The organism is Bacillus sp. AFS053548, assembly GCF_002575105.1.
GTDB lineage: Bacteria > Bacillota > Bacilli > Bacillales > Bacillaceae_G > Gottfriedia.
In genome coordinates this window covers 174,897-232,567 of record NZ_NUHI01000005.1, presented here as the reverse complement: position 1 = coordinate 232,567, position 57,671 = coordinate 174,897, and the positions used below count along the sequence as shown (strand labels likewise).

Here is a 57,671-nt window from a genome sequence, read left to right as displayed (position 1 = left end):
AGACCAAAACGATTCTTCGGTGCTGCACGTAATATCGAAGAAGGCGGAAGTTTAACGATTTTAGCAACAGCTCTAATCGACACTGGCTCACGTATGGATGATGTTATTTATGAAGAATTCAAAGGTACCGGTAATATGGAACTTCACTTAGATCGTTCATTAGCTGAACGACGTATCTTCCCAGCAATTGACATTCGTCGTTCTGGAACACGTAAAGAAGATCTATTAATACCAAAAGATCATCTGGACAAGTTATGGTTAATGCGAAAAACAATGTCAGATATTCCAGACTTTGTTGAACGTTATTTCAGAATGCTTCGTCAAACGAAAACAAATGAAGATTTCTTCAATACGATGACTGAAGAAAGTAGAAAAACGCCAGTATCTAATAAATAGTTGGAAGATATAAGCAATCTGAAAGAGAAATAGTGGGTTGCATTCTCCCGGGTTAGTTGCTATAATTTCATTTGTATGTGAAATGTAAATTATGTGGTATACACATGGTTTCTTATAACTCTGATTTCAAGGATTTCAGGGCGGAAGGAGATGAAAAACATGAAAGCGAATATTCATCCTAATTACAAGAAAGTAGTGTTTATGGATATCAACACTGGTTTCAAATTTTTAAGCGGATCAACAAAATATTCTAACGAAACAATCGAATGGGAAGATGGCGAAACTTACCCTTTAATCAAAGTTGAGGTTTCTTCTGATTCTCACCCATTCTACACTGGACGTCAGAAATTTGCTAACGCTGCAGGACGTGTTGAACGTTTCAACAAAAAATACGGCCTTAAGTAATATTGATGAAAAGCAGGCGAGTTATTGCTACTTTGCCTGCTTTTTTTACGCATTTATAGTCAAATAACATATAAGTTTAATTCAATTTAGTGAATTTTAATATAAATAGTCAAGATACTTACACGAATTATAAATACTGATGAATTAACCGTCGTTTAAAATAAATAAATAAATAAAATAGTCTTTGTACTGATATAGAAAGGTGAGACACATAATGTTCTTTATGATGAAAAAAAATGGTTGGATTGAAATGATTTGCGGAAGTATGTTTTCTGGAAAATCAGAGGAACTAATTCGCCGTGTTCGTCGTACGCAGTTTGCTAAGCAAAGCTGTGTTACATTCAAGCCATCAATTGATAATCGATACAGTGAAGTAGAAGTGGTGTCTCACACAGGAATGAAAGTACCTGCTTATGCAGTAACACACTCATCACATATTCTTAAATACGTTACAGAAGAAGTTGAAGTAGTTGCAATTGACGAGATTCAATTCTTTGACGATGAAATCGTTATGGTAGTTCAACAACTTGCAAACTCTGGAAAACGTGTGATATGTGCAGGTTTAGATCAGGATTTTAGAGGATTACCATTTGGTAAAGTACCTGGAATATTATCAATTGCAGAACATGTAACGAAATTAAATGCAGTTTGTGCTTCATGCGGATCACCTGCAAGTAGAACGCAAAGATTAATAAATGGTAAACCAGCTTTATTTGAAGACCCTATTATTTTAGTAGGTGCATCTGAATCGTACGAACCAAGATGTCGTCACTGTCACGAAGTACCAACGAAAACAGTTCAACCCGCACTTCAAAGTCAGAACGATTAATTTTACAGTAGGTTGAAAATTAGCTATTAAGACCATATACTAAGAAATGTGGAGAAAGCTCGCCCAGCTAGCTTTCGGAACTGGACAATAATAATTGTGGATAAAGTGTTATAGGCGCTTTTACCTTAGAATTTAGAATTAAAGAAGCGATTTAGAATCGCTTTTTTCGATATATATTTAAGACGAAAATGTCGAGGTGAAAATTATGTTTGATCGATTACAAGCTGTAGAGGATCGCTATGATAGATTAAACGATTTACTTAGTGACCCGGAAATTATAAACGATTCAAAAAAGTTACGTGAATACTCAAAAGAACAATCAGACATACAAGAAACAGTTGATGTATACCGTCAATACAAATCAGTTAAAGAGCAAATTAAAGATGCAAAAGCTATGCTTGAGGAAAAGCTTGATGCTGATATGCGCGAAATGGTTAAAGAAGAATTAAATGATTTGGAAAACGAATCAAAGGACTTAGAAGAACGTTTAAAAATCCTTTTAATTCCAAAAGATCCTAACGATGATAAAAACGTTATCGTTGAGATTCGTGGTGCTGCGGGCGGAGACGAAGCTGCATTATTTGCTGCTACTTTATATCGTATGTACAGCCGTTTTGCTGAGGTTAACGGATGGAAAACAGAAATCATTGAAGGTAACTATACAGAGCTAGGTGGCTTTAAAGAGATTATTTTTATGATAAATGGTAAAGGTGCATACTCAAAACTAAAATTTGAAAATGGTGCACACCGTGTTCAACGTGTTCCTGAAACAGAATCAGGTGGACGAATTCATACTTCAACAGCAACTGTAGCAGTTTTACCAGAAGCTGAAGAAGTTGAAATTGAAATTCATGAAAAAGATATTCGTGTAGACACATTTGCTTCAAGTGGTCCTGGTGGTCAATCTGTAAATACAACGATGTCTGCAGTACGTTTAACTCACATTCCAACAAATACTGTTGTATCATGTCAGGATGAAAAATCACAAATTAAGAATAAAGAAAAAGCGATGAAGGTTCTTCGCGCTAGGGTTTATGATAAATTCCAAAGAGAAGTACAAGCAGAATACGATCAAAATCGCAAGCAAGCTGTAGGTACAGGTGACCGTTCTGAACGTATCCGTACTTATAACTACCCACAAAACCGTGTAACTGACCACCGAATTGGATTAACAATTCAAAAGCTTGATCAAATCGTTGAAGGTAAAATCGACGAAATTATTAATGCGTTAATTATGGATGATCAAGCAAAACGCATGGAACAAAGTCAATAATGACAACAAAGATATATGAAGCCCTAAAATGGGCTTCTTCTTTTTTACAAGAACACGGTCGTGATGAAAATGTGGGTGAAATTGTATTAAAACATATTTTGGACTACAATCGAACAGAATTATTGCTAAATATGAGAGAAGATTTAGAAGAGAATCATTGGATACAGTTTAAAGAATTGATTCATAAGCACATAGATGGCCAACCAATCCAATATTTAATAGGATATGAATACTTTTATGGCCGAAAGTTCATTGTTAATGAAGAAGTACTAATTCCAAGACCAGAAACAGAGGAGTTAGTGGAAGGTGTACTGCATCGTATTCAAAAGCATTGGAAGGATACAGAACAACTTGAACTAGTAGATGTTGGTACAGGTAGTGGGGCGATTGCAATCTCACTTGCGCTTGAAAATAAACAATTAACAGTTCATACAGTTGATATTGCAGCAGAATCTATCCAAGTTGCTAAACGAAATGCACAAGAGTTACAGGCAAATGTCCACTTTATACACAATGATTTACTGAATTACTTTATTGAAGAAAACAAGAAAGTTGATATTGTTGTATCAAATCCACCGTATATTCCGCATGAGGATTGGTTGAGTTTAGATGAAGTAGTTAAGGATCACGAACCATACCGTGCTTTAGTAGGTGGTGAGGATGGTCTAGATTTTTACCGTCGTTTCGCAAATGACTTACCTAAAGTATTAAAAGAAAAATCACTGGTTGCATTTGAAGTAGGTGTCAATCAAGGTGAACAGGTTGCAGAGATTTTAAGGAAAGCTTATCCGAATTCAAATGTTGAAGTTGTTTTCGATATTAATGGCAAAGACCGTATGGTTTACATGGTAAATGGCTAATTTAAATAATGAATCGTAATGATATTGACTAGAAAAAGTCCATGTATTACGATTCTTTTTTTTGTGTTAAAGTTGTAAAAGATGAGGAAAATTTCAATCAAGAAAAAACAAAAACATTACGAAAGAAGATAGTTAGAATGAAAAAGTTTAAAGGTTGGATTGTATTTAATGGTCATATTACAGCTGCGAAATTTACTGAACTTTTCGAATGGTTACAAGATACAGCAATCGCAAAAGGAATAGATGTTTCATTAGTTAAACATTATGAACTAATCCCAGTGATCGAAAAAGGTAAAGCAATTTTAAAAGGAAAATTCGCGAATGAGAAACCTGATTTTGTAATTTTTTGGGATAAGGATGTTCATTTAGCAAGGCATTTAGAAAATATGGGGCTAAAATTATATAATTCTGCGAGAACGATTGAAGTCTGTGATGATAAGGCTTTAACTTTTCAAGCATTATCTAACTTTAATATACCTATGCCAAAAACAATTACGGCTCCGCTTTTGTTCCCTAATTGTGATTTAACAAACTATGATTTTTACGATGAAGTTATACAGGAATTAGGTTTTCCTTTAATTATAAAAGAGTCATTCGGTTCATTCGGTAGACAAGTTTATTTAGTTGAGAATAGAGAAGATTTTTTTAAGAAGGTAGACGATCTAAAGCACAAACCTCATATTTATCAAGAGTTTATAGAATCAAGTAGAGGGACTGATATTCGCATCCAAGTAGTAGGTAAACAAGTTGTAACAGCAGTGTTAAGAAAATCAGAATTAGATTTTCGTGCAAATGTTACAAATGGTGGAAAAATGTATAAGTATGAGCCAACTGAAGAGCAGATCAATCTAGCACTTAAATGTTCTGAAATATTGGGAGCAGATTTTGCAGGGATTGACTTATTATTTGGAGAAGATGGAAAAACATATATATGTGAAGTTAACTCAAACGCACATTTCAAAAATATTTATCTATGTACAGACGTGGATACAACGAAATATATTATTGATTATATTACCTGGGACTTGGAGAAAAACGTATGATTGGTTGGCTAATCTATTCTGAAGCGGATGCAGAAAGAAACAGAACGTATATCGACTGGTTAGTAAGCGCAGCATTGGAAAATGGATTTGAGTTAAAGTTACTCTATACAGAAGATATTGGAATAGGAATTCGAAACGGTGTTAATATACTTTACAATCAAGGTAAAGAATTAAGCAAACCGGCCTTTGTAATCATGAGGACTATATCACAAATATTATCTTCCCACTTTGAAGAAATGGGAATCAGAACATTTAATAACCAGGCGATATCAACAATGGCCAACCACAAGTTTCTAACACACCAGAAGCTTTCTAGTCTAGGTATTCCAATGCTAGACACATTTTATTATAAAAAAAGTACAATTACAAAATCCTTAGATACAGTCCATTTCCCTTGTGTGCTTAAGAATTGCACAGGAAGAGGCGGAAGTGAAGTATATTTTATAAATAATCAAGAAGAGTTGCTGGAGATTGTACAGAACTCAAATTTCGATGAACTATTAATTCAAAACGTTGCAGAGCAATTAGGTAAGGACTTGAGAGTATTCATTATCGGTAAAGAAATTGTTGCAGCTGTTTTAAGATATTCAGAAAAAGACTTTCGAGCGAATTTTTCTCTAGGTGGAGGCGCGTTGCTTTACGAGCTTTCCAAATGTGAAAAAGAACTTATTCAAAAAATAGTAGATCACTTTGACTTTGACTTCGTAGGAATTGACTTCATGTTTGATGCAAACAACCAACTAGTCCTAAATGAAATTGAGGACGTAGTAGGAAGTAGAACATTATATACTGTATCAAATATAGATATTGTTTCGTTGTATATGGATTATATTAAAAAGCAGATAAACAGCTAGAAAAAAAAATTTGAAAGATTTATAGGAAAACCTGAATTGGAAATCACCGTTTACTACCTAATCTAATAAAGAATCTATTAAAAAAAATAGAATACTAGTGTTTAAGAAATAATCAAATTGTCTACACTGTTCCTAGAGGGATGGTGGAGAGAATGAAAACTAAAAATAAAACAAAAATAACATATAAAATTATATCTTTATTTATCATATTTTTGATTAGTTCATCAGTGTTAATGCCACTTCGAGATACTAATGCAAAAGGTAATGAAATGGTCGTAATTCCTAAGAAAGCTGTACGACTACGAATTCTAGCAAATAGTGATTCTAGTGAAGATCAAGCTCTAAAACGTAAAGTTAGAGATGAAGTTAATGCTCAAATTAATACTTGGGTAAAAGATCTAACAACTTTTGAAGAGGGACAAAAGGTTATTAAAAGTCATATTCCAGACTTACAAAAAACGGTTGCACGTGTTATTAAAGAAGAAGGCTCAAATCAATCATTTACAATTACTTACTCTAAAAAAGTTAAGTTCCCTACAAAATTATATGGTAGTTTCTTATATCCTGCTGGTGATTACGAAGCGGTTTTAATTAAACTTGGAGCAGGTCAAGGGGCAAACTGGTGGTGCGTATTGTTCCCACCATTATGTTTCTTAGATTTTTCAAACGGTGATGCAACTTTAAGTAAAGAGTCACTTCAATCGCAACAAAAGGTTGATCATGAAACAAAAATCGAAAATGAACCAAAAAGAGAGTTTAAAAAACAAGAAGCATTACGTTTAAGCGATGATGATTCTAATAGTGCAACAAAACAAAACAATGAATCTTTACAGGATGATTCTAATAGTGCAACAAAACAAAACAATGAATCTTTACAGGATGATACTGAAGTAAAGAGTAGTGAAGATGCGGTTGTGGCTTCCGCTCTACCTGGTGATGAACCAAAAGAAGATATTAAGGTAGAGAGCTTCTTTGTACAAATGTTAAAGCAATTATTTTAGTTCTAGCAATCTCCCTATGTGCATAAAGTGTTACGAGCATACTAGGGAGGTTTTTTTATGAAAATACGATCAGCGATTCAGGAAGATTTTGAAGCAATTTTTTCATTTCTTGGACAAGCAGGATTATCTACAAACGGACTTGAGGAGCAACAAGAATCTTTTTTCATATTGGAAGATGAGTTTGGGAAATCACAAGCTGTAATAGGATATGAACAAGATGGGGAAGAAGCGTTATTAAGATCACTAGTAGTTGCACCTACCATTTACTCACAGCATATGGTACTCTTTTTACAAAGTGTTCTTGAAAAACTAAAAGAAGAAATGATTAGTAAAGTATATTTATTAACAAGACAGCATGTAGTTCAAGACTTATTCCTTTTACTAGGATTTGGGCAAGTCGAAAAGGAAAATGTTTCGAACAGTATTAAAGAAATGAAGCATTACCAAACTACTATTACGAATGAAGAAGTATTAGTTTATCAAAAAGAACTATACACAAAGTTATCCACAAATTAGCAAGTTTTATCCACAATTTGTGGATAAAACTTGCTTTTCATTCTTTGGATAATGTCTAAATTTGTAAAATATACACTATTATTCACTCTAGAGAGAGGTGCTACGTATGGAAACGAAAATATGGTATGTGGATAATCCTGTGAATAAAGAAGAAGTTTACCCACAGATTGTGGATGCAGCAAAAAATTTACAGTTAGGACAAGTTGTCGCTTTTCCAACAGAAACTGTTTATGGATTAGGGGCAAATGCTCTTTCGGATGAAGCGGTTCAACGGATCTTCCAAGCAAAAGGTAGACCAAGTGATAATCCCCTTATTGTACATATTGCCAACAAAAAACAGTTAGATAATCTAGTTGAAGAAATTCCATTAGATGCAGAAAAACTAATGGATGCTTTTTGGCCAGGACCATTAACGTTAATTTTAAAAAGTAAAAAACATGTTTCAAAATATGTAACGGCAGGGTTATCCACTGTTGGAATAAGAATGCCTGATCATCCAGTTGCACTAGCGCTAATTGAAGCTTGTAATTTGTCAATCGCAGCGCCAAGTGCAAATACTTCAGGAAAGCCTAGTCCAACGTCTGCTAAGCATGTATTTGAAGATTTAAATGGACGAATTGTAGGAATTGTAGATGGTGGTAGTACAGGAGTCGGAGTTGAATCAACAGTTATTGATTGTTCCCAAGATATTTTTACAATATTAAGACCTGGTAGTATTACGCCAGAAATGATAAAAAAAATAATTCCTACGGTTGAAGTAGATCCATCAACAATGAAGGAAAATGAAGCACCAAAATCACCGGGGATGAAATATAAACACTATGCACCAGATGCTCAAATGCATCTTGTAAATGGAAGTATTGAGTTTATGCACAAACTTATACACAATTCCAAAACAGAGGGAAAAAGAGTAGGGATATTAACAACGGAAGAAAATGCAACTAAATATGATGCAGATGTTGTTCTTACATGTGGAAAACGTAGTGACCTATCAACCGTAGCGGCAGCATTATATGATTGTATTCGTCAATTTAATGAAGAACATGTTGATATCATATATTGCGAAACTTTCCCTTACGAAGGAATTGGAATTGCCATTATGAATCGTCTGTGGAAAGCTTGTGGACATTCGGTGATACAGGAAAAATAATAGAACGGGCTTCTATTGTTTTCAGGTTAAACAAAGCCCAAAAAATTTTATTAATTTCCCTCATATCATTTATAGGACGCGCATATCTTTTAATAGCAAGTCCTAGGGGGGAAAGCATGAGTAGCTCATTAATCAATGAACTAATTACATTAACTATTATGGGATCTGCGCTAGGTTTAGATGCATTCTCAGTTGGGTTAGGAATGGGAGTTATACAACTAAAATTTAAACAGATCATTAATATCGGTATTGTAATCGGACTCTTTCATGTATTAATGCCCTTATTAGGAATGATTATTGGATATGAGTTATCCCAGAATCTGGGACGATTTGCTGTATTACTCGGCGGATTTTTATTAATGGGAATAGGCTTTCACATGATTTATTCAACTTTATTTGGTAAAGAAGAAAATAAATATTCACCGACAGGAGTAGGTTTACTTCTTTTTGCATTTAGTGTAAGCGTGGATAGCTTTTCGGTTGGAATTAGCTTAGGGACATTCGGTGCTAAAACATGGCTAACCATTTTACTATTTGGTATTATCAGTACAATTTTAACTTGGGCTGGATTACTTTTAGGAAGAAGAGTAGAACAGGAACTCGGTAAATTTGGAGAATTATTAGGTGGTTCGTTCTTATTGATTTTCGGAATAAAACTATTATTTTTTTCTTAAAAGATACATATGGTGAATAAGAGCTAAGGATGGAGAAAATTGGAGACAATTGCCCCATCCTTTTATTTTTTAGTAAAATAGATTAAATAAAACGTTCAGATAAATGAGGGTGAGGTATTAAGATGGAAAATATATTATTTGTTTGTACCGGAAATACATGTAGAAGCCCAATGGCAGAAGCACTATTAAGACATCATGGGAATGAACTATATCAGGTCAAGTCTGCTGGAGTATTTGCTATGTCAGGCGATCCTGCTTCTCAAAATGCGATATTAGTTCTAAAAAATAAAGGAATCGAAACAAATCATTCCTCGCAGCAAATAAATGAAGATCTTTTGGAATGGTCTTCGAAAGTCTTATCAATGACATTGAGCCATAAACAAATGTTAGTTTCTAAGTTTCCTCAATATAAGGATAGAATCTTTACGTTTTATGAATATATAAACGGTCAAGCAAAAGATATTTCTGACCCTTATGGAGGGTCATTAACAACTTATGAAAATACATTGAGTGAATTAGAAGTGTTAGTAAAACAGATTGTACAGAAACCAAACGAATATTAAGTTAATCAGTGATTGGATGTTAATTAGATGCCCTAAATCTGAACATAATAGTGTAAGATAGAAATTGAAGTAAATACAATACAAAAGAAAATCGAATCAAAGAGATCAATACGGGGGTTATCTAATGAAAGTAGCAATAGCATCTGATCATGGTGGATTAAATATTCGTCAAGAAATCATGAATTTAATGGATGAAATGGGTATTGAATACGAAGATTATGGTTGTGAGTGTGGTACATCTGTAGACTACCCAGATTATGCATTCCCAGTTGCACAAAAAGTTGCAAATGGAGAAGTAGACCGTGGAATATTAATTTGTGGGACAGGAATTGGTATGTCAATTGCCGCGAATAAAGTTGAAGGAATTCGCTGTGCATTAGTACATGATACTTTCAGTGCAAAAGCAACTCGTGAACATAATGATACGAATATGCTAGCTATGGGGGAACGAGTAATCGGACCTGGTTTGGCAAGAGACATTGCAAAAATATGGTTAACGACTGAGTTTGAAGGCGGTCGACATGAAAATCGAGTAAACAAAATTAAAGACTACGAAAAAAATCATCAATCATAAAACCTAAACGAGAAGCCGTTAATCCAAAACATAATGTGAAGATTATCGGCTTTTTTAATAATGAGTAATAGGGTTTAAAGGAATTTTACGAAAGGAGCAAGATAAATGAATGAAGAATTAAGATTAGTAGCCGAGCAAATAAAATCATTATTAAACGAGCTAAATGATCATGTGAATTTTACAAGTGACCATGTTTTAGTCATCGGATGTAGCACTAGTGAGGTAAGTGGACAAAGAATTGGAACTTCAGGAACAATAGAAGTAGCGGAAGTTTTATTTAATGAGATTAAGGCTTTTCAAGATGAAACAGGAGTACAATTAGCATTTCAATGCTGTGAACATTTGAACAGAGCAATAGTTGTTCAAAGAAAGACGGCAAAAAATTTTCAACTTGACGAGGTAACTGTGATACCAGTTCGTACTGCAGGAGGAGCTCTTGCTTCATTCGCATTTAGACATTTAGATCATGCTGTAATTGTTGAACACATTAAAGCGGATGCAGGGATTGATATTGGCGATACATTAATCGGTATGCATTTAAAGCACGTGGCAGTTCCTTTAAGAACAAGTATTAAACAAGTTGGACAAGCTCATATAACGGCGGCAAAAACTCGTCCAAAGCTTATTGGTGGAGCACGTGCAGTTTACTCAATAGATGAAGACTTGAAATAAAGCGTTTTTTATTATAATAGAATAGTTAAATGTTAGTTATTTGAAAGATATATCTTTCATTTTCAATGCAAAACATGGTAAAATAGAAAGGAATTCGGTCGTTTTATCGAATAATATAGTAAATTTATACTAGTAATGTTCGTGTTTTACAAAAAGGGGGATATAACTGTGGAAAATTTAAAAAAGCAAGATCCATCATTGTATGAGGCAATACAGTTAGAGTTAGGTAGACAACGTACTAAAATCGAGTTAATTGCTTCTGAAAACTTTGTAAGCGAAGCAGTAATGGAAGCCCAAGGTTCAGTATTAACAAATAAATATGCTGAAGGATATCCAAGCAAGCGCTACTATGGCGGTTGTGAATATGTAGATATCACAGAAAACATTGCAAGAGACCGTGCAAAAGAAATTTTCGGAGCAGAACACGTAAATGTTCAACCTCATTCAGGTGCTCAAGCGAATATGGCAGTTTATTTCACTATTTTAAAACATGGTGATACAGTATTAGGTATGAATTTATCACATGGTGGTCATTTAACTCACGGAAGTCCAGTAAACTTCAGTGGAGTACAATATAACTTCGTTGAGTATGGAGTAGATCCAGAAACTCAAGTAATTAACTATGAAGATGTATTAGAAAAAGCTAAAGCACATAAGCCTAAATTAATTGTAGCTGGTGCAAGTGCTTATCCAAGAGCAATTGACTTTAAAAAATTCAGAGAAATTGCAGATGAAGTTGGAGCTTACTTAATGGTTGATATGGCACATATCGCTGGTTTAGTAGCAACAGGTCTTCATCAAAATCCAGTTCCATTTGCTGATTTTGTTACAACAACTACACATAAAACATTACGTGGACCACGTGGTGGTATGATTTTATGTAAAGAAGAGTTCGCAAAAGCGATTGATAAATCAATCTTCCCTGGAATTCAAGGTGGACCATTAATGCACGTAATTGCAGCAAAAGCTGTAGCATTTGGTGAAGCATTACAAGAAGATTTTAAAAAGTATGCACAAGCGATTATTGATAACGCTGCGCGTTTAGCAGAAGGCTTAAAATCTAACGGCTTAAACTTAGTATCTGGTGGCACAGATAATCACTTAATTTTAATTGACGTTCGTTCATTAGAGTTAACTGGTAAAGTTGCTGAGCACGTATTAGATGAGGTTGGTATTACATGTAACAAAAATACAATTCCGTTTGATCCAGCAAGTCCATTTGTAACAAGTGGTATCCGTATCGGTACTGCTGCTGTAACTTCAAGAGGATTTACTTTAGAAGATATGGATGAAATTGCATCAATCATTGCTGAAACATTAAAAAACCACGAAAATCAAGAAGTACTAGAGGCATCTCGTAATCGAGTTAATGCTTTATCTAGCAAATACGAATTATATCCTACATTTTAATAAATAAAGTTTAAATTAAGCTATCTTTAGAACTGTATTTTCAACATTGAAGGTGCAGTAATACTAAAGATAGCTTTATTTTTTTAATATTTGTGAAAAAGTTCACAAAAAGTTCAATTAAACTTGTGAAAAAGTTCACAATATTTATTTGAAATAGAGTACAATAACTCATGTAAACAGCAATTAAAAATTATCCAAACGGAGGCAAAAAATTATGTTTATTAATTTTTTAAGAACTAATAAAATTGCATCTGGTTTCTTAACTATTATTCGCCTTTATATAGGTTATGAGTGGATCCACGCAGGTTGGGGTAAGTTATCAGCTGGCGGATTCGATGCTTCGGGATTTTTAGGATTTGCGGTTAAAAGTGCCTCAGGTGAACATCCAGCAGTTCAAGGCTGGTGGGCAGACTTCCTTACAAACTTTGCAATACCAAACATCGATTTATTTAACTTTATAGTACCTATTGGAGAATTCGCAATCGGACTTGGACTTATTCTTGGATGTTTTACAAAAACAGCAATGTTCTTTGGTTTAATGATGAACTTCGCATTTATGTTTAGTGGTACAACTAGCACAAATCCACAAATGGTATTATTAGGAATCTTTATTTTAATTGCTGGTTCAAATGCAGGACGTATCGGATTAGATCATTATATTAGCAAGTTTATTAATCGAAAAACATCTTTCACTCCAAAAGTACCAGATCATAATTTAAGTAAAGCATCTTAACTATACACATCAAAGAGGGAACCAATTGGTTCTCTTTTTGTGTATAAGATAAAAACTTCTCTGACTTTTAATAATGAGGAAGAGGAGTTTTTTAATCAAAATGGGTCAAAATAGCAATTAGATTAGTAAAAAAAGGAAATATTGAAGTTTGATTGTAAAAAGATCTAAATTAATTCTAAGCGATTGTACGATGTGGCTTGAATTATTTAACCGCTTTCGGTATTCTTTTTAAGAATAATAAATTACTAAGTATTTGCAAGGAGCGATAAAAGTGAGTAAAGTATACGTTTTTGATCATCCGTTAATTCAGCATAAAGTTTCTTTAATTCGTAGAAAAGACACTGGAACAAAAGAATTCCGTGCACTAGTTGATGAGGTTGCGGGCTTAATGGCATTTGAAATCACACGCGATCTACCATTACAGGAAGTGGAAATCCAAACACCAGTAGCAACTGCAAAGGCGAAAGTTATTGCTGGTAAAAAATTAGGGATTGTACCAATTTTACGTGCAGGTTTAGGAATGGTTGATGGCTTCCTTCAATTAGTTCCTGCAGCTAAAGTTGGACATGTTGGATTATACCGCGATCCTGAGACTTTAAAACCGGTTGAATATTATGTTAAACTTCCTACGGATGTAGAAGAGCGTGACTTCATTGTGATTGATCCAATGCTTGCGACAGGTGGGTCAGCAGTTGAAGCAATCAACTCTTTAAAAACACGAGGTGCTAAAAATATTAAGTTTATGTGCTTAATTGCAGCTCCAGAAGGTGTTGAAGTTTTACAAAAAGCACACCCAGATGTGGATATTTACATAGCTGCCCTTGATGAAAAATTAAACGATCATGGTTATATTGTTCCTGGTCTTGGCGACGCTGGAGATCGTTTATTTGGTACAAAGTAATTACATTTTTAAAGCTTTCCTAGCATAGGAGAGCTTTTTTATTTAAAAGGGGTATAATAATTAAAAATTTGAACGTGAAATAAGGATTGGTAAGTTAAAGGGGATTAGGGAATGTCACTCGAAAAACAAAGGTTAATAATAGATGCAGCAAGACTATACTATGATTCTGACTTTAGTCAACAAGAGATTGCGACACAATTAGGAATCTCTCGTCCAACTGTATCTAGATTACTTCAACAAGCAAAGGAATTGGGATATGTACGCATTGAAATTATTGACCCCCTAGAAGGCAATCATGATTTAGCTCGAGAATTAAAAAAGAAATATAATTTACAATCTGTTGAGGTTTGCTATTCACCAATTGATGACTACAATGAAGTTTTGCAAACAATCACTAAAAAAGCTGCGGATGTGTTAGTAGATTTAGTCCATGATGGTGACGTTGTAGGAGTAACTTGGGGAACAACGATGTATCATATTGCAACGAAATTAAGTAATAAACAAGTAAAGGGTGTAGAAGTAATTCAGCTAAACGGTGGAGTAAGTTATTCTAAAACGAATACTTATGCATCAGAAACGGTAAATTTATTTGCTGAAGCATTTAACACCGTTCCAAGATATTTACCTCTACCAGTTATATTTGATAATCCACAAGTAAAACAAATGGTCGAGGAAGATCGCCATATTGGTCGATTAATCGATTTGGGAAAACAATCAAATGTCGCAATTTTTACTGTGGGAACTGTTAAAAAAGATGCCCTGTTATTTAAAGTTGGCTACTTTAATGAGAAGGAAGAGACGGATTTACAAACATTTGCTGTAGGAGACATTTGCTCACGTTTTTTTGATAAAGAAGGAAATATTTATTCTGAACTTCTAAATCGACGAACGATTGGAATTGAGTTAGATGAGCTTAGAAGTAAAGAAAAGTCTATTTTAGTTGCAGGTGGAGAAAGAAAAATAAACGCTATTCACGGTGCTTTAATGGGTAAATATGCAAACATACTAATAACCGATCAATTTACTGCAAAAAGATTGCTAGAGCAGGAATAAGCAAGGGAGAGACTAAGTAACTAAAAGAATTTGCTCTTTTCCTATGTCATGTTCCCTACTAGTCAGCTTTTTAAAAATAGTAGTGACCCTTGAAATTGGATATTTTTACAATTAAAAAGGAGGTGTCTTTTGTGTCAGTTAATCTGACTTATGAGACAACCTCTCTTCTATTTAATAGGTAAAATTATCCTTGAACATAAGTTCAATTTGTATTTTACAAAATTTCATAGCGGTGTTATAGTAAAGACATATTCAGAGTAACTTAGTAAATAAACATTTATTTATAATAAAACCATTAAGGGAGCGACTATATATGAATTACGCAAAATTAGTAGATCACACATTATTACGAGCTGACGCAAAAAGAGAAGAAATTGCAAAACTAGCTGAAGAAGCAAAAGAATTTAGCTTTGCATCAGTATGTATCAATCCTACTTGGGTTTCTTATGCAAGTGAATTATTAAAGGATTCTTCTGTAAAGGTTTGTACGGTAATTGGATTCCCTCTAGGAGCAAACACTCCTGAAGTAAAAGCATTCGAAACTACAAACGCAATTGAAAATGGTGCTGAGGAAGTTGATATGGTTATCAATATTTCTGCATTAAAAGAAAAAAATGATGAATTAGTTGAAAGAGATGTACGTGCAGTTGTTGAAGCTGCTAAAGGAAAAGCTTTAGTAAAAGTAATTATTGAGACTTGTCTTTTAGCTGATGAAGAAAAAGTTAGAGCATGTGAATTATCAGTTAAAGCTGGTGCTGACTTTGTAAAAACATCAACAGGATTTTCAACTGGTGGAGCAACAGCAGAAGACGTTGCATTAATGCGTAAAACTGTTGGAGAAAACGTAGGCGTTAAAGCTTCTGGCGGTGTTCGTAACTTAAAAGACGTAGAAAATGTAGTAGCTGCTGGTGCAAACCGTATCGGAACAAGTTCAGGTGTTAAACTCGTTCAAGGCGAAGAAGCAAACACAGCTTATTAATTTCAAAATAATTTTAAAATAAAAAAAAGTGAGTGAGTTATTGCTCTTTAGCTCTTACGTTGGTAATATGGTAAAGCGAAGACAAAACTCACACACTTTAATCAAGAATTACCTAACAATTCGTTAAAGGGTGATAAATATGAATACACAATCATTAATCAATGAAGCTTTAAAGGCTCGTGAAAACGCATACGCTCCATACTCGAAATTTAAAGTAGGTGCAGCAATTTTATTGAATAACCAAACGGTCTACACAGGGTGTAACGTAGAAAATGCTTCTTATGGACTAACAAATTGTGCAGAAAGAACTGCTATATTTAGTGCGGTCGCTGCGGGTAACGGTTCAGCAAAGATCGAATCAATCGCAATAGTAGGGGACACTGAAGGCCCGATTTCACCATGTGGTGCATGTAGACAAGTTATTGCAGAATTTAGTGATGAAAATACAAAAGTATTTTTAACTAACTTAAAAGGTGACATCGCTGAAACAACTGTTAAGGAATTACTTCCTGGATCATTTAGTTCAAAAGATTTACAAGGTTAATCCTTGTCTGACATCTAACTTCTATATGATGTCTGACATCCAACAAATAAAAGTTGTGTTCGTTTTGAAAGCGCTTATATTAAATAAAAAATTTATTGGATTTTCGGGGGAGAAACATGAAATATATTATAGCTCTTGTTGGACTACTAGTAGTTTTCGGTCTAGCTTTCATCGCTAGTAGTGATCGTAAAAACATTAAATATCGTCCAGTAGTAATTATGGTTGTTGTTCAAATCATATTAGCGTTCTTATTATTAAATACAGAAGTAGGTTTAGTTTTAATTAAAGGAATTTCTAATGGATTTGGAAAGTTATTAGAATACGCTGGTGAAGGTGTTAATTTCGTATTTGGTGGTATGGCAAATGAAGGTGCTTTCCCATTCTTCACAGGAGTATTATTACCAATCGTATTTATTTCTGCATTAATTGGTATTTTACAATTTACAAAGATTTTACCGTTTGTTATTAAATACATTGGGTTTATCTTAAGCAAAATCAATGGTATGGGTAAATTAGAGTCTTACAATGCAGTAGCATCTGCTATTTTAGGACAATCTGAAGTTTTCATTTCAGTAAAAAAACAATTAGGTCATTTACCAAAAAATCGTTTATATACACTTTGTGCATCAGCAATGTCAACAGTATCTATGTCTATCGTAGGTGCATATATGACGATGGTTGAACCAAAATATGTAGTAACGGCAATTGTATTAAACTTATTTGGTGGATTTATTATTTCTTCAATTATTAATCCTTACACTGTTACACCTGAAGAAGATATCTTAACGGTACAAGAAGAAGAAAAACAAACATTCTTCGAGATGCTTGGTGAGTATATTTTAGATGGTTTCAAAGTAGCAATCATCGTTGCAGCAATGTTAATCGGTTTTGTTGCATTAATTGGTGCAATTAATAACATTTTTGATATGATTTTTGGAATCTCATTCCAAGGAATTTTAGGTTATGTTTTTGCACCATTTGCATTCATTATGGGTGTACCATTTAAAGAAGCGGTTGATGCAGGTAGTATTATGGCAACAAAACTTGTTTCAAATGAGTTCGTTGCAATGATGGATTTAGCAAAACATGGTAAAGAGTTCTCAACTCGTACATTAGGAATTGTGTCAGTTTTCCTTGTATCATTTGCTAACTTCTCATCTATTGGTATTATTGCAGGTGCAGTTAAAGGTTTACATGAAAAACAAGGTAATGTTGTAGCTCGTTTCGGTTTAAAATTATTATTTGGTGCAACATTAGTAAGTGTTTTAACAGCAATTATCGTAGGGATCGTTTTAAAATAATTTAATCCAAGCGTTTGACTTAGATCAGGCGCTTGTATTTTTTTTCTAATCTTAAAGTAGGAGGGTTGAGTTAAAAAGTAAATTTTTAACAATTTTCTTTTTAACAAGTCACTATGGGATCTGTAGGTTTACTTTTATCTGGTGCAACTCTGTTTTTAAATAGTCTAGTTTTATTAAATAAAGCAAATGCTAAAAGTGCAGCACTATTAAACTTATTTGTTGGTACATTACAAATCGTTTTTCCTATCTACTTATTAATGCATTTAGGTGCTGGTAAGTGGGAATTATTTAATACGGCAAGCATTTTCTTTTTTGGTATTACTTATTTATATAATGGATTTACAAATCTTAAAGGTTTTAATGGAACAGGCTTAGGCTGGTTCTCACTTTGGGTATCTATCATGTCTGTACTTTGGGCTTTCGTGAACTTCACTATAATTCATGATGTTGTAGACGGACTATTATGGGTTATGTGGGCATATTTATGGTATCTATTCTTTGCTGGCCTAGTATTAGGTAAGAAAATAGAACGATATACAGGAATCGTCGCAATGATACAATCTTGGACTACAATTACTCTTCCTGCATTTTTTATGCTTTTAGGGATTTGGCAGGAGACAGTAATTTCAAATGCATGGATCGTAGTTTTAGGAGCATCAATATTGTATTTTGTCATCCATGAAGTTAAAGCGTATGTTACAAATAAAAAATTCCAGTTGTTTAACCAACCTGAATTAAAAAATTAATGATAATACAAAAAGACTAACTTTTTAGGGAAGCTTAATGCTTTACCTAGAGTTAGTCTTTTTTTTATTTTGAAAACTTTGTAGGTTCTAGAGAAAATTACCTTTTTATACATGAATGAACGATTAGTGAGAAAGCTAAAAAGAAAATATCTTATATAAAGGAGAACCTGCATTGAATGAAAAATTACTTTCTTAAAATAATTATTTGTCTAGTTTTTTTACTATTTCCATTTAAAGATGTTTATGTAAATGCACATGAACAACAAAAACAAGTTGCTTTAATTTCGGTTAAAGATGGAATGATTACACAGGCCATAAAATATATTGGTGAACGTTTCCCAAATGTAACCGTAAGACAACAATACACTGAGACATACTATGGTTTTTCAGTATCGGGTTCTCTTGAAGAGTTATCACAGTTAGCTAAAATGCCGTTAGTAATGGATATGCATTTTGTTACAACTTATAGAGCTCATTTAGAAGATAGCATCCCTTTTATTGGAGCGGACGAAGCTCAATTATATAAGGATCAAAGGGGAAGAAAGATTACTGGTGAAGGCGTTAAGGTAGGAGTAATTGATACTGGTGTAGATTACAGACATCCTGATTTGAAATCAAATTATGGTGGCGGGTACGATACGATTGATTTAGACAAAGACCCAATGGAAACTAAACTTGAAGAAAAAAGTACATTTCATGGTACTCATGTAGCTGGTGTAATAGCGGCTAATGGAAAAAGAAAAGGCGTTGCTCCTAAGGCAACAATCTATGCATACCGTGCTCTTGGTCCAGGTGGCGTTGGTACATCCGAAACGGTTATGGCTGCAATTGAGCGAGCAGTGAAGGATAAAGTAGATATTATTAATTTATCACTAGGTAATGATGTCAACGGTCCAGACTGGCCGACAAGTATTGCGTTAGATAAGGCAGTAGAGAAGGGTGTACTAGCAATTACGGCTGCAGGAAACTCTGGACCAGGATTATGGACTGTCGGTTCTCCCGCAACTGCATCAAAGGCTTTAACAGTTGGTGCGAGCTATCCACCTGTTCTTTTCCCATCTATACATGTGAAAAATAAAGAGACAATTATTAGTCCTATGATCGGATCTGCTAAATGGGGTAAAGGTTTAAATGGGCGATTTGTATTTAAGAAGTATGGAGAAAAGCGTGATTTAAAAAGAGTAAAAGACAAAATTGTCTTGCTTGAAAGAGGAAAAATTACATTCACTGATAAAGTGAAAAATGCTCAAGATGCTGGTGCTAAAGCTGTTATTGTCTTTAATAATATTGATGGAAATTTCATCGGACAAATTAAAGGTAAATTTACTGTTCCAGCTGCGACTATTTCAAGAAAAGAAGGCTTAATGATTAAGAAAATCATTGAAAAAAATAAAGTGGAAGCTAAAACTGGACATGAAAAGAAGGTAGATATTCTAGCGGACTTCAGCTCTAGAGGGCCGGTAACAGGTACTTGGCAAATGAAGCCAGATTTATTAGCTCCAGGTGTACAAATTAAAAGTACAATTCCAGGTGGGTATTTAGCACTTCAAGGTACGAGTATGGCAAGTCCACACGTTGCTGGAGCAGCTGCTCTAGTAAAACAATTGCACCCAGATTGGAGTATGGAGGATTTAAAAAGTGTGCTAGTCAATACAGCAACACCATTATATAAGAATAATAAAAAGATGTATCATGCGTACGAACAAGGGGCTGGAAGATTAGATATTGAGAAAGCACTTGAGACTGAGACAACATTATTCCCGACATCTTTATCTTTAGGAGTAACGAGAAAAACGGATTTACAAGTAAAGAAAGATTTTGTCGTAAGAATTTCTAATAAATCAAATATGCCAAAACAAGTTACAGCTATAAATAATCAGCCAGCCACTGGAATACAATGGGTATTACCTAAGCCTTTTACAATTCCAGCGCACGCTAGCAAAAAGATTAATCTTAATGCAACAGTTGATGCGAAAGTATTAAGAGATGGATTTTATGATGGGGCAATTACGTTCAGTACAAATGATGATGAAAATCTAAGAATGCCGTTTTTATTACTGCAAGGAGAACCGAACTTTCCCTCAGTAATGGGATTTCACTTTGGTAGAGTAAAAGGTAAAAATCGCTATAAATATGAACTTTATTTACCAAGTAAAGTTGAGGAATACAAAATTGCTGTTTTTGAATCAGAAACATTCCGTTTGTTAGGTGTGATTGATGAACAGGAAAATAGTAAGAGGGGAATTATCAAGAAGGAACTAGTTTTAAAAGACTTTCCTAAAAGTGGAATTTATAAGTTTGTGATCTTTTATAAACGTAAACAATATGAAAGTGCAACGGAATCTTACGTCAATGTCGCTAAAATTTATGTTGAAGACTAAAAATTGGTAAGTAATTTTTAATAGTTTTTTAATTTAGGTAATTGACACATTTTTGTAACATATTGTATGCTTAACATGAATGTTTAAAAGGGTTTTCATTGTATGTAAATACTATGTTATTAAAATTTTTTGAACGTTTTGTGAACAATTTGTGAACGTTTTCAATGTTTAGAGATTTTAGCAGATATTTGTTGTAGAATTAACCATGATAAGACTTTTGGCAATTTTTTGAGAATGAAAATTGACATGGAGGGATTTTGTATGAAAAACAACAATCAACATCCTCTTAAAGCAATGGCACTCATGTCTTCCATTCTAGCTCAGCTTGTCGGTTCTATTCTCATAGGCATCTTTTTAGGAAGATGGATTGATTCATTTTTTAATTGGCCAGTACCAGTATTTATGATCATCTTTTTACTGTTAGGATTATTTACTGGAATCTACGGCACGCTTAAATTAGTAAAACAATTTACACCAGGGGACTAGTTACATGCAAAAAGATAATTTTAGACGATTCACACGAGATATGTTGTATATCATTGCTTTAGCTGTTTTAGGTTGGGCATTTACCGACTATAAAACAATTTTCACAGGCTATATTCTCGGAACAGTAACTAGTTTTTATTGTATATGGATTCTACACAGAAAGATAAATACCTTTTTTGACCGAGTTTTAAAGCAACAAAAAGTTCGATCTTTAGGTACTGTAATTTGTCTTTCAGCGGTGGCTCTAGCTATGGTCATCGCGCTTCGGTATGAAAATTTTGTGAGCATACCGGCACTAACTGCGGGACTAATGACAGGACATCTTGTCATTATGATACATTTTGCATTACAACAAACGTCTTTTGCAAGGAAGAGAGGTGAATAAATTGGAACACGGCACTTATGGTTTTAAATTTATTGGTTTAGATTTTACGTTAACAAATGTTCTAATGACTACCATTGCTGCAGTAATCGTCTTTATCATCGCAGTAACATGCGCAAGAAGTCTACAAATACGCCCATCAGGAAAGCAAAACTTTTTAGAGTGGGTTATAGATTTCGTTAAAGGCATTGTCAACAGTACAATGGATTGGGAAACTGGTGGTCGCTTCCTTACACTAGGTGTGACATTACTTATGTACATATTTGTTTCAAATATGTTAGGTCTACCATTCGATATCTCATTCGATGGAAACTCAGTTTGGAAATCACCTACATCAGACCCAGTCATTACTTTATCATTAGCAATCTTTATAGTTGGTTTATCACATTATTATGGTATTAAGATGCGCGGTTTTGGAGCGTATGGTAAAACATTCTTCCAACCAATGCCATTCTTATTCCCATTAAAAATTATTGAGGAATTAGCAAACACATTAACGCTAGGTCTTCGACTTTACGGTAACATTTACGCGGGGGAAATCTTACTAGGTTTACTTGCAACAATGGGTACACATGCTTATGCATCAAGCGCAGGAGAAGGCGTTCTTTGGACAATTGCAGCGGCAATACCAATGATCGTATGGCAGGGATTCTCTGTATTCGTTGGTTCAATCCAAGCGTTTATCTTCGTAATGTTAACAATGGTTTACTTGTCACATAAAGTGGCGGACGAGCATTAATCTGCTCATTAAAATTGGTAGTTAGATAAAAATTATAAAAAAAAATATATTTCTTATGATTAAGAAGGAGGAAATTTAAAATGGCTTTAATAGCAGCGGCAATCGCAATAGGTTTAGGTGCACTAGGTGCAGGTATTGGTAACGGTTTAATTGTATCACGTACAGTAGAAGGTGTTGCTCGTCAACCAGAATTACGTTCAACTCTTCAAACTTTAATGTTCATCGGGGTTGCATTAGTTGAGGCACTTCCAATCATCGCGGTAGTTATCGCATTCATGGCATTTGGTAAAGCTTAAGATTTATACAAGCAGTTAAAAAATGGCGAAGTTTGTGTTCACATTTACTTCGCCATTCCTTTATGACACTTTTGTTGTAAAGATTGAATTTTGAAAGTAAAGCTAAGGTCGGTAAGAGTCCTAGGCTATGTTATAAAAAAAAGAAAAATTATTAAATGATACCCTCGAAGGGAGTGAAGGCTTGTGTTAAACGGTTCATTATTCGTAATCGGTGAAGCAAACGGACATGGTATACCTTGGGGCGATGTAGCGTTTCAATTAGTGATATTCTTAATCCTACTTGCTTTATTACGTAAGTATGCATTAGGACCTGTAATGGGAATTATGAAACAACGTGAAGATCACATCGCTAATCAATTAGACTCAGCTGAGAAAAACAACGCTGATGCAATGAAACTAGTTGAAGAGCAAAAGCAAGAGTTAGTTGCTGCTCGAACTGAAGCTCGTGAGCTTCTTGAGAAAGCTAGAAAGCAAGCTGATGTACAACGTGAAGAAATCGTTGCCGCAGCTAAAGCAGAAGCTGAAAACTTGAAAGAAAGCGCTAAACGTGAAATTATTCGTGAAAAAGAGCTTGCAGTACAATCAGTTCAACAACAAGTTGCTTCATTATCTGTATTAATCGCTTCTAAAGTACTTGAAAAAGAAGTGAAGTCTGAAGACCAATCTGCTATTTTTGATCAATATCTTAAAGAAGTAGGCGAAGCTAAATGAGTAACGAATTAGTTGCAAAACGCTACGCAAACGCTCTTTTTGAATTAGCTACTGAACAAAATTTAGTAGAAACTGTTGAACATGACTTACAAGTAGTGAAAAAGGAGTATGTAGAAAACTTAGAATTAAATAAGTTTTTACAACACCCTGGAATCACAAAAGAAAGCAAAAAGTCTGTCTTAAATGACACGTTTGCTTCAATCTCTGAAACGGTATTAAATCTAGTATGCTTATTAGTTGATCGTGGACGAATGAGCACTATTTCTAACTTAGTAACTGAATATGTAAAAATTGCGAATGAAACTCGTAATATTGCAGATGCAACAGTTTACTCTGTGACGGCAATGTCTTCTGAAGAACTAGATAAAATTGGAGCGTTATTCGCTTCTAAATTAGGTAAAAACTCAATACGTTTGAAAAACGAAATTGACCCATCTTTAATCGGTGGTTATAAAGTTCGTGTTGGAAACCGTATTTTTGACGGCAGTTTAAAAAATAAACTTGTTCGAATTGAACGTGAATTAATCGCAAAATAGTTTGTAGATAGGGGTGAAATGCATGAGCATCAAAGCTGAAGAAATCAGTGCGCTGATTAAAAAGCAAATCGAAAATTACCAAACTGAAATAGAAGTTAGTGATGTTGGTACAGTTATCCAAGTTGGTGACGGTATCGCTCGTGCTCATGGTCTTGACCAATGTATGTCTGGAGAGCTAGTTGAGTTCTCTAACGGCGTTATGGGACTAGCACAAAACTTAGAAGAAAACAATGTAGGTATTATCATCTTAGGACCTTACACAGGCATTAAAGAAGGCGACGAAGTTCGTCGTACTGGACGCATCATGCAAGTTCCAGTTGGTGAAGCATTAGTAGGACGTGTAGTAAACTCATTAGGTCAACCAGTTGATGGTTTAGGCCCAATCGAAACAACAAAATCTCGTCCAATTGAAAACGCTGCTCCAGGCGTAATGGCACGTAAATCAGTACATGAGCCATTACAAACAGGTATCAAAGCGATCGACGCTCTTGTACCAATCGGACGTGGACAACGTGAGTTAATCATCGGTGACCGTCAAACTGGTAAAACAGCTGTTGCTATCGATACAATTCTTAACCAAGCTGACCAAAACATGATCTGTATCTATGTTGCAATCGGTCAAAAAGAATCTACAGTTCGTGGACTTGTTGAAACATTACGTAAGCATGGCGCTTTAGATTACACAATCGTTGTAACAGCTCCAGCTTCATCTCCAGCTCCAATGTTATACTTAGCTCCTTTCGCTGGTGTAACAATGGGTGAAGAGTTTATGTACAATGGTAAACACGTATTAGTAGTATACGATGATTTATCAAAACAAGCGGTAGCTTACCGTGAGCTTTCATTACTATTAAAACGTCCTCCAGGTCGTGAAGCATATCCAGGGGATGTATTCTACTTACACTCTCGCTTATTAGAGCGTGCAGCTAAGTTAAATGATGAGTTGGGTGGCGGTTCATTAACTGCATTACCATTCATCGAAACACAAGCTGGTGATATCTCAGCTTATATTCCAACAAACGTAATCTCAATTACTGACGGACAAATCTTCTTACAGTCTGACTTATTCTTCTCTGGCGTTCGTCCAGCGATCAATGCAGGTCTTTCTGTATCACGTGTTGGTGGTTCAGCGCAAACTAAGGCGATGAAATCAGTAGCAGGTACGCTACGTCTTGACTTAGCGTCTTTCCGTGAGCTTGAAGCATTTGCTGCGTTCGGTTCAGACTTAGATAAAGCAACTCAAGCTAAACTTAACCGTGGTGCTCGTACAGTTGAAATCCTTAAACAAGGTTTACACAAACCATTAAAAGTAGAAAAACAAGTAACATCTTTATATGCGTTAACACGTGGTCACTTAGACAGCGTAGCAGTTGAAGACATTACTCGTTTTGAAGAAGAAATGTTAGCTTGGATGGACGTTAATGCAAAAGGTCTTTTAGATGCTATTCGTGATACTGGTAAATTACCAAACGAAGCTGACCTTGACGCTGCAATCACAAGCTTTAAAAAGAACTTTATTGCTTCTAAATAAGAAGGCGATTTAAATATCTGGATTTGAAGGATCGGGCTCTAGCTCGTCCTTCATTTAACTGTTTACCAAAAGGTGGTGAAAACCTGTGGCATCATTACGCGATATAAAAACAAAAATTAATTCAACAAAAAAGACAAGCCAAATCACAAAAGCGATGGAGATGGTTTCTGCTGCGAAATTAAACCGTGCTGAGCAAAACTCTAAGCAATTCGTTCCTTATATGGAAAAAATGCAAGAGGTAGTTGGTAGCGTGGCAAAAGGTGTAAACAGTAGACATCCAATGCTAGTAACTCGTCCAGTTAAAAAGACTGGTTACATTGTCATCACTTCTGACCGTGGTTTAGCTGGTGCATTTAATAGTAACGTATTACGTGCGGTAACTAATACAATTAAAGAGCGTCATAAATCGAATGATGAATTTGCAATTATTGTACTAGGTCGAGTTGGACGTGACTACTTTAAGCGTTTAGGTTACCCAATCGTTGAAGAGGTTCTTGGGCTTCCAGATCAACCTTCATTCGATGATATTCAAAAATTTGCTAATCGTACAGTTCAAATGTACACTGACGGCATTTTTGATGAGCTTTACTTATCATACAATCATTTCGTAAGTAAGATTTCTCAAGAGGTTACTGAGAAAAAGCTATTACCTTTAACAGATATTGACACAGGTAAGGCAACAACTAATTACGAATTTGAACCATCTGATGATGAAATCTTAGAAGTTTTACTGCCACAATATGCAGAAAGCTTAATCTTTGGTGCATTATTAGACAGTAAAGCTAGTGAACACGCTTCACGTATGACAGCGATGAAAAGTGCAACTGATAATGCGAAAGAAGTTATTAGTAAGCTTACTCTTCACTATAACCGTGCGCGTCAAGCAGCAATTACACAAGAAATTACTGAAATCGTCGGCGGAGCAGCAGCACTAGGCTAATTTGCTTACAACGGCTATATAAATTGATCGGCTTTTAATGAAACAATGCTAGGAGGAAAAGCGATGAGCAATGGTATTATTACTCAGGTATTAGGACCAGTAGTAGACGTAAAGTTCGAAAACGGCCAATTACCACAAATATATAATGCGTTACGTGTTCGTAAAGAAGCGGGCGACGCAAACGAAGTAAACATTGATTTAACATTAGAAGTTGCTCTTCACTTAGGTGACGATACTGTTCGTACAGTTGCAATGGCTTCAACTGATGGATTAGTACGTGGAATGGAAGCAGTTAACACAGGTAAACCAATTTCGGTTCCAGTTGGTGACGCTACATTAGGACGCGTATTCAATGTGTTAGGTGACAACATTGACTTAGACGAAGAACTTGGAGAAGACGTACGTCGTGACCCAATTCACCGTCAAGCACCTAAATTTGAAGAATTAACTACAAAAGTAGAAATCCTTGAAACTGGTATCAAAGTAGTAGACTTATTAGCTCCTTACATCAAAGGTGGTAAAATCGGTCTATTCGGTGGTGCGGGTGTAGGTAAAACTGTATTAATTCAAGAATTAATTAACAACATCGCACAAGAGCACGGCGGTATCTCAGTATTCGCTGGTGTAGGTGAGCGTACTCGTGAAGGTAACGACTTATACCACGAAATGAGCGACTCTGGCGTTATCAAGAAAACAGCGATGGTATTCGGACAAATGAACGAACCACCTGGTGCACGTCAACGTGTTGCCTTAACTGGTTTAACAATGGCTGAATATTTCCGTGATGAGCAAGGACAAGACGTGTTATTCTTCATCGATAACATCTTCCGTTTCACTCAAGCAGGTTCTGAGGTTTCTGCCCTATTAGGTCGTATGCCTTCTGCGGTAGGTTACCAACCAACTCTTGCTACTGAAATGGGTCAATTACAAGAGCGTATCACTTCAACAAACAAAGGTTCTGTAACTTCGATTCAAGCGATTTACGTTCCTGCCGATGACTATACGGATCCAGCACCAGCTACAGCGTTCGCTCACTTAGATGCAACAACAAACTTAGAGCGTCGTTTATCTGAGATGGGTATTTATCCAGCGGTAGATCCATTAGCATCTACATCTCGTGCATTAAACCCTGAAATCGTTGGTGAAGAGCACTATGAAGTAGCTCGTCAAGTACAATCAACTTTACAACGTTATAGAGAACTTCAAGATATCATCGCAATCTTAGGTATGGATGAGTTATCAGAAGAAGATAAATTAGTCGTAGCTCGTGCTCGTCGTATTCAATTCTTCTTATCTCAAAACTTCCACGTTGCGGAGCAATTCACAGGACAAAAAGGTTCTTACGTACCAGTTAAAGAAACTGTTAGTGGATTCAAAGAGATCTTAGAAGGTAAATATGATACTCTTCCTGAAGATGCATTCCGTTTAGTTGGACGCATTGAAGAAGTAGTAGAAAAAGCAAAAACATTAGTATAATAATTGTCTAATCGAAAGGCTTGTTCATCATTCTATTTGAATGAACTTGATTAGCTCACGAAGCTAGACAGGAGGAGTTCACTATGAAGACAATGAAAGTCAGTATCGTCACTCCTAATGGACCGGCTTATGAAGGCGAAACAGAATTCGTTAGCACGAAAGCAACTAGCGGTGAGCTAGGTATTTTACCTGGACACATTTCAACTGTGGCACCGTTAGCAACAGCACCTGTTAAAATTAAATCACCAGCTGGAACAGATTACGTTGCAGTTAGTGGCGGATTCATTGAAATTCGACCTGAAGCCGTTACAATATTGGCTCAATCTGCTGAAGCATCAACTGAAATCGACGTTGAGCGTGCAGTAGAAGCAAAAAAACGTGCAGAAAAACGTCTACAAGAAAGACGCCCTGACACAGATATCAAACGTGCAGAACTTGCTTTACACAAAGCAATGAACCGTTTAAACGTAGCACAATATAAGTAATTAAAAAAGAGCCCTTGTGGGGCTCTTTTTTTGTTTGGTTAAGTGGGGGGGGTTAGTAAAATAATAGATGGAATTATAATTGGGGTAGGTGCAATAAGAAGTTATGAAAGTGCAAATAAACAAGTTGAGCGTGCAAAAAAATTTAAAATAGTAGCAAATAAACTGATAGGTGCAAATAAAATCGAAGAAACTGCAATTAAAAATTGTAAAACTGCAAATTAAATTAATTAAAGTGCAAATATAATCTAGTTACTGCAATTAAATTTTGCAAAACTACAATTAAATTTGAGATAACTTCAATTAAATCTACGAAAAGTGCAAATAAAACAGGCACATCTTAATAAAATATCGAATTTATGATCAACTTTAATTAAATTTTGTCAGTTTCATCAAAAAATAGTTTAGTATTAGACCAAATTTAATTAAATTACAGAAATAAAGACGGTTATCGACTCAATTTTTATAGTTTGTATTAGAAGGTATCTGTACAAAAAATCTTGAATATAAAAAGAAATCTAAGTGAGGTGACTTTTTGATGATATTAAAAGAACGAACAGTTCCGTTGGTTATTAAAAAATTGGAGGCTTTATTAAGGAGATTACCTAGTGATCATCCCCAATGGGCAAGAATTGAGGAGGATCTATTCAAGTACAAAGCAGGTTATCAAGGTGAAAAGTCTTTAGATTATCATCTTAGTTTTTTTCCAAAAGAGCGTAGTTTCATTTTGCATGATGTAAGGTTAGTAGATGATTTTAAGCACTTTTTTCAAATCGATACGATTATAATAACCCCACGAGTACTAATCATTATTGAGGTAAAGAATTTAATTGGTACTTTGTATTTTGATCAAAATTTTAATCAACTTATTCGATCAATTGATGGGAAAGAAGGGTCATTTACAAACCCCATTGTTCACGTTGATAGGCAAAAAAGACAACTTACACAGTGGCTACGAAAACATAATTTTATAAATTTAAGTGTCATACCCTATGTGGTTGTAAGTAGTCCAAAAACAATAATAAAAGCTTCATCAAATCAAAGTGAGATTGCAAAAAAGTTTTTCATTCTGAGTTACTTTACAAAAAAGTTGAGGAGCTAGAATTGAAATTAAAAACCGATTTTTATACACAGAAAGAAATAAGGAGATTAGCTAAACTGTTAATAAAGCAACACCAGCTTTTAGATCAAAATATATTAGATAAGTACAATATCGGTAACAATGAGGTACTAACTGGTGTAATTTGCATTAATTGTCATCAGTTTTCAATGGTACGAGATAAAGGGAATTGGATTTGCAAGAATTGCTTATATGTTTCAAAAGTAGCACATATTAGTGCTTTAGTTGATTATTTTTTGTTAATTGGAAACTCGATAAATAATAAACAAGTTAGAGACTTTCTCCATGTACCCTCTATCTACAACGCTTCAAGACTCCTTCGCAAACTAAATCTACCATCATCAGGAACAAAAAAAGATAAAACTCACTATTTAGACGAGTTGTCACAGCAATCCTCTTTTTAGTTTAATTCCAATCCCGCTGTTGTTAAAACACCATTTCTTGAGATTTTTAAAAGGTATTCTGCCATGTGTTTTTTTGTGTATGGCATGTCATTTTCAACCCAAAATGAAATTACGCTGAGAGTTGCGCCTGATATATAACTTACTAGTAGGTCACCTGGGACAAGATATATATTCTTTTTTGGTTGTATGAATGCAATGCCTTTTTCGAACGTTGTATATAATACTTCGTAAAGTCTTCTTCTAAAAATATTTGGTCCTTGTCGCTTTAGTAGGACTTTGTAGAAGTAACTGTTTTTTTCGATATGTTCGAATAGGTGGAAGTAGGATTGTAAGGCCATTTCATCTAGTGAGTTGGGGTTTCCGTCATACATACTAAAATCTACATTCTTCATGGCGCTGTCCAAATCAACTAGTTTTTCTCTAACTATTTGGCGGACCATTTGGTATTTGTCTTCGTAGTGGCTGTAAAAAGTTGCTCTGTTGACATTTGCTTTTTTAGTTATGTCTTGTACACTGATCGCTTCGAATTCTTTATCTGATAATAGCGTAATTAATGCATCTTGTAAAAGTTGTCTAGTTCGAATGACACGAGGGTCGAGATTATTTTTTATGCTCATTTTAAAACTCCTTTATTTATTAAATAACTTTAAGAAAGTAAACAATCATTATTAGTAGTGTTGCTTAAACAACAAATTTTAAATTATTAACGGTTGAGTACGTTTATAAATCAATTATAATTAAAAACTATGAGAAGTAAAACGACAATGTGTTGCTTTATTTTTGTTACCTATATAGAGAAACGATTAAAAAATTAGGAGGAATTTTATTTATGGGGAACATGAAGAAAATGGTGTTTGTTAACATAATTACTTTAATCATATTAGTTGCTGGTGGATTTGCTGGTTATTACTATTATGATCAATCAACAAATTATATAAAAACTGATAATGCAAAAATAGATGGGCAACAAATTGTTATTTCATCTCCTGCTGCTGGTAAGCTTGAGTCATGGTCAGGTACATTCGGAAAAACATTTTCACCAAATGAATCAATCGGTAAAGTTTTAGCTGCACCTCAAGCAGCTGGAGATACTGCACATGAAGTATCAGTTTCAGTACCAACAAATGCTACGATTGTTCAAGCAAATGCAATTAAAGATCAATTAGTTGGAACAGGTTCAACTCTTGGTTATGCATATAATTTAGATAATCTTTGGGTTACTGCAAATATTAAAGAAACTGAAGTAGAAGATGTGAAAAAAGGTCAAGAAGTTGATGTGTATGTTGACGCATATCCAGATACTACTTTAACAGGTACTGTGGAATTTGTTGGATTAACAACTGCAAATACATTTAGTTTATTACCTTCTGGAAACTCTAATGCAAACTATACGAAAGTTGAACAGGTTGTACCTGTAAGAATTGCTTTAGATCATAATAAGTCATTTGAAATTGTTCCAGGAATGAATGCTTCTGTTCGTATCCATAAGTAAGGAGGAATTTCAATGTCTACAGGAATGATTATTGCATATGGAGGGTTTTGCTTAATTGTTTTCTTTATTATTAATCGAATTGTATTAAGAAATAAAGAAAATGACCTAAAAATAGATAAAAGAGAAGAAATGGTCCAATCGGAAGAACCAAATAAAATAGAAAAAACTGAAGAAATTCAAAAGAAAACCAATCCATCTGAGTCAAGTGAAAAACAGAGCTTTAGTATGGGAAAAGTTTTGACAGTACTATTACTAGGTATGTTCGTGTCTATTTTAAATCAGACATTAATAAATGTTGCTTTACCGAAGTTAATGGCAGATTTTAATGTAACTACTTCGACTGCACAATGGCTTTCTACTGGTTTTATGTTAGTGAATGGTATTTTAATTCCTGTCAGTGCTTACTTAGTAGATACATTTACTTATCGAAAATTATTTATCTTTTCGATGATTGCCTTTACAATCGGTTCAATTATTTGTGCTTTATCAGGAAACTTCCCAGTTATGATGGCAGGTCGTGTAGTTCAAGCGGTCGGGGCTGGTATTTTAATGCCACTTGGTATGAATATTTTTATGACGATCTTCCCGCCTGAAAAGCGTGGGGCAGCAATGGGATTAATGGGAATTGCAATGATCCTGGCACCAGCTATTGGTCCAACAATAACTGGGTATGTAGTACAAGATTATTCATGGCATTTCTTATTTTATGGAATGGCTGTGTTAGGTGTCATTTCAATCTTTTTGTCTAATGCTTGGTTTCATATTTCACGTAAACGTTCATTCCCAACTTTAGATATTTGGGGAGTAGTAAGCTCGTCACTTGGATTCGGAAGTTTATTATATGGATTCAGTGAAGCTGGTAATAAAGGTTGGGGTAGTACTGAAGTAGTTCTTTCTTTAGTAATTGCTTGTATCAGTTTAGGTTTATTTGTGTGGAGAGAATTAACTGCTAAACAACCATTAATAAATTTAAAAGTATTTAAATCTTTTTCGTTTACTTACACATTATTAATTAACTTAATCGTTACGACTGCTTTATACGGAGGGATGATTTTACTACCTCTTTATCTACAAAACATTCGTGGGTTTACACCAATTAGAGCAGGATTATTATTACTTCCTGGTTCATTGATAATGGGTGCTCTTGGACCACTTACAGGTAAGTTATTCGATAAGTATGGTATCCGTCCTTTAGCCATTTTTGGTTTACTTATTATGACATTTACAACTTATGAGTTCACTAAATTGTCTATTGATACACCGTATTTAAAAATTATGTTTTTCTATACTTTACGTTCATTCGGTATGTCATTTATTATGATGCCAATTATGACTGCTGGTTTAAATAAGTTACCACTTAAGATGATTTCGCATGGTACTGCAACTCAAAATACACTACGACAAGTTGCAGGTTCGGTAGGTACAGCAGTCCTCGTTACAATTATGACGACTCAAACGACAAATCATTTAGCTGACTTTTCAAATGAAGTGACTTCAACGAATTCTTTCATTATGGATTGGGTTCATCAAACAGGCGCACAGTTAGCTGGCGCAGCTGGAGTAACCCCTTCTCAAGGTGGAGCTTTAGCAGTTACAACGCTTTATAGTCAGGCGTCGAAATTAGCATCTATTAATGGGATTAATGATGCATTTATTTTTGCAACTGTATTATCAGGTATTGCATTAGTGCTTTCATTCTTTATGGGAAGTACAAAGAGCAGAAAGATTGCACAACCTAAATCAAAATCTAAAAATCAAAATAAGCAGCAGTCTTCAGAAACGATTGCATCTTAAAAAAAGGCCAGTTCATGTTTTGAACTGGTTTTTTTTTCGACAATTATCACTATTTTTTAATTTGTGGAAATTGTGAATAACTTTCTGTGGATTTGTGGATAACTCTTATACTGATATACAATTTTAGTAACTGGTAATGACAATTGAAATATTAGAAATTTATTAGAACGACATACATATAAGATAAATAAAGAATAATGGAATTTATTTTCCAACTATATCATTCAATTTTCAGATTAATGGCAATAAATATCGACACGTTTTTGTCACATTTGTTATAATGGATACGATTACAAAACTGAATAGTAAAAATTAATGAAAAATACATTATATTTATAATAAGTATATAATGTAGAGCTCTGTAGTTAGAGGAGGGACAAGTTTCGTGAATACTTATTTAAATAATTATGTGATCGTAGTTGTGTTTCTAGTTATAGGAATTGCGCTTCCAGTTGTCGCACTCTCGGTAATTGGTAAAATTTTAAGACCGAATGTACCAACTGAAGCAAAAGCAACGACCTATGAAAGTGGTATTGAACCATTTCATGATGCGAAGGTTCGTTTCCACGCTGGATATTACATTTTTGCACTATTATTCGTTATTTTTGATGTTGAAACTGTTTTCTTATATCCGTGGGCGGTTGCATATGATCAATTAGGGCTTTTTGCTTTTGTAGAGATGATTATTTTTATTCTTATGCTATTACTTGGACTTATTTATGCTTGGAAGAAGAAGGTGTTGAAATGGTTATGAAGTTAGATGGAATTTCTGTTGCTGAAATGGAAGAACTCCAAAAGAATATTTTTTTCACGACTTTGGAAGAAGTGAAGGCATGGGCAAGAAGTAACTCGTTGTGGCCATTAACATTCGGGTTAGCTTGTTGTGCAATCGAAATGATGGGTGTAGGTTCATCTCATTATGACTTAGACCGATTTGGATCATTTTTCCGTACTTCTCCTCGTCAATCTGACTGTATGATTGTTTCTGGGACTGTTACGAAAAAGATGGCTCCAATTGTTAAACGCCTTTACGATCAAATGCCTGAACCAAAATGGGTAATTGCGATGGGCTCATGTGCCACTGCTGGTGGACCATATGTTAACTCGTATGCAGTTGTTAAAGGAGTGGATCAAATTGTTCCTGTGGACGTGTATATCCCTGGATGCCCTCCGAATCCAGCAGCATTAATTTATGGTATTAACAAATTGAAAGAGAAGATTCGTTACGAAGCTAAAACCGGAAAGCAGGTGACGAATAAGTGAGTGAAGATAAGTCAAAAGAACAGTTAAAGAAAGAAGCAGCTGAGAGGGCTAAAGAAGCGGCTCGACGTAAAATGGAACAGTTGAAGGCAGAAAAGGAAGCTGCAAAAAATACAGAAGTTCAAAAAGAAGAAGTTCCTGTAGTTGAGGAGCCTACTGTTGAAAATGAAGTTAAACAAGAGGAACAAGCTTCAGAAGATGAAAAAGCGAAAGCACTTGCACTAGCGAAAGCAAAAGCAGTAGCAGCGGCGAAGGCAAAGGCGGCAGCAATCGCAAAACAAAAAGCAGCAGAAGCAAGCGAACAGACTCAAGCAGAAGAGTCAGAGGTGACTTCTGATGATGATAAGGCAAAGGCTCTAGCAGCGGCGAAGGCAAAAGCAGTAGCAGCAGCAAAAGCAAAGGCAGCAGCAATTGCGAAACAAAAAGCAGCGGAATCAGGCGAACAGTCTCAAGCAGAAGAGCAAGAGGCGACTTCTGATGATGATAAGGCAAAGGCCTTAGCAGCGGCGAAGGCAAAAGCAGTAGCGGCAGCAAAAGCAAAGGCAGCGGCATTAGCTAAGCAAAAAGCAGCAGAAGGTGGAGATGCTCCGGCAGATGGTGCAGATGATGAAAAGGCGAAAGCAATTGCAGCAGCGAAGGCAAAAGCAGTAGCGGCAGCAAAAGCAAAGGCAGCGGCATTGGCAAAACAAAAAGCAGCGGGTGGAGAAGACACTGCAACTGCTGGTTCGGACGATGAAGCGGCAAAAGCAAAAGCGAAGGCAATTGCAGTTGCGAAGGCAAAAGCAGCGGCAGCCGCAAAAGCAAAAGGTAAAACAGATGGTGGTAAAGAGGCTCCGGTTGAAGAAGTGAAACCTTCTCATAATCAACCATTGTTAGATGAAGTAAAGGCATTAATTGAAAAAGAATTTGGAGCGGATGTTATTGAGGAAGCAACTATTAATACGCTATCTAAACATGATCCAACTTTTACAATTAAAAGGGATGCTTACTTTAAAGTCGCACAGTTCTTGAAAATTAATGAACAGCTACAATTTACTTATTTATCTGGATTACATGGAACTGATTTTGTTGAGTACATGGAAGTTTACTCTTACATATATTCATATAAACGTAAACATGGAATCGCTTTAAAAGTAAGAGCAGACCGTGAACAACCTATTGTTGATAGTATTACTCCAATATGGGAAGGTGCAAACTGGCCAGAGCGTGAGACATACGACTTACTTGGTATTCAGTTTGAAGGACATCCAAAATTGGAGCGTATACTACTGCCAGACAATTGGGTTGGCTATCCACTAAGAAAAGATTACGTTCAATTTGACGAGGGGGTGTAGGATAAGCCATGATTCGTACGGAAGAAATGCTATTAAATGTCGGACCTCAGCATCCAAGTACACACGGTGTATTTCGTCTTGTGTTAAAGATTGATGGAGAGATCATTAAAGAAGCGACACCTGTCATCGGTTATCTACACCGTGGTACAGAGAAAATTGCTGAAAATCTTCAATATACACAGATTATTCCATATACAGACCGTATGGATTATCTATCAGCAATGACAAATAACTATGTTATCTGCCATGCTGTTGAAACAATGATGGATATTAAAGTTCCAGATCGCGCAGAATATTTACGCGTTATTGCAATGGAATTGGGGCGCGTTGCTAGTCACTTAGTTTGGTGGGGTACAAACCTTCTAGATATTGGGGCAGTGAGTCCATTCCTTTATGCTTTCCGTGAACGTGAAATGATTATCAATCTATTAAACGAACTTTGTGGAGCGAGATTGACTTTTAACTACATGCGTGTTGGTGGGGTTAAGTGGGATGCTCCTGAAGGTTGGATTGAAAAAGTAAAAGAATTTATTCCTTATATGAGAGAGCAATTAAAAGGTTATCACGATTTAGTTTCTGGTAATGAAATCTTTATTAATCGTGTAAAAGGTATTGGTGCATATTCACAAGAAGATGCAATTAATTTTTCATTAAGTGGTGCAAATCTTCGTTGTACTGGTGTTAAATATGATCTACGAAAAGATGCTCCATATTCTATTTACGATCGCTTTGATTTCGATGTACCGGTGGGAACAGTTGGCGATGCATGGGATCGATATATGTGCAGAATGCTAGAAATTGAAGAGTCATTAAAGATTTTAGAACAAGCTGTTGAACAATTCCCTGCTGAAGGTGATATTTTAGCAAAAGTTCCTAAAATCATCAAGGCTCCTAAAGGTGAAGGATATGTTAGAATCGAGTCACCGCGTGGAGAAATCGGTTGCTATATTGCAAGTGATGGAAAAAAAGAGCCGTATCGTTTGAAGTTTAGACGACCATCTTTTTATAACCTGCAAATTCTTCCAAAGCTACTAAAAGGTGAAAACATCGCAAACTTAATTACTATTTTAGGTGGTATTGATATTGTACTTGGGGAGGTAGACGGATAATGATAGAAAATCTTCTACAAAGTACACCGTCTTGGATAAATTTTCTCATCTATTTAGGCTTAGGCGTTATTTTTCTATTTGTAGTTTTAGGCTTCGTAACATTTGGAATCCTTTCAGAACGTAAAGTAATGGGTTTCATGCAAGGGCGTATTGGACCTAACCAAGTTGGTGGACGTTATGGTTTACTTCAAACTGTTGCTGACGTATTAAAACTACTTTTAAAAGAAGATACAATTCCAAAAGCAGCAGATAAACCATTATTTATACTTGCACCGATCATCGCATTTGCACCAGCGTTTATGGTATTAGCAACTCTGCCTTTCACAGAGAACTTACAGTTTGCTGATATAGGTGTTGGATTACTTTACTATATTGCTGTTTCAGGATTAACAACAGTTGGTGTTGTTACAGCCGGTTGGGCTTCAAATAACAAATACTCACTTATTGGTGGTATGCGTGCAGCAGCACAGATGATTTCATATGAAATTCCGTTAGTTATGAGTGTATTAGGTGTTATTTTATTAACTGGAAGCTTAAATTTAAATGATATTGTTAATGCACAGGAGAATGTGTGGTTCATTGTAACTCAGCCGATTGCATTTATCGTTTTCTTAATTGCAGCTGTAGCTGAATTAAACCGTACACCTTTTGACTTACCAGAGGCTGAGTCAGAACTTGTAGCAGGTTATCATACAGAGTTTTCAGGATTCCGTTGGGCATTCTTTATGCTTTCAGAGTATGTTTACTTTTTTGCAATGTGTTCGTTAATTACGATTCTATTTTTAGGCGGATGGAAACCAATTGCGGGTCTAGACTTTATTCCTGGAGCTGTATGGTTCTCTTTAAAATTTAGTGTAATTTTATATTTATTAATTTGGTTCCGTGTAACGTTCCCACGTTTACGTGCTGACCAATTAATGGAGTTTGGTTGGAAGGTATTATTACCAGTTTCATTAGCTAATGTTTTAATAACTGCATTAGTAAAAAGCTTGTTCTTCTAAACAAATAGACCAATCTAAAGGGGTGTGAGTCATGATTGGGTTAGTAAAAGGTTTAAAATATACTCTTCAAAATTTAACGCGCGAGAAAGTGACGTATGATTATCCAAATCAGCCGATTCCGTTACCAGATCGTTTTCGTGGAATTCAAAAGTTTTATCCAGAAAAATGTATTGTTTGTAATCAATGTTCAGCAATCTGTCCAACAGACTGCATTACATTAACTGGTAAAAAACATCCTGATCCTACAAAAAAAGGTAAAATTATCGACACATACGATATAAATTTCGAAATTTGTATTCTATGTGATTTATGTACAGAAGTTTGTCCAACAGAAGCGATTATTATGACAAATAACTTTGAACTTGCTGAATATTCACGTGATGAATTATTTAAAGACCTTCAATGGCTTGATGAAAACGATCAAAACATTCGAAAGGAGAATAAAGCATGAGTGGTTTTGTAGTTGCTTTCTTTCTTCTTTCTTTATCAGCCATTTTAGGTGGCGTAATGATGTTAAACTCAACGAAAGTTATGCATATGATGCTTTCACTTGTATTAACATTCATAAGTATTGCAGGGATTTATGTCCTTCTATCAGCTGAATTTGTAGCTGTTGTTCAAATTCTTATTTACTCAGGTGCAGTAACAATCTTAATGATTTTTGGAATCATGTTAACGAAACATGATATTGAAAGTGAAAAACCAAAAAGAAATTGGAGAAATATTGCGGCGTTAATCGGTATTGTTGCATTTGGAGTCGTTATGTTTTTAGGTGTAAACGGACTTTCAATCGACGCTTCAGATGTTGATTTAGCAACAAATAATACGAAAAATATTGGATTACAATTATTTACAAATCATATCGTTCCATTTGAAGTAATGTCTGTTTTATTACTAATTGCTTTAGTAGGTGCGATCATTTTAGCAAAATCAGATGATTCAAAAGAGGAGGGTACGAAGGAATGAGTTCAGTTCCAATTAATGCTTATCTTCTTTTAGCGCTAATTTTATTTTGTATCGGATTATATGGTGCATTAACAAAACGAAACACAGTAATCGTGTTAATTTGTATCGAGTTAATGTTAAATGCCGCGAATATTAATTTAGTTGCATTTAGTAAGCTTGGTGTAGCACCGTCATTAACAGGACAAATTTTTTCATTATTTACGATTTCAGTAGCAGCTGCTGAAGCTGCAGTGGGCGTGGCAATTTTAATTGCATGGTATCGTCATCGTCAGACAGTCAATATCGATGAAGCTGATTCATTGAAAAGATAAATAGGAGGTGGAATTTGATGATGCAGTATGCTTGGCTTGTTCCGGTACTTCCGCTAATTTCCTTTCTAATCCTAATATTAGCAGGTACAAAAGGAAAGAAAGGTAGTGGGATTTTAGGAGCAACTTTAACAGGAATCTCATTCATCATCTCCTTGTTCGTCTTATTTGACCGTCTACAAGGGGATACAGTGCAGAAACTATATACTTGGTTAACAATTGGAAATATCGATATTCACGTTGGATACGTAGTAAATGCACTAAATTCGTTAATGCTAGTAATCGTTACGTTTGTTAGTACATTAGTACATATTTATTCAACAGCATATATGGAAGAGGATGACCGAATTACAGTGTTCTTCGCATACTTAGGCTTATTTACATTTGCGATGTTAGCACTTGTCATTTCACCTAGCATTCTACAACTTTATGTATTCTGGGAGTTAGTAGGTTTAGGTTCGTTTTTACTTGTTGGTTTCTACTTTTATAAAGAGGAAGCAAAAGCAGCGGCTAAAAAAGCGTTCATTATGACTAGAATAGGGGACGTTGGTTTATTTATCGGGATGGTACTTTTATTTTGGAAAACAAAGAGCTTTGATTTCGATCAAATTTTCAATGTAATCCAAGGTGGGCAAGTGAGTTCTGGTATGTTAACACTTATTGCGATCTTGATTTTCGTAGGAGCAATGGGTAAATCAGGTCAGTTCCCACTTCATACATGGCTTCCTGATGCGATGGAAGGTCCAACACCTGTTTCTGCATTAATTCACGCAGCAACAATGGTAGCTGCCGGTGTTTACTTAGTAGCAACGACTTATCCGATCTTTATTGCTAGTGGAACTGCTTTAACGGTAGTTGCGATTGTCGGAGGATTTACAGCGATTTTTGCAGCGAGTATTGGTCTTGTACAAAGAGATATTAAGCGAGTACTAGCATACTCTACAGTCAGTCAGTTGGGTTATATGATGCTTGCATTAGGTGTAGGTGGTTATACAGCAAGTATTTTCCACTTAACAACTCATGCGTTTTTTAAAGCATTGTTATTCCTAGCTGCCGGTAGTGTTATTCATGCCGTACACACTCAAGACATCTTTAAAATGGGTGGATTACGTCAGAAAATGAAATGGACATCTACACTATTCTTAATTGGTACATTAGCTATTACAGGTGTACCATTACTATCTGGTTTCTTTAGTAAGGATGAGATTTTAGCTGCAACTTGGGAAAATGGAAATTACGTTTTATTTGTAGTTGCTTTAACAGCGGCATTCTTTACTTCATTCTATATGTTCCGATTATTTTTCTTAGTTTTCACTGGAGAAGAAAAGACAAAAGGTGCGCACGAGTCACCGATGTCAATGGTTCTTCCAATGTCACTATTAGGGATCCTTGCGATATTTGCAGGTTATATTAATACACCTTTCTTTGGTCGTCACTTAAATGAGTTTTTATTAGATGGAGCTCCATTTACAATTGCTGAGCATAGTCATGAGCCGGTTTGGATTATGATCGTAGCAACGCTTGTTTCTTTAGCTGGTATTACGCTTGCTTACAATATGTATGGAAGAAAAGTGAAGCAAACTAAACAAGAAGAAAATGGATTATTCTATGAAATTCTTCTTAATAAATATTATATTGACGAATTATATAACGGTTCAATCGTAAAAGGTATGTTTGCAATCGGACATGTAATGTTTGCTATTGAGCGTTTTGTAATTGAAGGGATTGCAGTTCTAGTAAAAGGAATTGTAAGTAGTATCGGTGGAATTGGTTCAAGGCTGCAAAGTGGTCAAGTCCAAACATATGGATTTATCACATTACTTGGTCTTGCACTAATCTTATTAGCAATCGTTGTGACAGGGGGGTACAACTTATGATGTCTCATTTCTTATTATGGGTTGTTTTCTCACCTTTATTGGGATTATTACTAGTTTCTTTTGCTCCAAAGAATTCTTATAAGCTTTGGGCATTATTGACTTCAGTTTTATCATTTGCAGTTACTATACTTGCTTATATAGCAGGTCAAAACCACTCTAGCTTAAAAGATTGGAATATTTCATATGATTGGTTTTCATTTGGAAAGTTTTTCGCTGGATCAACTAGATTGTTTCAAGTTAAGTTTGAGCTTGGAGTAGACGGTCTTTCATTAGTGATGATTTTACTTACTGGTATTATCTCATTAATCGCTGTAATAGCAGGTTACTCTATTAATAAAGGTTCAAAAGGCTTCTATCAACTACTATTTATTTTACAAGTAGGTATGTTTGGTGTATTTGCAGCTCAGAACTTAGTTTTATTCTTCTTATTCTTTGAATTAACGCTAATTCCAATGTTCTTCTTAATTGGTAAATGGGGCCGATTTGATAGTGAACGTGCTGGGTACCAATTCTTAATTTATAACGGATTAGGATCTGCATTCTTATTATTTGTTATTGCTGTCCTATTTGCTCGCACAGGCACAACAAATTATGAAATTTTAGCAAACATCATTCCAACGGGACAACAAACAGTTAGTCCAATATCAGAGCATTTAAAAATGGTTCTATTAATTTGTTTATTAATTGCATTTGCAATCAAACTACCATTATTCCCGTTCCATCGATGGATGGTGAATGTTCATACTCAAGCAAATCCTGCTGTAGTAATCATTCACGCTGGTATCCTACTAAAAATTGGAACTTACGGTTTAATTCGTTTTGCTTTAGGGGTTTTCCCAGAGCAATTTGAAAAAATGTCGGTAGCTCTTGCGATTATTGGTGTAATTAATTTACTTTACGGAGCTTATATTGCTTTAATTCAAAAGGAATTACGCTCTGTATTGGCATATTCAAGTTTCTCACACATGGGGATTGTTATTATTGGATTAGCAGCAATGAATAGCGCTGGAATTCAAGGAGCAATTCTACAATCAGTATCTCATGGTTTAATTGCAGCACTTCTATTTTTAATAGTTGGCATGTTAGAAAACCGAGGTGATACTACTAGTTTTGACCGTATTTCTGGTCTTTCAAAATCAGCTCCAAGACTTGCCGGCTTATTACTTTTTGGCGGTATGGCATCGTTAGGTTTACCAGGTCTATCAGGGTTCGTAGGAGAATGGCTATCATTTGTTGGGCTTTTCCAATCTCATAAAGCAATTGCAACTGTAGGTACGTTAGGAATCATCTTAACTGCAGCTTATATTTTAAGAGCAATTTTACAATTAAGCTTCGGTAAAAATAGTGAATTTATTTCATCATTCACTGATTTGTCAAAACGCGAAGCAATTGCTTCAGTTATTTTAGTATTTGCGATTGTCCTGCTTGGTGTATACCCAGCTTTCGTAAATAATATGATTGTGTCATCAGTGGATTTTATCATTCAAGGGATTAGAGGTGTATAGAAGATGACATGGAAAGCATTATCTGAATTTCAATGGGGAACAATGGGTCCTGAGATTATTCTAGTAGCTGCTGCGCTTCTTCTATTAACTCTTGAACTCTTATTACCTAAAAATGCTAGTCGTAAAATAGTCGGCTGGGTTGGCTTGTTAAGTGTAGTTGGATCGCTTGTATGGTTAATCACACTTTATTCACATAAACCAATAAGTCTATTAGCGGGATCGTTTAAATTTGATTCGTTTGGGTTTTTATTTAAACTAATTTTATTAATCGGAGCAATCCTAGTTTTATTACTTGCACTAGGAGATAAATCGATTGCAGAGCGCTCAGAGTACTACACATTGTTTATTACAGCGTTAATTGGAGCAATGTACATGGCTTCAAGTAGTGATTTAATCACATTATTTGTTGGATTAGAGCTACTTTCGATTTCATCTTATATTCTAGTTGGAATTCAAAAGAGAAGAGAAGGCTCTTCCGAGGCCGCACTTAAATATGTAATTAACGGTGGTATTTCAACTGCAATAACATTATTTGGACTAAGCTATACTTATGGCTTAACAGGTACAACAAACATTACTGAAATGAATTTGGCACTTCAACAAGGAATTCCAAGCAGTAATGGATTTCTAATGATCCTAGCATTTGTGCTAGTATTTGTTGGATTATCATTTAAACTTGCGTCTGTTCCGTTCCATATGTGGGCGCCAGATGTATATGAAGGTGCGCCAACACCTGTAACAGCATTTTTAGCAACAGTTTCAAAAACAGGTGGGTTTATTATCGTACTTCGCATCTTCTTAGCTATTTTCACGGGTGCATTATTGATGAAGGAACAAAAATCTGTATTTGAAGTAATGCAACCAGTTGTTGCTACATTGGCCGCGTTATCGATGACTATTGGTAATACAATTGCTTTAAAACAAAACAGTCTAAAGCGTATACTTGCATACTCAGGTATTGCACACGGAGGTTACGTTCTAGTTGCATTTGTAAGTATTTCACCATTCATGTTTGAGGGAATCTGGTTCTATTTATTAGCTTATACATTCATGACAATCGGTATTTTAACTATTGTCTACAATGTGCAACAACAAAGGGGATCTGACTCCTTATCATCATTTGCAGGGCTAATTAAAACAAATCCATTTTTAGCGATTACCATGACAATATTTGTGTTATCGCTAGCAGGTATTCCATTAACTGCAGGGTTTATAGGAAAGTTAAATATTTTCTTGGGGGCTTTCGTCCAAGTTAAAGGATATTATGTATTAGGTGGCATTCTACTTTTAACTACAGTAGTATCTTATTTTTACTACTTCGGCATCCTTCAAAATATTTTCTTTAGAAGTGGTGAAGAGCGTAAAGTAGTACTTCCTAAGACACATCTATTCGTTGTATTGGTTTGTGCTGTTTTAACAATTGTATTGGGTATTAAACCATCTTTAGCATTAGATGTATTTCATAAGCTAGACATTGTGAAAGACTTCTTTATGGCGTAAAATATATTTAAATTAAAAGTGTAGGGTGATTCCTACACTTTTTAATTTGTAGAGAAAGTATAAAATTAGGTTTTCAGACTGTTTGAAATTGCTTGCACTAAGAAAACATATGCTAAAAATGCAACTAGGCAATCTGAAAGTTTTTTCTATAAAAATAGATCGGAAAGAGGACGTGAAGAATGGAAGCTTTAATTGGGACAGAAGCGTTATTAGCAATAATTGTCCATTTATTTTTCATTATTTTAACTTGGTGGGCTTTAACAGCAATTAAGTGGGAGAGTATTATGAAAAAAGGTCATGTCGCCCAAATTCGACTTTTTATGGTGCTATTGACGATTACAATTTCTTCTGCTGTAAGTAGTTTTTTCTTAGACTATCTTCAATATACAAAAAACATTACATATTTATTGAAATAATTTGTCAAAAAGTATGTTACGATGTATCGTATAAACCCCTCTCTACCTGTGAAAAATGGAAGTAAGAGAGGGGATTATTTATGAAAAAGACTATGTACTTATTTTTAATTACGATTACTTTTGCTTCTGCACTATTTTTTAATTGGGGTAAAATCGGTATGGCTGATACAGGTGTAGGCCAATTGAACCGTTTTGCAGACGTATTAAATAAAAAAGACATTTCGGTTACAAGTTGGAATTTATACGCAAGAGAAGCTAAAATGAATACTTCGGTGTCCAAAATAATCAGTAAATATAAAGAGGATTTTAAAAAATTTAAGTGGACGAAAACTGACAATGGTAATAAAATAATTGGTACGTTTAACCATAATTTGGTCACAGAAAGAATCGTTGTTACATCTACTGGTAATAACAGCAGCTATGTAATTTATGAACTCAGTGGGACTAAATGGGACCAGCAGGCTGAAAAAGAAACTAATAAATTAATAAAGAACTCATTGGAAAATATTTTTAGTAAAGAACCTACTTTTTTTACTTGTATAAAGGGGACAATGGGTGGTAAACTTGAAGGTGTTTTGCAGGGTATAAAAAATGATTTTTTGGGGACTTTTAAAGCAACAAAAATTGAAGAAATAAAAGAAGGGGCATTCGTCTCTGTTTCAGCATATACTGAACAGTGGAATGACGCTCTGGTTGCAAATGGCAAAAAAATTAATTTACAAATTGCAATACGTGAAAACAATGTTGATAAATCAACGACAATTATTATTGGCACACCGATTATAACAGTAGAATATTGATAGATCTATTTTAGGACACGGAGGGGAAAAGTTTGGATAAAATCATTGTCCGTGGCGGGAAACAGCTTCAAGGCACAGTTCGTGTAGAGGGTGCAAAAAATGCTGTCTTACCAGTTCTTGCTGCAGCGCTACTAGCTAGTGAAGGAAAAAATATAATTCATGACGTACCAACTCTATCTGACGTTTACACGATTAACGAAGTTCTTCGTAATTTAAATACAGAGGTTGGGTTCAAAAATAATACAGTAACAGTTGATGCTTCAAAGGATTTACATGTTGAAGCACCATTTGAATATGTTCGTAAAATGCGAGCATCTATTCTTGTAATGGGACCACTTTTAGCAAGAAATGGTCATGCACGTGTAGCGTTACCAGGTGGATGTGCGATTGGATCTAGACCAATTGAACAGCACTTAAAAGGATTTGAAGCAATGGGAGCTCAAATTACGGTTGGTAATGGTTTTGTAGAAGCAAAATCAAACGGTCGTTTAAAAGGGGCAAAAATCTATTTAGATTTTCCAAGCGTAGGTGCAACAGAAAATATTATGTCTGCAGCAGCACTTGCAGAAGGAACAACAATTCTTGAAAATGCTGCAAAAGAACCTGAAATTGTTGATTTAGCAAACTTCATTAATGCAATGGGTGGTAAAGTTCGAGGTGCTGGAACAGGCACTATTCGAATTGAAGGTGTACCAACATTATTTGGTACAACTCATCACATTATTCCAGACCGTATTGAAGCTGGAACATTTATGGTAGCAGCAGCAATTACGAATGGAAACGTATTAATTGAAAATGCAGTTCCAGAGCATTTAAGCTCGGTTGTAGCGAAAATGCGTGAAATGGGAGTAACAATTATCGAAGAGGAAGAAGGTCTTCGTGTAATTGGTACAGACAATTTAAAACCTGTAGACATCAAAACAATGCCTCATCCAGGCTTCCCAACAGATATGCAATCACAAATGATGGCACTTCTATTAAAAGCTAATGGAACAGGCATGATTACTGAAACAGTATTCGAAAATCGTTTTATGCATGTGGAAGAATTCCGTCGCATGAATGCAAATATTAAAATTGAAGGTCGATCAACTATTATTCATGGACCAAATGATCTTCAAGGAGCAGAAGTAGCTGCTACGGATTTACGTGCTGCTGCATCACTTATCCTTGCTGGTCTTGTTGTTGATGGATATACTCGTGTTACTGAATTAAAACATTTAGATCGTGGTTATGTAAATTTCCATGAAAAGCTTGCTGCACTTGGAGCGGACATTGAACGTGTAAACGAACCAAGCACAGCTGTAGAGGAAGAAACACTAAAAGATTTACAAGCGTAAACTAAAAACTAATTCAAATGCCTGGCACTTTGTGTTACCCCACATAGAGTCGGGCATTTTTGCATTTTCATGCAACTTTCTACTATAAGTTATAGACAGAAACCTTATAAAATATTCTAAAAATAATAAAAAATAATACAATTTGTTAAAAGAATCTAATTTGAAATCAATCTATTATTTGTTCTAAATGCTTGTCCATATACATAAATTATCTTTAGAAAGGGCAATTAGTTGAAAATTGTCATTTAAAGTTGTTTTGAAATGGATAGGAGGAAAATATGAAGTCATTTAAAACATTAATCACTGCAGGATTAACTACTTGCTCAGTCGTTATTATTATCCCTACATTGCTTGTTCTACCATTTCATAGCCATACAGATGGTAGATTGGTTGATCAACTACAGAAAAAAGCAAACCAAGTCGCAGCAGCGAACAAAAATGACAATCTAAGTATTGAAGTTTTTAGAACAAAAACACAAAAAGTTGAAAAACTACCTATCGAGGAATACGTATTAGGAGTAGTAGCTTCAGAAATGCCAGCAAAATTTGAAACAGAAGCACTAAAAGCACAAAGTTTAAGTGCAAGAACATTTATCATCAAACGATTGAAAGAAGGAAAACCACTTGATGAGGGTGGAATTGTTGATGATTCAGTTAATTTTCAAGTCTTTCAGGATCGTGACGACTTGAAGAAAAGATATGGCGCTGAATATGATAAAAATATAGCCAAAATTGAAAAAGCTGTAAAAGCCACTGAAGGACAAATATTAACTTACAATGGACAACCTATAACTGCTTCATTCTTCTCCACAAGCAATGGATACACAGAAAACTCCGAAGAATATTGGAAAAATAGTGTACCATATTTGAAAAGCGTACCGAGTCCTTGGGATTCCGTTGCTCCAAACTATATATCAAAAAAATCAATTACAATAAGTGATTTCGAAAAGAAACTTAATGTAAAAATTAATAAGTCAGACATAGGGAAAGTCACCTCGAGAACACAAGGTAAACGTGTAGAACAAGTGACGTTTGGTAAAAAAACTCTCTCTGGTAAAGAAATTAGAGAAAAACTAAACCTACGTTCAACAGATTTTTCATGGGAGCGTTCAGGTAATGAAATCATCATTACAACAAAAGGTTTTGGCCATGGAGTAGGTATGAGTCAATACGGAGCAAATGAGCTTGCTAAACAAGGAAAAACATACGATGAGATCGCTAAGTATTACTATAAGGGAATCAGCATAAAGAAGCTTAGTAAGAAGGATTATAACCTATTGGAAAAGCTTTGACAGACCTCATTAAGGTCTGTTTTTTTGTATAACCGCTAAGATCGGTTTTTTATGAGAAGAAGTAAATAATTAAAAAACACTCTAAATCGAACTAAGATTCGTTCAATTAGAGTGTTTTTTGATTAAATAAAGTATTTATTTTGGGAAATTATGAAGTTTAATTGCAGAAATACTAGTGTTATTTTCAGCATACAGGTTCGATTTCAGTTCCTTACGAAATTCATAAGATTACACTACAATTCCACTTCTTTTCTTATCCTTACTGCTTTTGAGCATATTTATAATAAAAATATCCAACAAATGGACGTACCTTTATGTTTTTTACATTTGATTTTTGCAAGTATACATAGCCAGCTTGGTAAACCGGAGCTATCGCAGCGTCATCTAGTAAAAGGTCTTCAGCATTATGAAGGAGCTGAGTACGTTCTGATTCGTTTTGTAAGCTGATTGTATTTGCTTTTTGAACAAACTCGTCATATTGAGCATTTTTATAATTTAATACATTTAAAGCCGATTTAGATGTAAATAGCTCTAAATAAGTTGTTGGATCTGGATAATCAGCACCCCATGTATCTAGAGAGAGATCATAGTTTCCTTGCTGACGCAATTCGAATTTTTGTTGTGCAGGTTGTACGACAATATTAACTGTTAAACCTTTTAAGTTTGTTTCTAATTGTGATTTTAAATATTCACCGATTTTACGCGATGTATTGTTATCACTTACTAGTAATGAAATTGTAGCTTTTGACTTACCACTTTCAGATAAAGCTTCTTTAAAAAGTGATTTAGCCTCCTCTAAACTTACCGTAGAAGGATGAGACGTTGAGCTAACAAAGTCGACACCTTTAGAGTTTTTTACTAAACCTTTAGGAATAATTCGATCAGTAGGAATAGAACCATCGTTTAATAGCGTTGTACTAATGTCCTCTTTATTAAAGCCATTTGCGATTGCCTTACGCACTTTTAGATTTGCTAAAAATGGATTTTTTTGATTAAAGCTGATGTAAGAGACAATTGGCATAGCTAGTTTATTTAATTCTTTATTCCCTTTATAACGATCGATAACATTAGAATCAATAATCGCTTGGTCAAGTTCACCAGTTTCATAAAGATTAACTGCAGTTGTTGTTTCTTTCATGATTTTAACGTCAATTTTATTTACATGGACATTCTTTTTATCATAGTATTGTGGATTTTTTGTCATTGTGAATCCAGCTTCATGATCCCATTTACTTACAACGTAAGGACCATTATATAAAGTTGTATTTGCTTCTAAACCATATTTGCTACCTTGCTCCTTAACGAATTTTTCATTTAACGGGAAGAACATCGGTAAACTAGTCAGTTGAATGAAATATGGAATAGGGCGTTCAAGTTTAATTTGTAATGTTTTATCATCTAGTGCAGTTACCCCGAGTTTATCCACAGATAACTTTCCTTGGTTAATTTCTTTAGCATTTTCAATATCATATAAATCGTATGCAAACTGAGCTTTAGTATTTGGATCAACTGCTCGTTTCATTGCAAAAACAAAGTCTTTTGCTGTTACTGGATCTCCATTTGAATATTTAGCATCTCTTAAAGTAAATGTATAAACTTTACCATCCGTACTAACTTTATGTGACAAAGCAGCAGCGGGAACGTATTCTCCTTTTTCATTTGGCATATAAAGACCTTCCATTACGCTATTAAGTGCGTTTAATGATGGTCCATCTAAAGCTAGTGAACTATCAAGACTTACAATATCTGAAGTATCCATTAAATGTAGCGTATGATCATTTGACTTCGAAGCTGCCAGATTTGATTGTTGTCCACAGCCTGCTAGTGCCAATGTGAGTAATAAAGTAATTGATATGAAGGTTTTCTTAGTAAATATCATTTTATTTTTTCTCTCCTTATTTTTGGGTACAAAAAAAGAGTCCCCGCCTTATAAAAAGGACGAGGACTCCCGTGGTGCCACCTTAATTAGCCTAAAAACGTTTAGACTCACTTTGCAGTATCAAAACAAATGAATTGAACTACCTTGTGACAAAAAGCAGTATCGAAACATGAGTTTGAATACCTGTCTCTTTTATCGGTGAGACGTCCGCCAAAGCCTACTGCATAAATAAATGGTTCGGTTTGGGTGCTCAGAAGCCCATTCAAAAATATGTCCGTACTGACTTGCACCAACCGTCAGCTCTCTGAAACTTTCATATAATCTACTCTTCTTCATCATCGCAAAAAATATATAATGACTGAAATAATTTTTTAAGTTTAAGTTTTTAATACATCGTACAAGCTTGTAGTGTGATTATATTTTGTAAAAAAGAAAAATGCAAGAAAAATATTTTATTAACTTCATAATGAGGCTGATTAACTTATCCACAAATATTGTGTATAAATCATGTGGAATTGTGGATAAATCGCTTTCATTTGTTAATATTTTTCTAGTATTTTGTGGATTAATGTGAATTAGTTTGAAATTGTGTGGAAAAATAAGAATTTTGTCGAACTAAAATTTTCTAAATTGCGTATATAATTCCAGAAATCTGTTGACAATGATTGCAGAGGTGATAAGGATGAGAGAGGAACAAAACAAAAAAACTTCTCAAAAGGTTATTAAAATGTTAAGAAAGCGTTGGGTAGTACCAGCAATTTATTTAGTGAGTGCGGCAGTAATTTTAACAGGTGCGTTATGGTATCAATACAGTAATGCTCCCACTCCAACAAAAACGGGAACTACAGTTGATACGAGAGAGCCAGAAGCAATTCCAGCTTCACAGCCAGAAGAAAAATTAACTTACCCAGTTTCAAAGGATACAACAGTTCAAGTTAAAAGTCATTATTATGATGACTCTGCTTCAAAAGATGAGCAACAAGCATCATTAATTCAAATGGATAATAATACTTTCACGATCAACACTGGGATGGATTTAGTTGATAAAAGTGGAAAAGAATTTGATGTGACAGCAGCTCTTAGTGGTACTGTTACAAAAGCTCAAAAAGATGCTGAGCTAGGTTATGTAGTTGTAGTAGAAAGTGGTAACGGATTAGTTTCATATTACCAAAGCTTAAAATCTGTAGGTGTTGAGCCAGGAACAAAAGTTTCACAAGGACAAGTTCTTGGAACAGCTGGAACAGCTTTAATTGGCAAAGAAAATGGCATTCATGTTCATTATGAATTACGTAAAGATGGTGTAGCAATTAATCCAGAGAAATACCAAGGACAAGATGTTTCATCAATTATTAGTTCTGAAAATACAAAAAGCGATACAAAAGAATCTAATACAATGAATACTTCTGGAAATGTATCAGATGACAATGAACAAGGTTCTTCTAATACTGATTCAGATGGAAATAAAATTCAACAATAATAATTAAGCAATTCACAAAGTGCCTAACACGTGGGATTCATACCACATATGTGTTGGGCACTTGTTTTTTTCTGATAATTGTGCATAGTTAGACACCTTTGCTAATACAATGTTATAAACCCATCAAAGAGGTGTTTGAGGTGAGGAATCGTGGATTTTCTACCTAGTCAAAATAAATGTACCTCAGCAGGTCAGTCAGAGCAGGAAAAAGAGCAGCTTAGTCAGTCAAAACGAGTCTCATTTCACGCTTCTCACATCCATTTAGAGGAGGAGAGTAGTGTGCACGATTACATCAAAGAGAGAACGATCAAGATTGGGAAATATATCGTGGAGACGAAGAAAACAGTTCGTGTAATAGCTAAAGAGTTTGGAGTGTCGAAAAGTACAGTACACAAAGATTTAACAGAACGCCTACCGGAAATCAATCCAGATTTGGCAAATGAAGTAAAAGAAATTTTGGATTATCACAAATCAATTCGTCACTTACGCGGTGGAGAGGCTACAAAGCAAAAGTATCAAAAAGAAGACGTTGAGAAAGTAACTAAATAGGGTTTCTGAGCCTTGAAAACAAAATTAGAAATATTTAACCTCCTGTTCACAAATATTAATTACTAAAAGTAGTTCTTTATGGTAAAATTATATTTTGGTATGGAACGTATTCGGGGAACTGCTCATGAGTATAGTGAATAAGGAGGAGCCAAAAGGAATGTTTTCTAAGGATATCGGAATAGATCTTGGTACAGCCAATGTCTTAATACATGTTAAAGGTAAGGGAATCGTATTAAACGAACCTTCTGTAGTTGCAATAGAGCGTAGTAGCGGTAAAGTATTAGCAGTAGGGGAAGAAGCAAGCCGCATGGTAGGTCGTACACCTGGTAATATCGTAGCAATCCGTCCACTTAAAGACGGCGTAATTGCTGATTTTGATATTACTGAGGCAATGCTACGTCATTTTATAAATAAATTAGATGTAAAGGGATTCATGTCAAAGCCGCGTATTTTGATTTGTTGTCCAACAAACATCACATCTGTTGAACAAAAAGCAATTCGTGAAGCTGCTGAAAAGAGCGGCGGTAAACAAGTTTATCTTGAAGAAGAGCCAAAGGTTGCTGCAATCGGTGCTGGAATGGATATATTCCAACCAAGTGGTAACATGGTAATTGATATTGGCGGTGGGACAACCGATGTCGCAGTCTTATCGATGGGAGATATCGTCACCGCCTCTTCAATTAAAATGGCAGGGGACAAGTTTGATATGGAGATTCTAAACTATATCAAGCGTGAATACAAACTGCTAATTGGAGAACGTACTGCAGAGCAAATTAAAATTGAAGTAGGTACTGTTTTCCCTGGCGCAAGAAATGAATCAATCGATATCCGTGGACGTGATATGGTAACTGGGTTACCTCGTACAATTACTGTACAATCTGATGAAATTCAAAGAGCATTAAGTGAACCAGTTTACTTAATCGTACAAGCTGCAAAAACAGTATTAGAGCGTACACCACCTGAATTATCAGCTGATATTATTGATCGTGGAGTTATTCTTACTGGTGGCGGAGCATTACTTCATGGAATAGATATTTTACTTGCTGAAGAATTAAAAGTACCTGTTTTCATCGCTGAAGATCCAATGCAATGTGTTGCAGTAGGTACTGGAATTATGTTAGAAAATATTGATAAAATTCCAAGTCGTTACTTAAAATAAAAATCTCAAGCTATATAGCTTGATTACACACTGAAATCTCAAGCATATAAAGCTTGGGATTTTTTTTTTGAATTTATTGGGGGCAGTTATCTTTGTAAGAAAAATGTTTAGGTTTTGTAAAGTTAAGATGAACAAGAAGGTAGTCAAAGTTGGAATAGAGAAAAGGAAAGTATCAAAGTTTAAAAAGCTCCATTTAAAGTTTAAATTAAGTAATTGTAAAACGTGGATTATCTAGTTAAGCAGTACATATGATTTAATACTTAAAACTCTAACATCTTAAAAATTATGAAAACGCCCCTCTAGTTTACCTTGATTTAAAAAATATCGGAAAAGGGTTGATTGGTAAATAGTTAATTTAGCTGATGTAAATGATGATCGAACTTCAAGATAAGTAGAGATACTAAATTTTCTCTCTTTAAAAAGCAGTAGACCTATAGAAATCAAAACTGAATTTGCAATTAAAAGTAAATTTTAAAACTTAAATTAATCTTCACTTTAGGCAGTGTTAAAGGGTTTTTTATCTTTACTGATTAATTGTATAGGATGGGGATGAACTATGACGCATATAGTTGTTGCTGGTACGGGATATGTTGGTCTTACTACAGGAGTTTCATTTGCTACAGTTGGTTACAATGTAACGTGTGTTGATATTGATGTTGAAAAAATTGAATTACTGCAAAAAGGAATTTGCCCTATTTTTGAACCGGGTTTGAAAGAATCATTATTAGAGAATATTTTCCATAATAAAATTGAGTTTACAACAAATTACAAAGAAGCTTATAGCCATGCAGATATCATATTCATTGCTGTCGGTACACCAGAACTTCCAGATGGAACAGCAAATTTGAACTATTTAAAAGGTGTTGCGAAAGAGATCGCAATTCATGCTAAAAAAAATTTAACAGTTGTTATTAAAAGCACTGTTCCAGTTGGAACGAATGAGGCAGTTAAGAGAATAATATTGGAAAATGCCCTTCCACATTTAACGATTGATATAGTATCAAATCCTGAATTTTTAAGGGAAGGTTCTGCACTATACGATCTATTTAATGGTGATCGAATTGTCATTGGTTCCGAAAGTCAAAGTGCAACGGAATTGATAAAGGAATTATATAAACCATTTAATACGGCTATTTATACAACAGATGCAAGAAGTGCGGAAATGATTAAGTATGCATCTAATGCTTTTTTAGCTACTAAAATAAGTTTTATTAATGAAATTTCCATGATCTGTGAAAAATTGGATGCTAATGTTGATCATGTTGCTCAAGGTATCGGGCTAGACCACCGAATCGGTTCAAAGTTTTTAAAAGCTGGAATTGGATATGGAGGGTCTTGTTTCCCAAAAGATACGACTGCTTTAGTAAAAGAAGCTGAGCTAGTAGGTGTAGACTTAAAACTATTAAAATCTGTTATTACAATTAATAATCAACAGAAAATAAAACTTTTCGAATTAACAAAATCTCTTTTTGGAAATTTAAAAAATAAAGAAATCGCAATACTCGGAGTAAGCTTTAAACCAAATACAAATGATATTCGACATGCACCATCTATCGATTTAATTAATCAGTTCATCAAAGAAGGTACTAAAATTACAGTATATGATCCATATGCCTTACCTGAATTAAGAAAAGTATTTGGAGATTCTATAAATTATTCAGTTGATGTGAAGGAAGCTATTCATGAAAAAGAGGCCACATTTATTTTGACTGAATGGAGAGAAATTGTAGAAACTGATCTCCAATTGTATGAGGAGCTAATGAAGCTTCCGTTAGTAATTGATGGACGTAATTGTTTTGAATTAACTAAAATGCAAAGAAAGAACATCCATTATTACTCAATCGGTCGAAAGCCGGTGAATCCAATCCCACAGCTTATTAGTAAATAACTATAATAAATTTAAGACTCTTTAATAGGAGTTGGACCCTTAAGTTGTTTAGATAAGTCGCGGCGGCACTTCGGAGATTGAGTAACCTAGAGGGAAAAAAATTCTTATAACAAAAGTGAAGCGGGGTGTCTCATGAGACAGCCTTTTTTTGTGTGCAAAATAAACCACTTAGAAAACAATACATTAAATGAAATATTTTGGAAAAAGTATAAGAATAATAAGCCATGATTATGGGGTGGTGGAAAAAAGTGTTTAACTACAAAGAAACCAATAGTGCAGCTACAAATAAAAAAATTCCATTTCAAAATAATATATCCCGTTCTTTAAGTAAGGACATTTTAGAGAATATAAAAAGAATAAAAGATGATTTTGGAGATAGCTCTGACCTTGTGATTCGTCATGAAACACTTGGGGAAGGCATGCAGTATTCTTTTGCTGTAATTCATATTGACGGAATTTCAAATGAGAAATTAGTGAATGATGGAATCATTAATAAAATCGTTAAAATTAATGCAGAAAAAGAAACAACGCTGTCATTAACAGATTTAGAGAATGGCTTAAAAAGCGTAATTGCCGTTTCAAGTTTAAAATCACAATCAAGCTATACAAATCTTCTATCAGCATTATTAATTGGAGATACCGTTGTTCTTTTAGATCATGATAGTAACTTCTTAGTTGCATGTACAAAAATGGTCCAATCTAGAAGTATAACAGAACCGTCAACGCAAACTGTAATCAGAGGACCAAAGGATAGCTTTACAGAAAGCTTACGTACAAATACTTCTCTAATTCGTAATAGAATTCAACACCCAGCGCTACGAATCGAGTCAATGAAAATAGGTGAAGTAACGAGAACTGATGTAGAAATAATGTATATAAAAGGTGTTGTAGATGAAGAGTTATTAAGGGAAGTAAAACATCGTTTAGAGGCTATTAATGCAGATGAAATCTTAGAATCCAGCTATATTGAAAACTATATTCAAAACGACCAAAAGACTATTTTTCCAACAATGATTAATTCAGAGAGACCTGATGCTGTAGTAGGTAACTTACTGGAAGGACGTGTTTCAATTTTTATAGCTGGTACACCATTTGTCTTAATTTTACCAGCTACATTTACACAGTTTTTTCAATCTCCAGAGGATTATTATCAAAGCTCATATATTGGTACTTTTTTAAGATTGCTGCGTTATATGTCCTTTTGGACTGCTTTGTTTGCACCTGGAATTTTCATTGCCATTACTTCATTTCATCAGGCTGTAGTTCCAACGGTTTTATTAGTAAGCTTAGCGGCTCAACGTGAAGGTGTGCCTTTGCCAGCGATTGTTGAAGCTCTTGGTATGGAATTAGTTTTTGAAGTATTACGTGAAGCCGGAATTCGAATGCCAAGAGCGGTTGGGCAGGCGCTTTCAATTGTTGGAGCCTTAATCTTGGGGCAAGCAGCTGTACAAGCAGGATTTGTATCTGCGTCAATGGTAATCATCGTATCAATTACTGCGATTGCTAGCTTTACGATCCCTTATTATAATATGTCAACAGCCGCTAGGATCCTTCGTTTTATATTATTATTGGCAGCAGCTTATATTGGTTTATTTGGAATTTTGATTGGCGGTTTAATTATATTATTACATATGTGTAGCCTCCGATCTTTTGGAGAGCCATATTTTGCACCATTTGCTCCATTCCGTATAAAAAGCCAAAAAGATACTATTTTAGTTGTACCTAGTCAAGGAAACACAAAAACCGTTAAAGAACAAAGTACTGGAGAATAAGTATGAAAAGAAAATGTATGATCTTAATTCTTATTACAAGTTTACTTTTGGTGAGTTGTTCTAATTATAAAGAATTAAACAGTGTATCGATCGTGGTAGCTATGGGTATTGATTATATACCTAAAGATAATCAATATAATATGGTTCTTCAAATCATTAATCCGAGTGCAATTGCTAGCGTAACTGGTTCAATAGGTACACCAGTTATTTCCCTAGTAGAAAAAGGTAGAACAATTTCGGAAGCGGCTCGAAATGCTACAAAAAGTGTTTCTCGATCAAATATATATTCTCATGTAGCACTCGTAGTCATTGGTGAAAAATTAGCAAAGGATAAATCGTTAAACTATATATTTGATGTGTTTGAAAGGGATTCCAAAATACGTGTTAATATTCCAGTCATTATTGCAAGGAACGACAGTGTTTATCGAGTAATGAATAACTTGCCAGCACTTGATAAATTACCGGCTAAGTCGATCGTAGGAAAAATTAAAAATACGTCATCTCTTTTAGGGGAAAATCAAGAAATACAAATGCGCCAAGTAATATCAGCTCTTTCAAGTACTGGTAGAGAGCCAGTCATTAATGGTGCAGTTTTAGAACATGAAACCAAGACTTCTGAATCACTTGATAATTTTTCAAGTGTGAAATCATCCTATAACAAAATTGAGGGGTTAGGCGTTATTAAAAAAGGAAGGCTAGTAGGGTGGTTAGATGGTGCACCGGCAAAATCGGTACAAATAATTGATAATGTAATAAAAGAATCAAATATACAAATAAAATGCAGCAAAAAAGAATATGATTCGATGGAGCTCACACGTGTGAAAACGGACACGAAGATTAAAATGAAAGGTAAAATACCAATAATTCACATAAAAGTAAAATCGATAGCCATTATTGATGAAGTTCTTTGTAATGACAATTTTGATAAAGCAAACACACTAAAAAAATATGAATTATTAAGTGAGAAAGCGATAAAGCAAATCCTAGAAGAAGGA

General features: G+C 34.8%; 60 protein-coding genes and 1 other annotated feature (2 of these 61 cut by a window edge). Of the genes, 58 read left to right on the top strand and 2 right to left on the bottom strand.

Translation table 11 applies throughout. The features are described 5' to 3' along the window. The 35 genes from rho to CN946_RS02790 all read left to right on the top strand — a co-directional run. Window positions 1-396, top strand: the 3' end of a protein-coding gene (gene rho / locus CN946_RS02965; RefSeq protein WP_098859827.1) for a transcription termination factor Rho. The gene continues 879 nt to the left of window position 1, outside the view; the window shows 396 of its 1,275 coding nt (coding positions 880-1,275); its start codon lies beyond the left edge, outside the window; the stop codon is at window positions 394-396. A 159-nt stretch (window positions 397-555) separates the two neighbouring features. After that, entirely contained in the window at window positions 556-801 is a 246-nt protein-coding gene (locus CN946_RS02960; protein WP_025671035.1) for a type B 50S ribosomal protein L31, read from the top strand. Between the two features lie 214 nt (window positions 802-1,015). Further along, entirely contained in the window at window positions 1,016-1,630 is a 615-nt protein-coding gene (locus CN946_RS02955) for a thymidine kinase (RefSeq protein ID WP_098859826.1), read from the top strand. Between the two features lie 205 nt (window positions 1,631-1,835). Then, entirely contained in the window at window positions 1,836-2,903 is a 1,068-nt protein-coding gene (prfA, locus tag CN946_RS02950; protein WP_141546853.1) for a peptide chain release factor 1, read from the top strand. Next, a complete protein-coding gene (gene prmC / locus CN946_RS02945) occupies window positions 2,903-3,763 on the top strand; it encodes a peptide chain release factor N(5)-glutamine methyltransferase (RefSeq protein ID WP_098859824.1) in 861 nt (286 codons plus the stop codon). Before prfA ends, prmC begins: the two co-directional genes overlap by 1 nt. Window positions 3,764-3,900: 137 nt before the next feature. Continuing rightward, window positions 3,901-4,806, top strand: a complete 906-nt coding sequence (locus tag CN946_RS02940; protein ID WP_098859947.1) for an ATP-grasp domain-containing protein — start codon at window positions 3,901-3,903, stop codon at window positions 4,804-4,806. Beyond that, window positions 4,803-5,660 carry an ATP-grasp domain-containing protein gene (locus CN946_RS02935; RefSeq protein ID WP_098859823.1) on the top strand — a complete coding sequence of 286 codons (858 nt, stop codon included), beginning with the start codon at window positions 4,803-4,805 and terminating at the stop codon, window positions 5,658-5,660. Before CN946_RS02940 ends, CN946_RS02935 begins: the two co-directional genes overlap by 4 nt. A gap of 233 nt (window positions 5,661-5,893) precedes the next feature. Further along, window positions 5,894-6,661: a stage II sporulation protein R gene (gene spoIIR, locus CN946_RS02930; protein ID WP_483295367.1), complete on the top strand. Its 768-nt coding sequence runs from the start codon at window positions 5,894-5,896 to the stop codon at window positions 6,659-6,661. 57 nt (window positions 6,662-6,718) lie between these two features. Next, window positions 6,719-7,177 carry a GNAT family N-acetyltransferase gene (locus tag CN946_RS02925; protein ID WP_098859821.1) on the top strand — a complete coding sequence of 153 codons (459 nt, stop codon included), beginning with the start codon at window positions 6,719-6,721 and terminating at the stop codon, window positions 7,175-7,177. A gap of 106 nt (window positions 7,178-7,283) precedes the next feature. Further along, window positions 7,284-8,327: an L-threonylcarbamoyladenylate synthase gene (locus tag CN946_RS02920; RefSeq protein WP_098859820.1), complete on the top strand. Its 1,044-nt coding sequence runs from the start codon at window positions 7,284-7,286 to the stop codon at window positions 8,325-8,327. Window positions 8,328-8,443: 116 nt separating this feature from the next. Continuing rightward, entirely contained in the window at window positions 8,444-9,001 is a 558-nt protein-coding gene (locus tag CN946_RS02915; RefSeq protein WP_098859819.1) for a manganese efflux pump MntP, read from the top strand. A 122-nt stretch (window positions 9,002-9,123) separates the two neighbouring features. Then, window positions 9,124-9,564 (top strand): low molecular weight protein arginine phosphatase, encoded by a 441-nt coding sequence (locus tag CN946_RS02910; RefSeq protein WP_098859818.1) that lies wholly within the window; start codon window positions 9,124-9,126, stop codon window positions 9,562-9,564. A gap of 124 nt (window positions 9,565-9,688) precedes the next feature. After that, entirely contained in the window at window positions 9,689-10,138 is a 450-nt protein-coding gene (gene rpiB, locus CN946_RS02905) for a ribose 5-phosphate isomerase B (RefSeq protein WP_098859817.1), read from the top strand. Window positions 10,139-10,243: 105 nt separating this feature from the next. Continuing rightward, the gene (locus tag CN946_RS02900) at window positions 10,244-10,810 is read left to right on the top strand and encodes a TIGR01440 family protein (protein ID WP_098859816.1); all 567 of its coding nucleotides are present in this window, start codon (window positions 10,244-10,246) and stop codon (window positions 10,808-10,810) included. Between the two features lie 168 nt (window positions 10,811-10,978). Next, window positions 10,979-12,220, top strand: a complete 1,242-nt coding sequence (gene glyA / locus CN946_RS02895; RefSeq protein ID WP_141546852.1) for a serine hydroxymethyltransferase — start codon at window positions 10,979-10,981, stop codon at window positions 12,218-12,220. Between the two features lie 214 nt (window positions 12,221-12,434). Next, the gene (locus CN946_RS02890) at window positions 12,435-12,953 is read left to right on the top strand and encodes a DoxX family protein (protein WP_098859815.1); all 519 of its coding nucleotides are present in this window, start codon (window positions 12,435-12,437) and stop codon (window positions 12,951-12,953) included. Between the two features lie 271 nt (window positions 12,954-13,224). Then, window positions 13,225-13,854, top strand: a complete 630-nt coding sequence (upp, locus tag CN946_RS02885; protein WP_098233756.1) for a uracil phosphoribosyltransferase — start codon at window positions 13,225-13,227, stop codon at window positions 13,852-13,854. Window positions 13,855-13,965: 111 nt separating this feature from the next. Continuing rightward, window positions 13,966-14,907, top strand: a complete 942-nt coding sequence (locus CN946_RS02880; protein WP_098859814.1) for a DNA-binding transcriptional repressor DeoR — start codon at window positions 13,966-13,968, stop codon at window positions 14,905-14,907. Window positions 14,908-15,220: 313 nt separating this feature from the next. Continuing rightward, window positions 15,221-15,886 carry a deoxyribose-phosphate aldolase gene (gene deoC / locus CN946_RS02875; protein WP_098859813.1) on the top strand — a complete coding sequence of 222 codons (666 nt, stop codon included), beginning with the start codon at window positions 15,221-15,223 and terminating at the stop codon, window positions 15,884-15,886. A 139-nt stretch (window positions 15,887-16,025) separates the two neighbouring features. Next, the gene (locus CN946_RS02870) at window positions 16,026-16,430 is read left to right on the top strand and encodes a cytidine deaminase (protein WP_098859812.1); all 405 of its coding nucleotides are present in this window, start codon (window positions 16,026-16,028) and stop codon (window positions 16,428-16,430) included. A gap of 116 nt (window positions 16,431-16,546) precedes the next feature. Further along, window positions 16,547-17,731 carry a NupC/NupG family nucleoside CNT transporter gene (locus tag CN946_RS02865; RefSeq protein WP_098859811.1) on the top strand — a complete coding sequence of 395 codons (1,185 nt, stop codon included), beginning with the start codon at window positions 16,547-16,549 and terminating at the stop codon, window positions 17,729-17,731. A 113-nt stretch (window positions 17,732-17,844) separates the two neighbouring features. Continuing rightward, window positions 17,845-18,477 (top strand): AmiS/UreI family transporter, encoded by a 633-nt coding sequence (locus CN946_RS02860; protein ID WP_098859810.1) that lies wholly within the window; start codon window positions 17,845-17,847, stop codon window positions 18,475-18,477. 176 nt (window positions 18,478-18,653) lie between these two features. Then, the gene (locus tag CN946_RS02855; RefSeq protein WP_098859809.1) at window positions 18,654-20,858 is read left to right on the top strand and encodes a S8 family serine peptidase; all 2,205 of its coding nucleotides are present in this window, start codon (window positions 18,654-18,656) and stop codon (window positions 20,856-20,858) included. Window positions 20,859-21,119: 261 nt separating this feature from the next. After that, complete coding sequence (locus tag CN946_RS02850; protein ID WP_025568596.1) at window positions 21,120-21,344, top strand: AtpZ/AtpI family protein; 225 nt, start codon at window positions 21,120-21,122, stop codon at window positions 21,342-21,344. Between the two features lie 4 nt (window positions 21,345-21,348). Beyond that, window positions 21,349-21,729, top strand: coding sequence for an ATP synthase subunit I (locus CN946_RS02845; protein ID WP_025568597.1), 381 nt, complete (start codon window positions 21,349-21,351; stop codon window positions 21,727-21,729). 64 nt (window positions 21,730-21,793) lie between these two features. Continuing rightward, entirely contained in the window at window positions 21,794-22,465 is a 672-nt protein-coding gene (gene atpB / locus CN946_RS02840) for a F0F1 ATP synthase subunit A (protein ID WP_420488239.1), read from the top strand. Between the two features lie 80 nt (window positions 22,466-22,545). Next, the gene (atpE, locus tag CN946_RS02835; protein WP_025568599.1) at window positions 22,546-22,761 is read left to right on the top strand and encodes a F0F1 ATP synthase subunit C; all 216 of its coding nucleotides are present in this window, start codon (window positions 22,546-22,548) and stop codon (window positions 22,759-22,761) included. 207 nt (window positions 22,762-22,968) lie between these two features. Further along, complete coding sequence (gene atpF, locus CN946_RS02830; RefSeq protein ID WP_098859946.1) at window positions 22,969-23,472, top strand: F0F1 ATP synthase subunit B; 504 nt, start codon at window positions 22,969-22,971, stop codon at window positions 23,470-23,472. Next, window positions 23,469-24,008 carry a F0F1 ATP synthase subunit delta gene (locus tag CN946_RS02825; protein WP_056469304.1) on the top strand — a complete coding sequence of 180 codons (540 nt, stop codon included), beginning with the start codon at window positions 23,469-23,471 and terminating at the stop codon, window positions 24,006-24,008. Before atpF ends, CN946_RS02825 begins: the two co-directional genes overlap by 4 nt. A gap of 22 nt (window positions 24,009-24,030) precedes the next feature. Beyond that, the gene (gene atpA / locus CN946_RS02820) at window positions 24,031-25,539 is read left to right on the top strand and encodes a F0F1 ATP synthase subunit alpha (RefSeq protein ID WP_097974902.1); all 1,509 of its coding nucleotides are present in this window, start codon (window positions 24,031-24,033) and stop codon (window positions 25,537-25,539) included. An 85-nt stretch (window positions 25,540-25,624) separates the two neighbouring features. After that, entirely contained in the window at window positions 25,625-26,479 is an 855-nt protein-coding gene (locus CN946_RS02815) for a F0F1 ATP synthase subunit gamma (protein ID WP_069033739.1), read from the top strand. Between the two features lie 63 nt (window positions 26,480-26,542). Beyond that, complete coding sequence (gene atpD / locus CN946_RS02810; protein WP_025568604.1) at window positions 26,543-27,955, top strand: F0F1 ATP synthase subunit beta; 1,413 nt, start codon at window positions 26,543-26,545, stop codon at window positions 27,953-27,955. Window positions 27,956-28,038: 83 nt separating this feature from the next. Further along, window positions 28,039-28,440, top strand: a complete 402-nt coding sequence (locus CN946_RS02805; protein ID WP_025568605.1) for a F0F1 ATP synthase subunit epsilon — start codon at window positions 28,039-28,041, stop codon at window positions 28,438-28,440. 535 nt (window positions 28,441-28,975) lie between these two features. Further along, the gene (locus CN946_RS02795) at window positions 28,976-29,539 is read left to right on the top strand and encodes a nuclease-related domain-containing protein (protein WP_098859807.1); all 564 of its coding nucleotides are present in this window, start codon (window positions 28,976-28,978) and stop codon (window positions 29,537-29,539) included. Window positions 29,540-29,541: 2 nt separating this feature from the next. After that, entirely contained in the window at window positions 29,542-29,961 is a 420-nt protein-coding gene (locus CN946_RS02790) for a hypothetical protein (RefSeq protein WP_098859806.1), read from the top strand. Here the strand turns inward: CN946_RS02790 and CN946_RS02785 are convergent. Further along, window positions 29,958-30,578, bottom strand: coding sequence for a TetR/AcrR family transcriptional regulator (locus CN946_RS02785; RefSeq protein ID WP_098859805.1), 621 nt, complete (start codon window positions 30,576-30,578; stop codon window positions 29,958-29,960). The two genes, CN946_RS02790 and CN946_RS02785, sit on opposite strands and share 4 nt — an antisense overlap. Before the next feature lie 230 nt (window positions 30,579-30,808). On the opposite strand from CN946_RS02785, the gene CN946_RS02780 reads away from it, so the two are divergent. The 17 genes from CN946_RS02780 to spoIID all read left to right on the top strand — a co-directional run bounded on the left by CN946_RS02780 (window position 30,809) and on the right by spoIID (window position 47,952). Beyond that, window positions 30,809-31,453, top strand: a complete 645-nt coding sequence (locus tag CN946_RS02780; protein ID WP_483295366.1) for an HlyD family secretion protein — start codon at window positions 30,809-30,811, stop codon at window positions 31,451-31,453. A gap of 12 nt (window positions 31,454-31,465) precedes the next feature. Beyond that, window positions 31,466-33,247 (top strand): DHA2 family efflux MFS transporter permease subunit, encoded by a 1,782-nt coding sequence (locus CN946_RS02775; protein ID WP_098859804.1) that lies wholly within the window; start codon window positions 31,466-31,468, stop codon window positions 33,245-33,247. 385 nt (window positions 33,248-33,632) lie between these two features. Next, window positions 33,633-34,001 (top strand): NADH-quinone oxidoreductase subunit A, encoded by a 369-nt coding sequence (locus tag CN946_RS02770; protein WP_098859803.1) that lies wholly within the window; start codon window positions 33,633-33,635, stop codon window positions 33,999-34,001. After that, window positions 33,992-34,510 carry a NuoB/complex I 20 kDa subunit family protein gene (locus CN946_RS02765; protein WP_056469321.1) on the top strand — a complete coding sequence of 173 codons (519 nt, stop codon included), beginning with the start codon at window positions 33,992-33,994 and terminating at the stop codon, window positions 34,508-34,510. Before CN946_RS02770 ends, CN946_RS02765 begins: the two co-directional genes overlap by 10 nt. Next, window positions 34,507-35,841, top strand: a complete 1,335-nt coding sequence (locus CN946_RS02760; RefSeq protein WP_098859802.1) for an NADH-quinone oxidoreductase subunit C — start codon at window positions 34,507-34,509, stop codon at window positions 35,839-35,841. The genes CN946_RS02765 and CN946_RS02760 overlap by 4 nt, the downstream gene beginning before the upstream one ends. An 8-nt stretch (window positions 35,842-35,849) precedes the next feature. Further along, complete coding sequence (locus CN946_RS02755; RefSeq protein WP_098859801.1) at window positions 35,850-36,950, top strand: NADH-quinone oxidoreductase subunit D; 1,101 nt, start codon at window positions 35,850-35,852, stop codon at window positions 36,948-36,950. Beyond that, window positions 36,950-37,951, top strand: coding sequence for an NADH-quinone oxidoreductase subunit NuoH (gene nuoH / locus CN946_RS02750; protein WP_098859800.1), 1,002 nt, complete (start codon window positions 36,950-36,952; stop codon window positions 37,949-37,951). Before CN946_RS02755 ends, nuoH begins: the two co-directional genes overlap by 1 nt. Window positions 37,952-37,982: 31 nt before the next feature. After that, window positions 37,983-38,402: an NADH-quinone oxidoreductase subunit NuoI gene (gene nuoI / locus CN946_RS02745; protein WP_025568978.1), complete on the top strand. Its 420-nt coding sequence runs from the start codon at window positions 37,983-37,985 to the stop codon at window positions 38,400-38,402. Continuing rightward, window positions 38,399-38,917 (top strand): NADH-quinone oxidoreductase subunit J, encoded by a 519-nt coding sequence (locus tag CN946_RS02740; RefSeq protein WP_025568977.1) that lies wholly within the window; start codon window positions 38,399-38,401, stop codon window positions 38,915-38,917. The genes nuoI and CN946_RS02740 overlap by 4 nt, the downstream gene beginning before the upstream one ends. Further along, window positions 38,914-39,228: an NADH-quinone oxidoreductase subunit NuoK gene (gene nuoK, locus CN946_RS02735; protein WP_025568976.1), complete on the top strand. Its 315-nt coding sequence runs from the start codon at window positions 38,914-38,916 to the stop codon at window positions 39,226-39,228. The genes CN946_RS02740 and nuoK overlap by 4 nt, the downstream gene beginning before the upstream one ends. 17 nt (window positions 39,229-39,245) lie before the next feature. After that, complete coding sequence (gene nuoL, locus CN946_RS02730; RefSeq protein ID WP_098859799.1) at window positions 39,246-41,102, top strand: NADH-quinone oxidoreductase subunit L; 1,857 nt, start codon at window positions 39,246-39,248, stop codon at window positions 41,100-41,102. Then, window positions 41,099-42,607, top strand: coding sequence for a complex I subunit 4 family protein (locus tag CN946_RS02725; RefSeq protein ID WP_098859798.1), 1,509 nt, complete (start codon window positions 41,099-41,101; stop codon window positions 42,605-42,607). Before nuoL ends, CN946_RS02725 begins: the two co-directional genes overlap by 4 nt. Before the next feature lie 3 nt (window positions 42,608-42,610). Beyond that, entirely contained in the window at window positions 42,611-44,107 is a 1,497-nt protein-coding gene (gene nuoN, locus CN946_RS02720; RefSeq protein ID WP_098859797.1) for an NADH-quinone oxidoreductase subunit NuoN, read from the top strand. A gap of 179 nt (window positions 44,108-44,286) precedes the next feature. Next, entirely contained in the window at window positions 44,287-44,523 is a 237-nt protein-coding gene (locus CN946_RS02715; RefSeq protein WP_098859796.1) for a DUF1146 family protein, read from the top strand. A gap of 80 nt (window positions 44,524-44,603) precedes the next feature. Then, window positions 44,604-45,323 (top strand): YwmB family TATA-box binding protein, encoded by a 720-nt coding sequence (locus CN946_RS02710; RefSeq protein ID WP_098859795.1) that lies wholly within the window; start codon window positions 44,604-44,606, stop codon window positions 45,321-45,323. A gap of 32 nt (window positions 45,324-45,355) precedes the next feature. Next, complete coding sequence (gene murA / locus CN946_RS02705) at window positions 45,356-46,660, top strand: UDP-N-acetylglucosamine 1-carboxyvinyltransferase (protein WP_025568969.1); 1,305 nt, start codon at window positions 45,356-45,358, stop codon at window positions 46,658-46,660. Between the two features lie 278 nt (window positions 46,661-46,938). Next, window positions 46,939-47,952, top strand: a complete 1,014-nt coding sequence (gene spoIID / locus CN946_RS02700) for a stage II sporulation protein D (RefSeq protein WP_098859794.1) — start codon at window positions 46,939-46,941, stop codon at window positions 47,950-47,952. Between the two features lie 259 nt (window positions 47,953-48,211). On the opposite strand, the gene CN946_RS02695 is transcribed toward spoIID, so the two are convergent. Next, the gene (locus CN946_RS02695) at window positions 48,212-49,831 is read right to left on the bottom strand and encodes a peptide ABC transporter substrate-binding protein (protein WP_098859793.1); all 1,620 of its coding nucleotides are present in this window, start codon (window positions 49,829-49,831) and stop codon (window positions 48,212-48,214) included. A 52-nt stretch (window positions 49,832-49,883) separates the two neighbouring features. Next, window positions 49,884-50,179: a binding site (T-box leader), on the bottom strand. Between the two features lie 334 nt (window positions 50,180-50,513). Here CN946_RS02695 and spoIIQ point away from each other — a divergent pair. From spoIIQ to CN946_RS02660, 6 genes are all read left to right on the top strand, one after another. Continuing rightward, entirely contained in the window at window positions 50,514-51,308 is a 795-nt protein-coding gene (gene spoIIQ, locus CN946_RS02685) for a stage II sporulation protein SpoIIQ (RefSeq protein ID WP_176547181.1), read from the top strand. A gap of 279 nt (window positions 51,309-51,587) precedes the next feature. Beyond that, entirely contained in the window at window positions 51,588-51,857 is a 270-nt protein-coding gene (gene spoIIID / locus CN946_RS02680) for a sporulation transcriptional regulator SpoIIID (protein WP_025569002.1), read from the top strand. A gap of 157 nt (window positions 51,858-52,014) precedes the next feature. Next, window positions 52,015-53,016 (top strand): rod shape-determining protein, encoded by a 1,002-nt coding sequence (mreB, locus tag CN946_RS02675; protein WP_025569003.1) that lies wholly within the window; start codon window positions 52,015-52,017, stop codon window positions 53,014-53,016. 556 nt (window positions 53,017-53,572) lie between these two features. Further along, window positions 53,573-54,904, top strand: coding sequence for a UDP-glucose dehydrogenase family protein (locus tag CN946_RS02670; protein ID WP_098859791.1), 1,332 nt, complete (start codon window positions 53,573-53,575; stop codon window positions 54,902-54,904). A 248-nt stretch (window positions 54,905-55,152) separates the two neighbouring features. Continuing rightward, window positions 55,153-56,676 carry a spore germination protein gene (locus CN946_RS02665; RefSeq protein ID WP_286133798.1) on the top strand — a complete coding sequence of 508 codons (1,524 nt, stop codon included), beginning with the start codon at window positions 55,153-55,155 and terminating at the stop codon, window positions 56,674-56,676. A 2-nt stretch (window positions 56,677-56,678) separates the two neighbouring features. Further along, on the top strand, window positions 56,679-57,671 hold the 5' portion of the coding sequence (locus CN946_RS02660; RefSeq protein WP_098859790.1) for a Ger(x)C family spore germination protein. It continues 189 nt past the right edge of the window; 993 of the gene's 1,182 nt are visible here — the first part of the coding sequence; its start codon is at window positions 56,679-56,681; its stop codon lies beyond the right edge, outside the window.

What these genes read in the sequence shown, in the direction of transcription:
- deoC (WP_098859813.1), top strand. Translation starts at nt 15,221, where the DNA reads ATGAATTACGCAAAATTAGTAGATCACACATTATTACGAGCTGACGCA.
- CN946_RS02955 (WP_098859826.1), top strand. Translation starts at nt 1,016, where the DNA reads ATGTTCTTTATGATGAAAAAAAATGGTTGGATTGAAATGATTTGCGGA.
- CN946_RS02825 (WP_056469304.1), top strand. Translation starts at nt 23,469, where the DNA reads ATGAGTAACGAATTAGTTGCAAAACGCTACGCAAACGCTCTTTTTGAA.
- CN946_RS02670 (WP_098859791.1), top strand. Translation starts at nt 53,573, where the DNA reads ATGACGCATATAGTTGTTGCTGGTACGGGATATGTTGGTCTTACTACA.
- nuoK (WP_025568976.1), top strand. Translation starts at nt 38,914, where the DNA reads ATGAGTTCAGTTCCAATTAATGCTTATCTTCTTTTAGCGCTAATTTTA.
- atpE (WP_025568599.1), top strand. Translation starts at nt 22,546, where the DNA reads ATGGCTTTAATAGCAGCGGCAATCGCAATAGGTTTAGGTGCACTAGGT.
- prmC (WP_098859824.1), top strand. Translation starts at nt 2,903, where the DNA reads ATGACAACAAAGATATATGAAGCCCTAAAATGGGCTTCTTCTTTTTTA.
- atpA (WP_097974902.1), top strand. Translation starts at nt 24,031, where the DNA reads ATGAGCATCAAAGCTGAAGAAATCAGTGCGCTGATTAAAAAGCAAATC.
- CN946_RS02795 (WP_098859807.1), top strand. Translation starts at nt 28,976, where the DNA reads ATGATATTAAAAGAACGAACAGTTCCGTTGGTTATTAAAAAATTGGAG.
- CN946_RS02880 (WP_098859814.1), top strand. Translation starts at nt 13,966, where the DNA reads ATGTCACTCGAAAAACAAAGGTTAATAATAGATGCAGCAAGACTATAC.
- prfA (WP_141546853.1), top strand. Translation starts at nt 1,836, where the DNA reads ATGTTTGATCGATTACAAGCTGTAGAGGATCGCTATGATAGATTAAAC.
- CN946_RS02910 (WP_098859818.1), top strand. Translation starts at nt 9,124, where the DNA reads ATGGAAAATATATTATTTGTTTGTACCGGAAATACATGTAGAAGCCCA.
- nuoN (WP_098859797.1), top strand. Translation starts at nt 42,611, where the DNA reads ATGACATGGAAAGCATTATCTGAATTTCAATGGGGAACAATGGGTCCT.
- CN946_RS02920 (WP_098859820.1), top strand. Translation starts at nt 7,284, where the DNA reads ATGGAAACGAAAATATGGTATGTGGATAATCCTGTGAATAAAGAAGAA.
- atpB (WP_420488239.1), top strand. Translation starts at nt 21,794, where the DNA reads ATGACTACCATTGCTGCAGTAATCGTCTTTATCATCGCAGTAACATGC.
- CN946_RS02755 (WP_098859801.1), top strand. Translation starts at nt 35,850, where the DNA reads ATGATTCGTACGGAAGAAATGCTATTAAATGTCGGACCTCAGCATCCA.
- CN946_RS02935 (WP_098859823.1), top strand. Translation starts at nt 4,803, where the DNA reads ATGATTGGTTGGCTAATCTATTCTGAAGCGGATGCAGAAAGAAACAGA.
- spoIIQ (WP_176547181.1), top strand. Translation starts at nt 50,514, where the DNA reads ATGAGAGAGGAACAAAACAAAAAAACTTCTCAAAAGGTTATTAAAATG.
- CN946_RS02940 (WP_098859947.1), top strand. Translation starts at nt 3,901, where the DNA reads ATGAAAAAGTTTAAAGGTTGGATTGTATTTAATGGTCATATTACAGCT.
- CN946_RS02785 (WP_098859805.1), bottom strand. Translation starts at nt 30,578, where the DNA reads ATGAGCATAAAAAATAATCTCGACCCTCGTGTCATTCGAACTAGACAA.
- CN946_RS02855 (WP_098859809.1), top strand. Translation starts at nt 18,654, where the DNA reads ATGAAAAATTACTTTCTTAAAATAATTATTTGTCTAGTTTTTTTACTA.
- CN946_RS02805 (WP_025568605.1), top strand. Translation starts at nt 28,039, where the DNA reads ATGAAGACAATGAAAGTCAGTATCGTCACTCCTAATGGACCGGCTTAT.
- spoIIR (WP_483295367.1), top strand. Translation starts at nt 5,894, where the DNA reads ATGCCACTTCGAGATACTAATGCAAAAGGTAATGAAATGGTCGTAATT.
- CN946_RS02775 (WP_098859804.1), top strand. Translation starts at nt 31,466, where the DNA reads ATGTCTACAGGAATGATTATTGCATATGGAGGGTTTTGCTTAATTGTT.
- nuoI (WP_025568978.1), top strand. Translation starts at nt 37,983, where the DNA reads ATGATTGGGTTAGTAAAAGGTTTAAAATATACTCTTCAAAATTTAACG.
- CN946_RS02845 (WP_025568597.1), top strand. Translation starts at nt 21,349, where the DNA reads ATGCAAAAAGATAATTTTAGACGATTCACACGAGATATGTTGTATATC.
- CN946_RS02715 (WP_098859796.1), top strand. Translation starts at nt 44,287, where the DNA reads ATGGAAGCTTTAATTGGGACAGAAGCGTTATTAGCAATAATTGTCCAT.
- CN946_RS02925 (WP_098859821.1), top strand. Translation starts at nt 6,719, where the DNA reads ATGAAAATACGATCAGCGATTCAGGAAGATTTTGAAGCAATTTTTTCA.
- rpiB (WP_098859817.1), top strand. Translation starts at nt 9,689, where the DNA reads ATGAAAGTAGCAATAGCATCTGATCATGGTGGATTAAATATTCGTCAA.
- atpD (WP_025568604.1), top strand. Translation starts at nt 26,543, where the DNA reads ATGAGCAATGGTATTATTACTCAGGTATTAGGACCAGTAGTAGACGTA.
- CN946_RS02710 (WP_098859795.1), top strand. Translation starts at nt 44,604, where the DNA reads ATGAAAAAGACTATGTACTTATTTTTAATTACGATTACTTTTGCTTCT.
- CN946_RS02740 (WP_025568977.1), top strand. Translation starts at nt 38,399, where the DNA reads ATGAGTGGTTTTGTAGTTGCTTTCTTTCTTCTTTCTTTATCAGCCATT.
- CN946_RS02890 (WP_098859815.1), top strand. Translation starts at nt 12,435, where the DNA reads ATGTTTATTAATTTTTTAAGAACTAATAAAATTGCATCTGGTTTCTTA.
- CN946_RS02900 (WP_098859816.1), top strand. Translation starts at nt 10,244, where the DNA reads ATGAATGAAGAATTAAGATTAGTAGCCGAGCAAATAAAATCATTATTA.
- CN946_RS02765 (WP_056469321.1), top strand. Translation starts at nt 33,992, where the DNA reads ATGGTTATGAAGTTAGATGGAATTTCTGTTGCTGAAATGGAAGAACTC.
- nuoL (WP_098859799.1), top strand. Translation starts at nt 39,246, where the DNA reads ATGATGCAGTATGCTTGGCTTGTTCCGGTACTTCCGCTAATTTCCTTT.
- CN946_RS02725 (WP_098859798.1), top strand. Translation starts at nt 41,099, where the DNA reads ATGATGTCTCATTTCTTATTATGGGTTGTTTTCTCACCTTTATTGGGA.
- nuoH (WP_098859800.1), top strand. Translation starts at nt 36,950, where the DNA reads ATGATAGAAAATCTTCTACAAAGTACACCGTCTTGGATAAATTTTCTC.
- mreB (WP_025569003.1), top strand. Translation starts at nt 52,015, where the DNA reads ATGTTTTCTAAGGATATCGGAATAGATCTTGGTACAGCCAATGTCTTA.
- CN946_RS02850 (WP_025568596.1), top strand. Translation starts at nt 21,120, where the DNA reads ATGAAAAACAACAATCAACATCCTCTTAAAGCAATGGCACTCATGTCT.
- CN946_RS02960 (WP_025671035.1), top strand. Translation starts at nt 556, where the DNA reads ATGAAAGCGAATATTCATCCTAATTACAAGAAAGTAGTGTTTATGGAT.
- spoIID (WP_098859794.1), top strand. Translation starts at nt 46,939, where the DNA reads ATGAAGTCATTTAAAACATTAATCACTGCAGGATTAACTACTTGCTCA.
- CN946_RS02865 (WP_098859811.1), top strand. Translation starts at nt 16,547, where the DNA reads ATGAAATATATTATAGCTCTTGTTGGACTACTAGTAGTTTTCGGTCTA.
- CN946_RS02780 (WP_483295366.1), top strand. Translation starts at nt 30,809, where the DNA reads ATGGTGTTTGTTAACATAATTACTTTAATCATATTAGTTGCTGGTGGA.
- CN946_RS02915 (WP_098859819.1), top strand. Translation starts at nt 8,444, where the DNA reads ATGAGTAGCTCATTAATCAATGAACTAATTACATTAACTATTATGGGA.
- CN946_RS02860 (WP_098859810.1), top strand. Translation starts at nt 17,845, where the DNA reads ATGGGATCTGTAGGTTTACTTTTATCTGGTGCAACTCTGTTTTTAAAT.
- CN946_RS02695 (WP_098859793.1), bottom strand. Translation starts at nt 49,831, where the DNA reads ATGATATTTACTAAGAAAACCTTCATATCAATTACTTTATTACTCACA.
- CN946_RS02870 (WP_098859812.1), top strand. Translation starts at nt 16,026, where the DNA reads ATGAATACACAATCATTAATCAATGAAGCTTTAAAGGCTCGTGAAAAC.